The organism is Streptomyces sp. NPDC046939, assembly GCF_040644575.1.
Lineage (GTDB): Bacteria > Actinomycetota > Actinomycetes > Streptomycetales > Streptomycetaceae > Streptomyces.
On the sequence record NZ_JBEYWV010000024.1, the window covers coordinates 1 to 57,671 of the forward strand.

At 71.2% G+C, this 57,671-nt stretch carries 39 protein-coding genes and 1 tRNA gene (1 of these 40 running past the window's edge); 18 read left to right on the plus strand and 22 right to left on the minus strand.

Going from position 1 to position 57,671, the window contains the following annotated elements; genetic code table 11:
• Positions 1-126: 126 nt before the first annotated feature.
• Positions 127-1,635, minus strand: coding sequence for a 30S ribosomal protein S1 (gene rpsA, locus ABZ877_RS25035; protein WP_361074882.1), 1,509 nt, complete (start codon positions 1,633-1,635; stop codon positions 127-129).
• A 446-nt stretch (positions 1,636-2,081) separates the two neighbouring features.
• Here rpsA and ABZ877_RS25040 point away from each other — a divergent pair, with 446 nt between their 5' ends.
• Both ABZ877_RS25040 and hrpB read left to right on the plus strand, forming a co-directional pair.
• Positions 2,082-2,909: a class I SAM-dependent methyltransferase gene (locus tag ABZ877_RS25040; protein WP_361074884.1), complete on the plus strand. Its 828-nt coding sequence runs from the start codon at positions 2,082-2,084 to the stop codon at positions 2,907-2,909.
• Positions 2,910-2,913: 4 nt separating this feature from the next.
• Complete coding sequence (gene hrpB, locus ABZ877_RS25045) at positions 2,914-5,424, plus strand: ATP-dependent helicase HrpB (RefSeq protein WP_361074886.1); 2,511 nt, start codon at positions 2,914-2,916, stop codon at positions 5,422-5,424.
• On the opposite strand, the gene ABZ877_RS25050 is transcribed toward hrpB, so the two are convergent.
• From ABZ877_RS25050 to ABZ877_RS25060, 3 genes are all read right to left on the minus strand, one after another.
• Positions 5,414-6,406 (minus strand): DUF3068 domain-containing protein, encoded by a 993-nt coding sequence (locus ABZ877_RS25050; protein WP_361074888.1) that lies wholly within the window; start codon positions 6,404-6,406, stop codon positions 5,414-5,416. The genes hrpB and ABZ877_RS25050 overlap by 11 nt on opposite strands.
• A 16-nt stretch (positions 6,407-6,422) precedes the next feature.
• Positions 6,423-6,557 (minus strand): SPW_0924 family protein, encoded by a 135-nt coding sequence (locus ABZ877_RS25055; RefSeq protein WP_361074889.1) that lies wholly within the window; start codon positions 6,555-6,557, stop codon positions 6,423-6,425.
• Between the two features lie 163 nt (positions 6,558-6,720).
• The gene (locus ABZ877_RS25060) at positions 6,721-8,493 is read right to left on the minus strand and encodes a lytic transglycosylase domain-containing protein (protein ID WP_361074891.1); all 1,773 of its coding nucleotides are present in this window, start codon (positions 8,491-8,493) and stop codon (positions 6,721-6,723) included.
• Between the two features lie 241 nt (positions 8,494-8,734).
• On the opposite strand from ABZ877_RS25060, the gene ABZ877_RS25065 reads away from it, so the two are divergent.
• A complete protein-coding gene (locus ABZ877_RS25065) occupies positions 8,735-9,547 on the plus strand; it encodes a DUF4184 family protein (protein ID WP_361074892.1) in 813 nt (270 codons plus the stop codon).
• Between the two features lie 495 nt (positions 9,548-10,042).
• Here ABZ877_RS25065 and polA read toward each other — a convergent pair whose 3' ends face one another.
• A complete protein-coding gene (polA, locus tag ABZ877_RS25070) occupies positions 10,043-12,790 on the minus strand; it encodes a DNA polymerase I (RefSeq protein WP_361074894.1) in 2,748 nt (915 codons plus the stop codon).
• A gap of 156 nt (positions 12,791-12,946) precedes the next feature.
• On the opposite strand from polA, the gene ABZ877_RS25075 reads away from it, so the two are divergent.
• Both ABZ877_RS25075 and ABZ877_RS25080 read left to right on the plus strand, forming a co-directional pair.
• A complete protein-coding gene (locus ABZ877_RS25075) occupies positions 12,947-15,226 on the plus strand; it encodes an FdhF/YdeP family oxidoreductase (protein ID WP_361074896.1) in 2,280 nt (759 codons plus the stop codon).
• A gap of 68 nt (positions 15,227-15,294) precedes the next feature.
• Positions 15,295-15,777, plus strand: a complete 483-nt coding sequence (locus tag ABZ877_RS25080; RefSeq protein WP_361074898.1) for a hotdog fold thioesterase — start codon at positions 15,295-15,297, stop codon at positions 15,775-15,777.
• On the opposite strand, the gene ABZ877_RS25085 is transcribed toward ABZ877_RS25080, so the two are convergent.
• Positions 15,755-17,683 (minus strand): Xaa-Pro dipeptidyl-peptidase, encoded by a 1,929-nt coding sequence (locus tag ABZ877_RS25085; RefSeq protein WP_361074900.1) that lies wholly within the window; start codon positions 17,681-17,683, stop codon positions 15,755-15,757. The two genes, ABZ877_RS25080 and ABZ877_RS25085, sit on opposite strands and share 23 nt — an antisense overlap.
• Positions 17,684-17,861: 178 nt before the next feature.
• Here ABZ877_RS25085 and ABZ877_RS25090 point away from each other — a divergent pair, with 178 nt between their 5' ends.
• From ABZ877_RS25090 to ABZ877_RS25115, 6 genes are all read left to right on the plus strand, one after another.
• Positions 17,862-18,563, plus strand: a complete 702-nt coding sequence (locus ABZ877_RS25090; RefSeq protein ID WP_361074902.1) for a hypothetical protein — start codon at positions 17,862-17,864, stop codon at positions 18,561-18,563.
• 388 nt (positions 18,564-18,951) lie between these two features.
• Complete coding sequence (locus tag ABZ877_RS25095) at positions 18,952-20,187, plus strand: branched-chain amino acid ABC transporter substrate-binding protein (protein ID WP_361074904.1); 1,236 nt, start codon at positions 18,952-18,954, stop codon at positions 20,185-20,187.
• A gap of 172 nt (positions 20,188-20,359) precedes the next feature.
• The gene (locus tag ABZ877_RS25100) at positions 20,360-21,292 is read left to right on the plus strand and encodes a branched-chain amino acid ABC transporter permease (RefSeq protein ID WP_361074906.1); all 933 of its coding nucleotides are present in this window, start codon (positions 20,360-20,362) and stop codon (positions 21,290-21,292) included.
• 5 nt (positions 21,293-21,297) lie between these two features.
• Positions 21,298-23,085, plus strand: coding sequence for a branched-chain amino acid ABC transporter permease (locus tag ABZ877_RS25105; protein WP_361074908.1), 1,788 nt, complete (start codon positions 21,298-21,300; stop codon positions 23,083-23,085).
• Between the two features lie 5 nt (positions 23,086-23,090).
• Complete coding sequence (locus tag ABZ877_RS25110; RefSeq protein WP_361075098.1) at positions 23,091-23,969, plus strand: ABC transporter ATP-binding protein; 879 nt, start codon at positions 23,091-23,093, stop codon at positions 23,967-23,969.
• Positions 23,966-24,682: an ABC transporter ATP-binding protein gene (locus ABZ877_RS25115; RefSeq protein WP_361074910.1), complete on the plus strand. Its 717-nt coding sequence runs from the start codon at positions 23,966-23,968 to the stop codon at positions 24,680-24,682. The genes ABZ877_RS25110 and ABZ877_RS25115 overlap by 4 nt, the downstream gene beginning before the upstream one ends.
• An 82-nt stretch (positions 24,683-24,764) precedes the next feature.
• Here the strand turns inward: ABZ877_RS25115 and ABZ877_RS25120 are convergent, their stop codons facing one another.
• Complete coding sequence (locus ABZ877_RS25120; protein WP_361074912.1) at positions 24,765-25,412, minus strand: response regulator; 648 nt, start codon at positions 25,410-25,412, stop codon at positions 24,765-24,767.
• 106 nt (positions 25,413-25,518) lie between these two features.
• Between ABZ877_RS25120 and ABZ877_RS25125 the strand changes: the two genes are divergently transcribed.
• Both ABZ877_RS25125 and ABZ877_RS25130 read left to right on the plus strand, forming a co-directional pair.
• Positions 25,519-25,593 (plus strand) — tRNA-Leu (locus ABZ877_RS25125).
• 106 nt (positions 25,594-25,699) lie between these two features.
• Positions 25,700-26,476, plus strand: coding sequence for a helix-turn-helix domain-containing protein (locus ABZ877_RS25130; RefSeq protein WP_361074914.1), 777 nt, complete (start codon positions 25,700-25,702; stop codon positions 26,474-26,476).
• A gap of 8 nt (positions 26,477-26,484) precedes the next feature.
• On the opposite strand, the gene pyk is transcribed toward ABZ877_RS25130, so the two are convergent.
• Positions 26,485-27,921, minus strand: coding sequence for a pyruvate kinase (pyk, locus tag ABZ877_RS25135; RefSeq protein WP_361074916.1), 1,437 nt, complete (start codon positions 27,919-27,921; stop codon positions 26,485-26,487).
• Between the two features lie 302 nt (positions 27,922-28,223).
• On the opposite strand from pyk, the gene ABZ877_RS25140 reads away from it, so the two are divergent.
• Entirely contained in the window at positions 28,224-30,044 is a 1,821-nt protein-coding gene (locus ABZ877_RS25140; RefSeq protein ID WP_361074918.1) for a 5'-nucleotidase C-terminal domain-containing protein, read from the plus strand.
• Positions 30,045-30,064: 20 nt separating this feature from the next.
• On the opposite strand, the gene ABZ877_RS25145 is transcribed toward ABZ877_RS25140, so the two are convergent.
• The 5 genes from ABZ877_RS25145 to ABZ877_RS25165 form a co-directional block, all read right to left on the minus strand.
• Entirely contained in the window at positions 30,065-31,501 is a 1,437-nt protein-coding gene (locus ABZ877_RS25145) for a SidA/IucD/PvdA family monooxygenase (protein ID WP_361074920.1), read from the minus strand.
• A 120-nt stretch (positions 31,502-31,621) separates the two neighbouring features.
• A complete protein-coding gene (locus ABZ877_RS25150; protein WP_361074921.1) occupies positions 31,622-33,019 on the minus strand; it encodes an aminotransferase class V-fold PLP-dependent enzyme in 1,398 nt (465 codons plus the stop codon).
• A gap of 172 nt (positions 33,020-33,191) precedes the next feature.
• Entirely contained in the window at positions 33,192-36,266 is a 3,075-nt protein-coding gene (pepN, locus tag ABZ877_RS25155) for an aminopeptidase N (protein WP_361074924.1), read from the minus strand.
• A gap of 57 nt (positions 36,267-36,323) precedes the next feature.
• A complete protein-coding gene (locus ABZ877_RS25160; protein WP_361074926.1) occupies positions 36,324-36,656 on the minus strand; it encodes a chorismate mutase in 333 nt (110 codons plus the stop codon).
• Positions 36,657-36,662: 6 nt separating this feature from the next.
• A complete protein-coding gene (locus ABZ877_RS25165; RefSeq protein WP_361074928.1) occupies positions 36,663-37,550 on the minus strand; it encodes an AraC family transcriptional regulator in 888 nt (295 codons plus the stop codon).
• Between the two features lie 138 nt (positions 37,551-37,688).
• Here ABZ877_RS25165 and ABZ877_RS25170 point away from each other — a divergent pair, with 138 nt between their 5' ends.
• Complete coding sequence (locus ABZ877_RS25170) at positions 37,689-39,458, plus strand: beta-galactosidase family protein (RefSeq protein WP_361074930.1); 1,770 nt, start codon at positions 37,689-37,691, stop codon at positions 39,456-39,458.
• Between the two features lie 511 nt (positions 39,459-39,969).
• On the opposite strand, the gene ABZ877_RS25175 is transcribed toward ABZ877_RS25170, so the two are convergent.
• Positions 39,970-42,978 (minus strand): endo-alpha-N-acetylgalactosaminidase family protein, encoded by a 3,009-nt coding sequence (locus tag ABZ877_RS25175; RefSeq protein ID WP_361075099.1) that lies wholly within the window; start codon positions 42,976-42,978, stop codon positions 39,970-39,972.
• A 302-nt stretch (positions 42,979-43,280) separates the two neighbouring features.
• On the opposite strand from ABZ877_RS25175, the gene ABZ877_RS25180 reads away from it, so the two are divergent.
• Positions 43,281-44,183 carry a hypothetical protein gene (locus ABZ877_RS25180; protein ID WP_361074932.1) on the plus strand — a complete coding sequence of 301 codons (903 nt, stop codon included), beginning with the start codon at positions 43,281-43,283 and terminating at the stop codon, positions 44,181-44,183.
• 16 nt (positions 44,184-44,199) lie between these two features.
• On the opposite strand, the gene ABZ877_RS25185 is transcribed toward ABZ877_RS25180, so the two are convergent.
• The 5 genes from ABZ877_RS25185 to ABZ877_RS25205 form a co-directional block, all read right to left on the minus strand.
• Positions 44,200-45,135 (minus strand): SDR family oxidoreductase, encoded by a 936-nt coding sequence (locus tag ABZ877_RS25185; protein ID WP_361074934.1) that lies wholly within the window; start codon positions 45,133-45,135, stop codon positions 44,200-44,202.
• A 1-nt stretch (position 45,136) separates the two neighbouring features.
• Complete coding sequence (locus ABZ877_RS25190) at positions 45,137-45,901, minus strand: SDR family oxidoreductase (protein WP_361074936.1); 765 nt, start codon at positions 45,899-45,901, stop codon at positions 45,137-45,139.
• 74 nt (positions 45,902-45,975) lie between these two features.
• Positions 45,976-47,580 (minus strand): DEAD/DEAH box helicase, encoded by a 1,605-nt coding sequence (locus ABZ877_RS25195; RefSeq protein WP_361074938.1) that lies wholly within the window; start codon positions 47,578-47,580, stop codon positions 45,976-45,978.
• A 103-nt stretch (positions 47,581-47,683) separates the two neighbouring features.
• Positions 47,684-47,887 carry a cold-shock protein gene (locus ABZ877_RS25200; RefSeq protein ID WP_005318814.1) on the minus strand — a complete coding sequence of 68 codons (204 nt, stop codon included), beginning with the start codon at positions 47,885-47,887 and terminating at the stop codon, positions 47,684-47,686.
• A 126-nt stretch (positions 47,888-48,013) separates the two neighbouring features.
• Positions 48,014-48,637, minus strand: coding sequence for a TetR/AcrR family transcriptional regulator (locus tag ABZ877_RS25205; protein ID WP_361074941.1), 624 nt, complete (start codon positions 48,635-48,637; stop codon positions 48,014-48,016).
• Between the two features lie 95 nt (positions 48,638-48,732).
• Between ABZ877_RS25205 and ABZ877_RS25210 the strand changes: the two genes are divergently transcribed.
• Together ABZ877_RS25210 and ABZ877_RS25215 are read left to right on the plus strand one after the other, a co-directional pair.
• Positions 48,733-49,644 carry a rhomboid family intramembrane serine protease gene (locus tag ABZ877_RS25210; protein ID WP_361074943.1) on the plus strand — a complete coding sequence of 304 codons (912 nt, stop codon included), beginning with the start codon at positions 48,733-48,735 and terminating at the stop codon, positions 49,642-49,644.
• Positions 49,645-50,451: a chitosanase gene (locus ABZ877_RS25215; RefSeq protein WP_361074945.1), complete on the plus strand. Its 807-nt coding sequence runs from the start codon at positions 49,645-49,647 to the stop codon at positions 50,449-50,451. It begins immediately after the preceding gene.
• Between the two features lie 104 nt (positions 50,452-50,555).
• Here ABZ877_RS25215 and ABZ877_RS25220 read toward each other — a convergent pair whose 3' ends face one another.
• From ABZ877_RS25220 to ABZ877_RS25230, 3 genes are all read right to left on the minus strand, one after another.
• A complete protein-coding gene (locus ABZ877_RS25220) occupies positions 50,556-52,016 on the minus strand; it encodes a glutamate synthase subunit beta (protein ID WP_361074947.1) in 1,461 nt (486 codons plus the stop codon).
• Positions 52,009-56,610 (minus strand): glutamate synthase large subunit, encoded by a 4,602-nt coding sequence (gene gltB / locus ABZ877_RS25225; RefSeq protein WP_361074949.1) that lies wholly within the window; start codon positions 56,608-56,610, stop codon positions 52,009-52,011. The genes ABZ877_RS25220 and gltB overlap by 8 nt, the downstream gene beginning before the upstream one ends.
• 340 nt (positions 56,611-56,950) lie before the next feature.
• Positions 56,951-57,671 carry the 3' portion of a VIT1/CCC1 transporter family protein gene (locus ABZ877_RS25230; protein WP_361074951.1) on the minus strand. 11 nt of this gene lie beyond the right edge of the window, so 721 of the gene's 732 nt are visible here — the last part of the coding sequence; its start codon lies beyond the right edge, outside the window; the stop codon is at positions 56,951-56,953.

A 57,671-nucleotide genomic window follows, 5' to 3' on the forward strand; every position in this document is an offset into this window, starting at 1 on the left:
CGACCCGCGCTCCCTCGAAGGGCTGCGGTTCTGGACGGACCTGGTGGACCGGGGCTGGTCGCCGCCGCAGAGCGCCATGTCGGAGGTGCGGGCCCACTGTTCAACTACCTGCTAGCGCAGAGCGTTTCAGCTCTGGCCGCCCGCAAGCTTCTCACGCAGCGCGGCAAGCGCCTCGTCCGAAGCGAGCGCGCCGGAGTTGTCGTCCGACTCCGAGGAGTACGAACCGCCGCCGCTGCCACCGGAGGCCGCCGGAGCGGCACCCGGGGTGGACGCGCCCTCGGCCTCGGCCTGGGCGTCGGCCTCGCGGCTCTTGATGACCTGGGCCTGGTGCTGCTCGAAGCGCTGCTGCGCCTCGGCGTACTGGGTCTCCCAGGCCTCGCGCTGGGTCTCGTAGCCCTCGAGCCAGTCGTTGGTCTCGGGGTCGAAGCCCTCGGGGTAGATGTAGTTGCCCTGGTCGTCGTAGGACGCGGCCATGCCGTACAGGGTCGGGTCGAACTCGACGGCCGACGGGTCGGCGCCGAACGCCTCGTTGGCCTGCTTCAGCGAGAGGCTGATGCGACGGCGCTCGAGGTCGATGTCGATGACCTTGACGAAGATCTCGTCGTTGACCTGGACGACCTGCTCCGGGATCTCCACGTGGCGCTCGGCGAGCTCGGAGATGTGGACCAGACCCTCGATGCCCTCGTCCACGCGGACGAACGCACCGAACGGAACCAGCTTCGTGACCTTGCCGGGCACGACCTGGCCGATCTGGTGGGTGCGGGCGAACTGCTGCCACGGGTCTTCCTGCGTCGCCTTCAGCGACAGGGAGACACGCTCGCGGTCCATGTCCACGTCGAGGACCTCGACGGTGACTTCCTGGCCGACCTCGACAACCTCGGACGGGTGGTCGATGTGCTTCCAGGACAGCTCGGAGACGTGCACCAGACCGTCGACGCCACCCAGGTCCACGAAGGCACCGAAGTTGACGATGGAGGACACGACGCCGGAGCGGACCTGACCCTTCTGGAGGGTCGTGAGGAACGTCTGGCGGACCTCGGACTGGGTCTGCTCGAGCCAGGCACGGCGGGACAGGACCACGTTGTTGCGGTTCTTGTCCAGCTCGATGATCTTCGCCTCGAGCTCCTTGCCCACGTACGGCTGGAGGTCGCGAACGCGGCGCATCTCGACAAGGGAGGCCGGCAGGAAGCCACGGAGGCCGATGTCGAGGATGAGACCACCCTTGACGACCTCGATGACGGTACCGGTGACGATGCCGTCCTCTTCCTTGATCTTCTCGATGGTGCCCCACGCACGCTCGTACTGCGCGCGCTTCTTCGAGAGGATCAGGCGGCCTTCCTTGTCCTCCTTCTGGAGAACCAGGGCCTCGATCTCGTCGCCGACCGCCACGACCTCGTTCGGGTCGACGTCGTGCTTGATCGAGAGCTCGCGGCTCGGGATGACACCTTCGGTCTTGTAACCGATGTCGAGGAGAACCTCGTCCCGGTCAACCTTGACGATGACGCCGTCGACGATGTCGCCATCGTTGAAGTACTTGATCGTCTCGTCGATGGCGGCGAGGAAAGCTTCCTCGTTACCGATGTCGTTGACCGCAACCTGCGGGGTGGTGGCGGTGGTCTCGGTGCTGCTCGTCATGTGGGAAAGGGCTCCGGCGGACATTGAAAGTCGGTGGGTACTGCTACGCCGAGAGCCTGTTTCGCACCGAAGAAGCCGGACAGCCTGGGAAGCGCCATTCCGGTGGTCGCGTTTCCACGACCGTGGCGGCGCCTCGACAACCGAGGGGACATGCAACAGATGCGAGCACAGCCTGCTATGTCTGAGGTGCGCAGGCCCGCAGCGCAACTTGTAGCATACGGGGGCTGCCGGGCAGGGTCAATGTCGCGAAGGCGCACACCGGGGGCGGAACGCCGCATACCCGGCACAAAACCTGTCGCACGAGGCTACGCGGGCCGCAAGGCCCGCTGTGGACACCCTCCCTGTCGCGGGTTGGACGGAAGAGTACGACGAGGGAGCCGATCATCCAAGAGTCCGGACCATCACAGACGCAGGCGACGCACGAGTCCGGCGGGGCGCACCCCTCCGTGGACGACGAGTCGACCGCCACCCGGCGCGACGCCGACACCACGGAGAGCTCACGGGCCAACCGCGGCTGGTGGGACCGCAACGCCGACGACTACCAGGTCGAGCATGGCACATTCCTCGGCGACGACCGCTTCGTCTGGGGCCCCGAGGGCCTCGACGAGGTGGAGGCCGAGCTGCTCGGACCCGCCGAGCAGCTCGAAGGCAAGGACGTCCTGGAGATCGGCGCCGGAGCAGCCCAGTGCTCGCGCTGGCTCGCCGCGCAGGGCGCACGGCCCGTCGCCCTCGACCTCTCGCACCGCCAGCTCCAGCACGCGCTGCGGATCGACGGCGGCAAGGTGCCCCTGGTCGAGGCCGACGCGGGGGTCCTGCCCTTCAAGGACGCCTCCTTCGACCTCGCCTGCTCCGCCTACGGGGCGCTGCCCTTCGTCGCCGACCCGGTGCAGGTGCTGCGCGAGGTGCACCGGGTGCTGCGGCCCGGCGGCCGCTTCGTCTACTCCGTCTCGCACCCCATCCGCTGGGCCTTCCCCGACGAGCCGGGCCCCGAGGGCCTGAGCGTCTCGGCGTCCTACTTCGACCGGACCCCGTACGTCGAACAGGACGACGAGGGACGCGCCGTCTACGTCGAGCACCACCGCACGATCGGGGACTGGGTGCGCGCCGTCGTCGCGGGCGGCTTCCGCCTGGTCGACATCGTGGAGCCGGAGTGGCCGGCCTGGAACACCCAGGAGTGGGGCGGCTGGTCCCCGCTGCGCGGCCACCTCATCCCCGGTACGACGATCTTCGTCTGCGAGCGGGACGCCGCGCCCGCCGGGGGTGCTGGAGACTGAGCGGGTGATCCGCGCCGACCTCCTCGACACGCTGCCCGTACGGTCCGCCCTGCCCGCCCTGCGCTCCGCGCTCGACGCGGGCGGGGCCGCCGTCCTCGTCGCCCCGCCCGGCACCGGCAAGACGACCCTCGTCCCGCTGGTCCTCGCCGGGCTGCTCGACGCGGACGCGCCCGCGCGCAGGGTCGTCGTCGCCGAGCCGCGCAGGATCGCGGCGCGGGCGGCCGCGCGGCGGATGGCGTGGCTGCTCGGCGAGAAGGCCGGGGAACGGGTCGGCTACACGGTGCGCGGCGAGCGGGTCGTCGGCCCGCGCACGCGCGTGGAGGTCGTCACCACGGGCGTGCTCCTGCAACGGCTCCAGCGCGACCAGGAGCTGGCCAGGGTGGACGCCGTCATGCTCGACGAGGTGCACGAGCGGCACCTGGACGCGGACACCGTCACGGCGTTCCTGTGCGACGTACGTGCGGCGCTCCGGCCGGAGCTGCACCTGGTCGCGGCGTCCGCGACGACCGACGCGGAAGGCTGGGCCGCGCTCCTCGGCGACGCCCCGGTGGTGGAGGCGGCGGGCGTGACGCACCCCGTCGACGTGGTCTGGGCGCCGCCCGCGCGCGCGGTGCGGCCCCCGCACGGCATGCGGGTGGACCCGGCGCTCCTGACTCACGTGGCGGCGACGGTGCGCCGCGCGCTCGCGGAACGCTCCGGGGACGTCCTGTGCTTCCTGCCGGGCGTCGGCGAGATCGCGCGCGTAGCGGGCCAGTTGGGGCCGCTCGGCGACGTGGAGGTCCTCCAGGTCCACGGGCGCGCCCCGGCCGCGGTGCAGGACGCGGTGCTGTCCCCGGGGTCCCGGCGGCGCGTCGTCCTCGCCACGTCGGTCGCCGAGTCGTCCCTGACGGTGCCCGGGGTGCGGGTCGTCGTCGACTCGGGCCTGGCGCGTGAGCCCCGCGTGGACCACGCGCGCGGGCTGAGCGCGCTGACGACCGTACGGGCTTCGCGCGCGGCCGGGGCGCAGCGCGCGGGGCGTGCCGGGCGTGAGGCGCCGGGTGTCGTCTACCGGTGCTGGGACGAGGCGGAGGACGCCCGTCTGCCGCGCTTCCCCGCCCCGGAGATCAAGGTGGCGGACCTGACGGCGTTCGCGCTCCAGGCCGCCTGCTGGGGCGATCCGGACGCCTCCGGCCTGGCCCTGCTCGACGCGCCCCCGTCCGGCGCGATGGCGGCGGCCCGCGACGTCCTGACGGCGATCGGCGCGGTGGACCCGGCCACGGGCCGGACCACGGCCCGGGGCACGCGCCTGGCCCGCCTCGGCCTCCACCCCCGCCTCGGCCGGGCCCTCCTCGACGCGGCTCCGGAGCTGGGCGCCGGGCCGGCGGCGGAGGTCGTCGCCCTGCTGAGCGAGGAGCCGCCGCGCGAGTACGGGGACGATCTGGCCGGGGCGCTGCGCTCGGCCCGGCGCGGGGGCGACGCGTACGGGGCGCGGTGGCGCCAGGAGGTGCGGAGGCTGTCGGGCCTTGTGCAGCAGCCACGGGAGGCACCCGGTGCGGCGGTCTCCGACGATCGGGCCGCCGGGCTCGTCGCCGCGCTCGCCTTCCCCGAGCGGATCGCCCGGCGCGACGGCGGCTCGTACCTGATGGTGTCCGGGACGCGCGCGGAGGTCGGGGACGGGTCGCCGCTGCGCCATGCGGAGTGGGTGGCTGTCGCCGTGGCGGACCGGCCGGTCGGGGCGGGGCACGCGCGCGTGCGGCTCGGGGCCGTCGTGGACGAGGAGGCCGCGCGCGGGGCGGCCGGCTCCTTCTTCGCCGAGGGGGACGAAGTGGCCTGGGCGGGCGGTGACGTGGTGGCGCGGAACGTGGCCCGGCTCGGGGCCGTCGAGCTGACGGTGCGGCCGCTCGGCAAGGCCGCGCCCGGCCTCGTACGGGAAGCCCTGCTCGAAGGGTTGCGGCGCGAGGGGTTCGGGCTGCTGCGGTGGGACCGGGACGCCGAGGCGCTGCGGCAGCGGCTCGCCTTTCTGCGGCGGCAGCTCGGGGAGCCCTGGCCGGAGGTGAGCGACGAAGGGCTCCACGCGCGCGTGGACGAGTGGCTGGAGCCCGAGCTGAGCGCGGCGCGCCGCCGGGCGGACCTGGGCCGGATCGACGCCGGGCAGGCGCTCAGGCGGCTGCTGCCGTGGGCGAGCGGCGACGCGGCCCGCCTGGACGAGCTGGCGCCGGAGCGCGTCGAGGTGCCCAGCGGGTCGCGGATCCGGGTGGACTACGCGGACCCCGAGCGGCCCGTGCTCGCCGTCAAGCTCCAGGAGATGTTCGGGCTGAACGAGACGCCGCGCCTCGCCGGTGTGCCGGTGCTCGTGCACCTGCTCTCCCCCGCGGGGCGGCCCGCCGCCGTCACCGCCGACCTGGCCTCCTTCTGGCGGGACGGCTACCGCTCCGTCCGCGCCGACCTGCGCGGCCGCTACCCGAAGCATCCGTGGCCCGAGGACCCGGCCGGGGCGGAGCCGACCCGGTTCACCAACGCGCGGCTCAGGCGCTGACCGGCTCGCTCTCGCGCACACCCGCCTCCTCCGGCTCCCCGGGGCGCCTCCCGCGCGCCTCCAGCCAGAGGGCGAGCGCGAGCAGCAGCACCCCGAGGACCAGGAACCCCCACGGCAGGTACGAGGTGAGCAGCAGGATGGCCGTGCGCTGGGACGTGACCAGGTCGACCGTGGACCGGATGTAGTCCTCCCGCATCTTCACGTCCCCGGCGAACGCGGTGACCTTCTTGCCGTCCCCGACGAGCGTCCCGCCGCGCATCTCCTCCTTGTGCCGCTCCTCGCCGTACACGGGCGCGCCCGTCACCGGCTCGACCAGGAACGTACGGACCGTCGTGTACCACATCCGCGTACCGGTCCGGGCGAGGGAGTCCGCCGTGATGCCCTCGACGGGGAGCTTCTTGGGGAAGGGGACCTTCGTCCAGGGGATGGTCTGTTCGAACCGGTAGATCTCGACGCCACGGAACGTCTCGGTCCCCTTGTAGTGGATGGGGCGGGTGACGCGGGCGCGCGCGTCGAAGTACTCGTAGTCCCGCTTCTCCGTCAGGAACGGCCACTTGAACTCGATGCCCTCGCGCCGGACGGGGTCGCCGTCGACGGACTCGCCGGTGGCGTGCACGGGCTCCTGGCTGTGCGCGTCGAAGATGTAGCGCTCGGGGACCTGGGAGACGAATTCGCCGTCGGGTCCGACGACGTAGCTCAGCCCGTCCCAGACGACGACGTCGCGCCCGGCGCTCTTCTCGATCTTCTCCGACTCCTCGACGTTGCCCTTGAGGGTCTGCACGACCGTGAGCCTGGGGACGGTCTCCGCCCGCATGGTGCCGTAGTCGATCAGGGTCGCGTCCTTCGCCTCCAGGACCATCGTCTGGTACTGGCCCGGCGGGACCTTCGCCAGGCGCGGGTACGCGTACCAGCGCACCAGCGGGGAGAGCGCCGTGAAGAACACGGCGAGGGCGAGCAGGATCAGGCTGGCCTTGCGGCGCATCGCGGCGGCCCCCTCGCTACGGATGGTCGGGGACGGTGGTCAGGAGCGGCTTCGGGGACGTCTCGCCCGGCGGGGCGCCGACCGCCGTGAGGGCGAGGACCAGGGCGACGGCGAGGACGAGTCCGCTCGCCGCGGCGATGAGGGCGCGCATCTCCGACCTCCCTGTGGCCGTCCGGCACACGGGACCTGACGAGGCGTCAGTCCTCTGGGTCGGGGCACCGTAGCAACGCCGCGGCGAGATGAGAACAGGCGCGGCGCACGACGAAGCCCTCCGGTCCCGGGCGGGTACCGGAGGGCATGTCGTGCGATGGCGGCTACGACGCCGAGGCGGACGGGCTCGGGGACTCCGACCCGGCCGGTGGCGCGGTCACCTTCAGTTCGACGGTGACCGTCGCGCCGCCCGTCGTCTCGATCCGCAGCAGGAACGTGCCGACGGCGTCGTCCGCGTACAGCTTCGGCAGCGCGAGCAGGCCGTCGGCGGCGGTCTTCAGGCCCTTCAGGCTACGGATCTTGTTGCCGTCCGCGTCCTTGAAGTACGGGCCCTTGGCCGCCGCGGCCGGGTCGTCCTTCGACGTGACCAGGGTGGCGGTGGCCGCGACACCGCCGGCGGCGGCGCCCTTGTACGTGGCCCTGAGCTGGACCGCGTCCGCGAACTCCTTGCCCGCGACGCAGGTCAGCTCCTGGCTGCCGACGCGGATCAGCTTGTCGGCGGCGCGCGCGGTGACGGTCGCCGTGTGGTCGAGGGCGGGCACGGAGCGGCCCACGACGACGGCGCGGACCGTGAACGTGCCGGTCTTCTCGCCCGCGACGAGCTTGGGCGCGGTGGCCACGCCCGCGCTGTTCGTGACGGCGACGGCGCTGGTCTCGCCGCCCGTGAACCGCGCGTCCGTCTCGCCGACGATCAGGAACCGCACGCGGACCTTGGCGACGCCCTTGCCCTTGGCGTCCTGCGGGCGCACCGCGACCTGCTCGGCGAAGGTGTCGCCGGCCATGGCGCTCAGCTTGCCGGTGCCCGCGTCGGTGATCTTGGTGACGGACTCGGTGGGGGTCGGGGGCGTGGTGGGCGGCGTCGTCGGCGGTGTGGTCGGGGGCGTCGTCGGCGGTGTAGTCGGCCTCGGGCTCCCGGAACCGCCCGTACCGCCCGTACCGCCCGAGCCGCTGCCCGGTGAGGTGGGGGTGTGCGGGGACGACGGCGACGTGCCGGGCGACGGGGTGCGCGGCGGCGTGGTCGTCGGGGTCGGCGACGGGGACGCGCCCGCGCCCACGGGCGTCCTCGGGCGCGCACCGGAACCGTTCGGCACCTCGTGCGTGCCCTTGCGGTAGTACTCCAGCCAGGACAGGACGGTGGCGAGGTAGGCCGAGGAGTTGTTGTAGCTGAGGATCGCCGCGTTCAGGTGCGACGCGTCGGACAGGTCGCGGCCGCCCCGGCACAGGTAGTGCCCGGCGGCGAGGGCCGCGTCGTAGATGTTGTTGGGGTCCCGCGTGCCGTCGCCGTTGCCGTCGCGGCCCGCCCACTCCCAGGTGGAGGGGATGAACTGCATGGGGCCCACGGCGCGGTCGTGCACCGTGTCACCGTCGTAGGTGCCGCCGTCGGTGTCCGTGATCAGCGCGAAGCCCTGGCCGTTCAGGGCCGGGCCGAGGATGGGCTTGATGGTGGTGCCGTTCGCGTCCACGTTGCCGCCGCCGGCCTGGTTCGACTCGACCTTGCCGATCGCGGCCAGGAGTTGCCACGGCAGATTGCAGCCCGGCTTGCTGGTCGCCAGCTCGGCCTCGGCCTTCTTGTACGCGGCCAGGACCGTGGCGGGGATACCGGCCTCGGAGTCGGCGGCACCGGCGCCCGGACCGGCGGAGGCGGACGGGCCCGCGGTCGGGCTCTCCAGCGGCGGCAGCTCCGTGTAGTAGTCGGGGCCCGTCGCCCCGTCGGGGGCCGGGTCGTCGGAACGGTCCGCCGCGGACTGGCCGCCGCCGCTCGACTGAGGGGCGGTCACACCCGGGGCCTGTGACGCCGAGAGCGCCGCCACCGCCGCGGCGGCGACCGCTGCCGTCATCGCGCTCCTGCGCAGCCTCCTGCCGATAACCGCCGCCATGCGCCGAACCCTCCCGTATTGCCCGTCAACGCCGCTTCGCCTGGTATCGGCCCCCGAATCGCGGGGCCCTTCCCGGTGCTTGTGGAGCCCTGCGCTCCCCAGCGCACGCACCCCGCCGACACTACGACAACTTCCGCCGCGCATACACCCGTTCGTGACCGTTATTCACCGATTGGCCATGTACGTGTTGTCGTAGGCTCCACGCTTCCACGCTCGCACGCTTTTCGACCCGGAGGGCTTCGTGCCGTTCACCCTCAGCCACGCCGCGGCCGTGCTGCCGTTCCTGCGCCGGGACGGGGCCGGGCGGGGCCCGCTCGTGCCGTCGCTGCTCGTCGCCGGGTCGTTCGCGCCCGACGTCACGTACTTCGCGGCGGGTGCGGTGCCCGGGGCGATGGAGTTCGGCGACGTCACGCACTCCTTCCCCGGGGTCCTCACGGTGGACGTCGCCATCGCGCTGGGGCTCGTCGGCCTGGAACGGCTGATCAGGGAACCGGTCCTCGCGCTGCTGCCCCGGCGGGTACGCGGACGGGTCGGATCGCTGCTCCGGGGGCGGGCGGGCCTGCCGTGGTCGCCGGGGTGGTGGTACGTCTCCGCGGTGCTCGGCGCGGTCACGCACGTGGTCTGGGACGCGTTCACCCATCCGGGGCGGTGGGGGTCGCGGGTGATCCCGGCGCTCGACGAGAAAGTGGCCGGTTCGCCGCTGTACTGGTGGGTGCAGTACGGGAGTTCGGCCGTCGCGCTCGGGGTGCTCGGGGTGTTTGTGTGGCGGGCGTTGCGGGGGTGTTCGGAACCGGCGGAGGAGTTGAGCGGGGCGTCAGTTCGTCACCGGTTCGCGGGGTTTGCGTTGATCGGTGCGTGTGTGTGCGGGTGCGCGGCAATCCGGGTGAGGCGGTGGCTCTCCTACGTCCACGACTCCGGCCTCCCCTGGAAACCCTGGGACATCATCCCGACGCTGTGCTTCGGGGCGGGGGCTGGATTGGGGCTCGGGGTTGTGCTCTTCGCCTTGGTCAGCAGGGTTCGGGTGGGGCGGGTTTTTGGGGGTGCGGTGGGTTAGGAGGGGGCGGGGGGGTGGTGCGGGTGGGTTGTGGCTGGTCGCGCGCCCAATGCAGCGGGGGTGCGGCTGTCGTGGGCGAGTGCGGGTGGTTTGTGGCTGGTCGCGCCGTTCCCCGCGCCCCTTACGCCGAACGAAGCGGGGGTACGGCTTTTGTCGGCGAGTGCGGGTGAGGTGTGGCTGGGCGCGCAGTTCCCCGCGCCCCCTTACGCCCAACGGAGCGGGGGTGCGGTTTTCGTCGGCGAGTGCCGGTGGGTTGTGGCTGAGCGCGCCGTTCCCCGCGCCCCTGAGGGGCGCACTGCGTGCGCCGCCCCGGGGCGCCCAATGAAGCAGGAGTCCCTGGGATGCGCACTGCGTGCGTCATCCCAGCGGGGCGCTGAAGGCGCGGCGAAGCCGTGGGCCTTCAGGGGCGCGGGGAACTGCGCAATCAGCCACAGCCCAACCGCACTCGCCCGGAAAACGAACCACCGCAGCGCTTCGGATCCCGGTCGCCGGAGGCTAGTGCGCTGCGGATTCCCAGTCTCGGCCCAGCCCCACCGACACATCCAGCGGCGCCCGGAGGGCAACCGCTCCGGCCATTTCGCGGCGGACCAGTTCCTCCGCGGCCGCCGCCTCCCCGGGCGCGATCTCCAGGACGATTTCGTCGTGGACCTGGAGCAGCATCCGGGACTTGAGCTTCGCTTCACGCAGCGCCCGGTCCACGTTCAGCATCGCGATCTTGACGATGTCGGCCGCCGTGCCCTGGATCGGCGCGTTGAGCGCCATCCGCTCGGCCATCTCCCGGCGCTGCCGGTTGTCCGAGTTGAGGTCGGGGAGGTACCGGCGGCGCCCGAGCATGGTCTCGGTGTAGCCCGTGGCCCGCGCCTCGTCGACGGCCCGCCGCAGGTAGTCCCGTACGCCGCCGAACCGCTCGAAGTACGTGTCCATCAGGACCCGCGCCTCCCCCGGCTCGATGTTGAGCTGCCCGGAGAGACCGAACGCCGACAGGCCGTAGGCGAGCCCGTACGACATCGCCTTGATCTTGCGGCGCATCTCCGCGTCGACGGCGTCCCGGCTCACCCCGAACACCTGGGAGGCGACCGTGGTGTGCAGGTCCTCGCCGGAGGTGAACGCCTCCAACAGCCCCTCGTCCTCGGACAAGTGCGCCATGACGCGGAGTTCGATCTGGCTGTAGTCGGCCGTCATCAGCGACTCGTAGCCCTCGCCGACCACGAAGCCGCGCCGGATCGCCCGGCCCTCGTCCGTGCGGACGGGGATGTTCTGGAGGTTGGGGTCGGTCGAGGAGAGGCGGCCGGTCGCGGCGACGGTCTGGTTGAAGGTGGTGTGGATGCGGCCGTCCGCGGCGATCGTCTTGATCAGGCCCTCGACGGTGACGCGGAGCTTGGCCTGCTCGCGGTGGCGCAGCATGATCACGGGGAGTTCGTGGTCGGTCTGCTGGGCGAGCCAGGCGAGGGCGTCGGCGTCCGTGGTGTAGCCGGTCTTGGTCTTCTTGGTCTTGGGGAGGTCGAGTTCGCCGAAGAAGACTTCCTGGAGCTGCTTGGGCGAGCCGAGGTTGAACTCGTGGCCGACCGAGGCGTGCGCCTCCCGCACCGCCTGCTGGACGGCGCCCGCGAACATCTGCTCCATGTCCTGGAGGTGCGGGCGGTCGGCGGCGATGCCGTACCGCTCCATGCGGGCGAGCAGCGCGGAGGTGGGCAGTTCGATGTCGGTGAGGAGTTCGGCGGCGCCGACCTCCTTGAGGCGCTCGCCGAACGCCTCGCCGAGGTCGAGGATGGCGCGGGCCTGCACCATGAGCGCGTCGGCCTCGGCCTGCTCGTCCTCCTCGCTGCCGAAGGCGAGCTGTCCGTCGGGCGCGCCGGCGGGGGCCAGTTCGCGGCCGAGGTACTCCAGGGTGAGCGCGTCGAGCGCGAAGGAGCGGCGGCCCGGCTTGACCAGGTAGGCGGCGAGCGCGGTGTCCATGGTGACGCCCTCGACCGTCCAGCCGTGCTCGGCGAAGACGCGCATGACCGCCTTGGCGTTGTGCAGCACCTTGGGCTTGGACGCGTCCGCGAGCCAGGCCGCGAACGCCTTCTCGTCGGCCTCGTCGAGCAGCGACGGGTCGAACCAGGCGGCCTGTCCCCCGGCGGCGGCGAGCGCGATCTCGGTGACCGAGCCGGTGCCGAGCGACCAGGTGTCGACGGAGGCGAGGCCGAGGACGGCGCCGCCGTGCTCGGCGAGCCACGGCGCGACCTCACCGGTGGTGAGGACGGTGCCGTCGACGTCGACGCCGGGCTCGGCCGGGGCCTCCTCGGCCTCGGCGGCGCCCGGGTCGACGGCGAAGAGGCGCTCGCGCAGCGACGGGTTACGGATCTCCAGGGTGTCCAGGATCATCGCGATCGCCGTGCGGTCGTACGGGGTGCGCTCCAGGTCGCCGACGGTCTTGGGCAGCTCGACGTCGCGGACCATCTCGGTGAGGCGGCGGTTGAGCTTGACGGCCTCCAGGTGCTCCCGCAGGTTCGCCCCGGCCTTGCCCTTGACCTCGTCGGCGCGCTCGACCAGCTCGGCGAACGATCCGAACTGGTTGATCCACTTCGCCGCCGTCTTCTCGCCGACGCCGGGGATGCCCGGCAGGTTGTCCGACGGGTCGCCGCGCAGCGCGGCGAAGTCCGGGTACTGCGCCGGGGTCAGGCCGTACTTCTCGAAGACCTTCTCCGGCGTGAAGCGCGTCAGCTCGGAGACGCCCTTGGTCGGGTACAGGACCGTGACGTGGTCGGAGACGAGCTGGAAGGAGTCCCGGTCGCCGGTGACGATCAGGACCTCGTACCCCTCCGCCTCGGCCTGGGTGGCGAGCGTGGCGATGACGTCGTCGGCCTCGAAGCCCTCGACGGCGAAGCGCGGCGTGCGCATCGCGTCGAGCAGCTCGCCGATCAGCTCGACCTGGCCCTTGAACTCGTCCGGGGTCTTCGACCGGTTCGCCTTGTACTCGGTGAACTCCTCCGAGCGCCACGTCTTGCGCGAGACGTCGAACGCCACCGCGAAATGCGTGGGCGCCTCGTCGCGCAACGTGTTCGCCATCATCGACGTGAACCCGTAGATCGCGTTCGTCGGCTGGCCCGACGCCGTCGTGAAGTTCTCCGCAGGCAGCGCGAAGAACGCCCGGTAGGCCAGGGAGTGCCCGTCCATGAGCATCAGGCGGGGGCGCCCGCCCGCACCGCCGGTCGCCTTCGTCGCCGTCGTCTTCGCCGTCTTCGCTGCTTTCTCTGCCACGTCCCCGATCCTGCCACGCCCCACTGACAGCCCGGCCCATCCCCGACCGGGCGGGGCCCCTGTCAGTCGTACGTGCGAGGATCGACGGACGCACCACACAGCGGCGCGGAGCGCTGCGCCGCACGCTCGCAGGACCAGCTCGAAGGGGAGCCAGCCATGGCAAGCAAGCCGCCCGCGACGGACCCGGTTCAGGACGCGCCGCAGGTCGCGGCCCCGCAGCACCATGCCGCGGGCATCCCCGCCGTCCGGCAGTCCCTCAAGATCGCCCGCGAGCAGATGGGCGTGAAGCGCACCGCCCTGACCCTGCTCCGCGTCAATCAGAAGGACGGCTTCGACTGCCCCGGCTGCGCCTGGCCCGAGCCCGAGCACCGGCACACGGCCGAGTTCTGCGAGAACGGCGCGAAGGCGGTCGCCGAGGAGGCCACCCTGCGCCGGGTGACCCCTGAGTTCTTCGCCGCGCACCCGGTCGCGGACCTCGCGACGCGCTCCGGGTACTGGCTCGGCCAGCAGGGCCGCCTCACCCACCCCATGTACCTGCCCGAGGGCGGCGAGCGGTACGAGCCGGTGACGTGGGAGCGCGCCTTCGACATCATCGCCGACGAGCTGACCGCGCTCTCCTCCCCCGACGAGGCGGTCTTCTACACCTCGGGCCGCACCAGCAACGAGGCGGCGTTCCTCTACCAGCTCTTCGCGCGCGAGTTCGGCACGAACAACCTGCCCGACTGTTCCAACATGTGCCACGAGTCGTCCGGCTCCGCCCTCACGGAGACGATCGGCATCGGCAAGGGCAGCGTCCTCCTCGAAGACCTCTACAAGGCGGACCTGATCATCGTCGCCGGGCAGAACCCGGGCACGAACCACCCGCGCATGCTCTCCGCCCTGGAGAAGGCGAAGGCGGGCGGCGCCCGCATCATCTCCGTGAACCCTCTGCCCGAGGCGGGCCTGGAGAAGTTCAAGAACCCGCAGACCCCCAAGGGCCTCACCAAGGGCTCCTCCCTCACCGACCTCTTCCTCCAGATCCGGCTCGGCGGCGACCAGGCCCTCTTCCGCCTCCTCAACAAGCTGATCCTGGAGACGGAGGGCGCCACCGACGACGCCTTCATCGCCGAGCACACGCACGGCTTCGAGGAGTTCGCGGCGGCCGCCCGCGCCGCCGACTGGGACGAGACCCTCAAGGCGACCGGCCTGTCCCGCGCCGACATCGAGCGCGCCCTGGAGATGGTCCTCGCCTCCAGGCGGACCGTCGTCTGCTGGGCGATGGGCCTGACCCAGCACAAGCACTCCGTGCCCACCATCCGCGAGGTCGTCAACTTCCTGCTCCTTCGCGGCAACATCGGCCGCCCCGGCGCCGGCGTCTGCCCCGTCCGCGGCCACAGCAATGTGCAGGGCGACCGCACCATGGGCATCTTCGAGCGCCCCGCCCCCGCCTTCCTCGACGCCCTGGAGAAGGAGTTCGGCTTCGCGCCGCCGCGCGAGCACGGCTTCGACGTCGTCCGCGCCATCCGCGCCCTGCGCGACGGAAAGGCGAAGGTCTTCTTCGCCATGGGCGGCAATTTCGTCTCCGCCTCGCCCGACACCGAGGTCACCGAGGCGGCCATGCGCCGCGCCGCCCTCACCGTCCACGTCTCCACCAAGCTCAACCGCTCGCACGCCGTCACGGGCGCCCGCGCGCTGATCCTGCCGACGCTCGGCCGCACCGAGCGGGACGTGCAGGCCAGTGGCGAGCAGTTCGTCACCGTCGAGGACTCCATGGGCATGGTGCACGCCTCGCGCGGCCGCCTGGAGCCCGCCAGCCGCCACCTGCTCTCCGAGCCCGCCATCGTCGCCCGCCTCGCCCGCCGCGTCCTCGGCGCCGACTCGGTCATCCCGTGGGAGGAGTTCGAGAAGGACTACGCGACGATCCGCGACCGCATCGCGCGCGTGATCCCCGGCTTCCAGGACTTCAACGCGCGCGTGGCCGACCCGGCGGGCTTCGCCCTGCCGCACGCCCCGCGCGACGAGCGCCGCTTCCCCACCGCCACCGGCAAGGCCAACTTCACGGCCGCGCCCGTGGAGTACCCGCACCTGCCCGAGGGCCGTCTCCTCCTGCAGACCCTGCGCTCGCACGACCAGTACAACACCACGATCTACGGCCTGGACGACCGCTACCGGGGCATCAAGAACGGCCGCCGCGTCGTCCTCGTCAACACGGAGGACGCCAAGGACCTCGACCTGGCCGACGGCTCCTACGTCGACCTCGTCAGCGAGTGGAGCGACGGCGTGGAGCGCCGCGCCCCCGGCTTCCGCGTCGTCCACTACCCGACAGCGCGCGGCTGCGCGGCCGCGTACTACCCGGAGACCAACGTCCTGGTGCCGCTCGACGCCACCGCCGACACCAGCAACACCCCCGCCAGCAAGTCCGTCGTCGTCCGCCTGGAACAATCGAGCACCGACTGAGCGTTTGCTCAGCCAGCCAGGTACACAGGTACACAGGAACGCAGGTACGACGGACGGAGCCGGGCCCCATGGGCGAGCAGAACCACGTGAAGTTCCCGCAAGAGGTCATCGACGAGTACGCGACGCTCGGCGTCGATCTGCCCGCCCTGTTCTCCGCCGGGCACCTCGGCACCCGCATGGGCGTCGAGATCAAGGAAGCGTCCGCGGACCGCGTCGTCGGCACCATGCCCGTCGAGGGCAACACCCAGCCCTACGGGCTGCTGCACGGCGGCGCCTCCGCCGTCCTCGCCGAGACCCTCGGCTCCGTCGGCTCGATGCTCCACGGCGGCCCCAGCAAGATCGCCGTCGGCGTCGACCTGAACTGCACGCACCACCGGGGCGCCCGCTCCGGCCTCGTCACCGGCGTCGCCACGCCCGTGCATCGCGGGCGCACCACGGCCACGTACGAGATCGTCATCACCGACGAGCAGGACAAGCGGGTCTGCACGGCCCGCCTGACCTGCCTCCTCAAGGACGCCCCCACGGCCCCTACGGCGCCGTCGGCAGCCTGAGCGTCGCGTCCCCGGCGCGCACGGTCATCCTCGTGCCCGCCGGGTACCGCAGCGTGTAGTCGTAGTCGGTCGAGATCAGCACAACGCCCAGCCGGTGCCCGGCCTCGAACACATAGTCCTCGGGCTGCATGTCCCAGCGCAGCCGGTACTCGCGGCCCTCCACGACCCTGCTCTGACGGTCGTACGAGCGTCGGTTGCGGGCGTCGAGCCAGCCCCGCGTCACGATCTTGAAGTCGGCCGTCTCCGTCGCGTGCCGCGTCCGGTACGCGCAGCCCGTCTCACCGGGCAGGTCCGGCACGCCCTCGCCGTAGCAGACCTGCCGCGACGTGTCGGTGACCGTGCCGGACGTCGCGCGGGTGGCGCGCCCGTAGTCGACCAGGAGCGCGGTCACGTACGGGGACGTACCGGAGAGTGACGAGCGCACGTCGATCTCCGGCACGCCGTTGAGGCGCAGGTCCCGCTCCAGCGGGCCGGTCGTGTACGCGAGCCGGTTCGGGTTCGGGGTGTCGGGCACGGTGACGAGCTGCTCGGCGGGGACGGTACGGCCCGCGTCGACCAGGGACTGCACCTGTCGCGGTCCCGCCGCGCGCCCCAGGGTGCCGTCGGCGCGCAGCCGCAGCGTCAGGTCCTGGGTGCCGGGCGCCGGCCAGTCCGGCTGCCGCCGCCAGGTGAAGTCGGCCTGCTCCACGTCGACGCGGGGCTCGTCCAGGACGCCGTTGCGGATGCCGTAGAGCCAGTGGTCGAACCAGTGGTGGACCTGGCGCAGCCACTCCTCCATGCGCAGCGGCATCGGATTGGCGTGCCCGGCCTGATGCAGCCACAGCTTGCGCGGAACATGGTGCTTCTTCAGCGCCTCCCACAACTGCCCGGCGTTCTTCGTCTTCACGTTCCAGTCGTTCAGGCCGTGGACGACGAAGACGCCCGCCTTGATCCTGCGCACGTCCTTGAGGTAGTCGCGCTCTCGCCAGTACGGCGACCAGTCGCCCGTCACCCGGTCCTGGTCGCGCTCCAGGGCGTCGAGCACCGGCTTGCAGATGTCCTGGTCGGCGCGGGAGTACACGTAACGGGCGAGCACATCGGTGTCCTCGCCCTGGAAGGTGCCGGGGGCCACGACGCCGCCGTTCGCCCGGTAGTAGTCGTACCAGGACGAGATCCCGGAGATCGGCACGATCGCCTTGAGGCCCTTGACGCCCGTGGTGGCGACGGCGGTCGGCAGCGTGCCGTTGTAGGAGATGCCCATCATCGCGGCATTGCCGGTCGACCAGTCGGCGCGCACCGGGTTCCCGTCCGGGTCCCAGCCCTTGGCGCGGCCGCCGAGCCAGTCGATCGCGGCCTTCGCGCCGAGCGTCTCGTTGCGGCCGCCCGAGGTGGGACAGCCGGTGGAGCCGCCCGTACCGAGACTGTCGACCTGCGCCACCGCGTAACCGCGCGGCAGGAAGTAGTTGTCGTAGTAGCCGGACCAGGCGACGGCGGGACCGGTCAACCCCGGCTTGCGCGCGCCCAGTTGCCGGAACGCTCCCGCGACCGGCAACCCGTCCTCGTCGAGGTCCACAGCATGGTTCGGCACGTCGTTGCCGCCCGCCCAGTACGGGCTCGCCTCGATGATCGTGGCGACCTTCAGGCCGGCCGCCTCCGTCTCCTTCGGCCGCAGGATCCGCATCCGTACGGTGTCGCGCTCGCCGTCACCGTCACTGTCGACCTCCGTCTGGACGTCGACCTGCTGCAGGACGGCGTCGGCCCGCGAGAAGACGGGCTGCGTCTCGTGCCCGGATATCCGCAACTCGGCCCGATGCGGGCGCTGTTCGGCGGCGTACGCGGACGTCGACGCGGCCAGCACCGCCGCCAGCGCGCACACCACGGCCGGACCGCGCGGACGGCGTGCTCTCGTACCGGTGGATCTCACCATCGTGCCTCCAAGGGCGCGGGAAGGGAGTGCCTCGCGGGACGCGGGTATTCCACCGCGCCCACCGCCGACCCGCCAGAGGGCGTCGGAGACACGGCCCCGCGCCTCACTCCCCGCCCGGACAACTCCGCGCCCCGCTCCAGGCGTTGGCAAAGCGAACCCCCTCGGCATACCGTCGAACATGACCGGCATCGGCCCCGTCGAGTCCTGGGATCCGGGCGGGGACGCGACCGACGGCGGCACCGCGTCACCGGCCCGCGTCGACACCCTCTCCACCCCGCGCTCCGAGACCCCGCGCCTGCGGGAGCGCTGGGCCGCCGTGCCCGTCCGGCGGCGCCGCGCCACCCTGCTGCTCGTGGCCTGCGCGGCCGCCCTCGGCGTGCTGCCCGTCCTGCGCCCCACCCCGGCCGCCACCACGCCTTCGCCCTGGCCCGCGCAGGCCACGACGGTGCGGTACGACGGCCCCGCCCCGGAGAACGGCGCGTTCCGGTTCACCCTGCGCGTCAGCACCGGAAGCCCGGTCAGCGTGCGCCAACTGCGCGCGGGACTGCCGGAGTTGGGCGCCGCGACCACACCCCGGCTGCCCCTGACGGTGCGGCCGGGAGAGCCCCGTACCGTCACCGTCTGGCTCGCCGTCTACGCCTGCACGGGCCTGCCGCGCGGCATCGACCTGCCACAGCTCGACATGGATCTGCGCAACGAGCGCGCGCGGCAGCGGCACAGCTTCCTCTTCGGCGGCGCCTTCGCCCGGGACCTGTGGGCGTTCCTGCGCGCCAACTGCGGGCCCGCGCTGCCGCGCCCGGCACTCGGCCCGTCCGCCTCGTACGGCCCACCGGAGACGATCACACATGTAAGTAACACACAGTTACCCCCGGCGCAATGAGCCGGTGCGAGCCTCGCGAGGCCGGGCGCACGCCTTCCCCACCGTTCGCACACCGTCGGCACACACACCCCGGCAGCCCGCCCCATGGCGTTCAAGATCAACTCAAGTTCCGTAGCGGAACTGCGAGTTCTCGGTATGTGAACAACTGGTTGTCAGGGGCCACTATCCTCAAACGCCCCATTCGTCCGCACTGCACCCGCCCGAATCCGCCCCGGCATAACAAGAGCGTCACAGCCTGCCCTCGCCTACTCCCCCATCCCCTACCTGCGCTTATAGTCACGGCCAGTCACCGCGCCGCCGGGCGCGTCACTTGCACGGCCCCTGTACCACCACGTACGGCCCGGCGAGACTCACGGCCCCCGCCCCGGGGACCGCGCCAGGGAGAGGAATGATCGTGCGACACCGTTCTCTGCTCATACTCACCACCGTGCTCACGACCGGAGCACTCACGCTCACCGCCTGCGGATCGCGCGACGACAAGGGCAGCGACGACAAGGGCGGCGGCAGCACCACGGTCGTGATCGGCGTCGACGCGCCCCTCACCGGCCAGAACTCCGCCACCGGCCTCGGCATCAAGTCCGGCGTGGAGATCGCCGTCAAGGACGCCAACGACAAGAAACTCGTCCCCGGCGTCACCTTCAAGGTGTCCGCCCTCGACGACAAGGCCCTGCCGCCCACCGGCCAGCAGAACGCCTCGCAGCTCGTCGCCAACAAGGACGTCCTCGGCGTCGTCGGCCCCCTGAACTCGGGCGTCGCGCAGACCATGCAGAAGGTCTTCGCCTCCGCCAACCTCGCCGAGATCTCCCCGTCCAACACGGCCCCCGAGCTCACCCAGGGCAAGAACTGGGTCTCCGGCACCAAGACCCGCCCCTTCAAGACGTACTTCCGCACCGCCATCACCGACGAGGTGCAGGGCGGCTTCGCGGCCGACTACGTCTACAAGACGCTCAAGAAGAAGAAGGTCTTCGTCGTCGACGACAAGCAGACCTACGGCGCCGGTCTCGCCGGCATCTTCGGCAAGAGCTTCAAGAAGCTGGGCGGCACGGTCGTCGGCACCGACCACGTCAACGTCGGCGACAAGGACTTCGCCACCCTCGTCACCAAGATCAAGAACTCCGGTGCCGAACTGCTCTACTACGGCGGCCAGTACGACGAGTCGCAGGTCCTCACCAAGCAGCTCAAGGACTCCGGCGCCAAGATCCCGCTCATGGGCGGCGACGGCATGTTCACCCCGACCTACATCAAGACCGCGGGCGCCGCCGCCGAGGGCGACCTCGTCACCTCCGTCGGCGTCCCCGTCGACACCCTGCCCGCCGCCAAGGACTTCATCGAGAAGTACAAGGCCGGCAACTACAAGGGCGACTACGGCACCTACGGCGGCTACTCCTACGACGCCGCCACGGCCATCATCAAGGCCATCGGCAACGTCGTGAAGGACGGCAAGGTCCCCGCCGACGCCCGCCAGAAGGTCGTCGACGAGCTCCAGAAGATCAACTTCGAGGGCATCGCGGGCCCCGTCGGCTTCGACGAGTACGGCGACACCAAGAACAAGCAGCTCACCCTGTACCAGGCCACCAAGGGCGAGTGGAAGTCGGTCAAGACCGGCACCTACAACGCCGGCTGACCACCCCGCGCCTCCCGCAGCACCAAGCACCACGTACTGATCGCTGAGCACTCAGCACCGCGTCACACGAGCATTCCGCCACACCAGGGCCGCGCGGCCACGACCACCCGTCAACCGCGCGGCCCGCGCTCTCTCCCCCGTTCACTCTCCGCACCCACATGGAGGCCATGCGGTGCACACCCTGCCGCAACAGCTGGCCAACGGGCTGATTCTCGGCTCGATGTACGGGCTGATCGCCATCGGCTACACGATGGTGTACGGCATCGTCCAGCTCATCAACTTCGCCCACGGTGAGATCTTCATGACCGGCGGCTTCGGCGCCCTCACCGTCTACCTGATCCTGCCCGGCGGCACATCCATGTGGGTCGTCCTCCCCCTGATGCTGATCGGGGGCGGCCTCGTCGCCGTCCTCATAGCCGTGGGAGCGGAACGGTTCGCCTACCGCCCCCTCAGAGGCGCACCACGCCTCGCACCCCTCATCACCGCCATCGGCCTCTCCCTCGCCCTCCAGCAGGCCGTCTTCAACTGGTACCCCGAGGCCGACAACGCCCGGAAGTTCCCCCAACTGCCCGGCGGCCCCTTCAACATCACCGACAACCTCAAGATCCAGTCCGGTGAACTGTTCGTCCTCGTCGCCGCACCCATCTGCATGGCCGCCCTCGCCTTCTTCGTCCGCACCTCCCGCACCGGCCGCGCCATGCAGGCCACCTCGCAGGACCCCGACACCGCCCAGCTCATGGGCATCGACACCAACCGCATCATCGTCATCGCCTTCGCCATCGGCGGCTTCTTCGCCGCCGTCGCCGGCATCGCCTGGGGCTTCCGCGTCGGCAGCGTCAACTACGACATGGGCTTCGTCGCCGGACTCAAGGCCTTCACCGCCGCAGTCCTCGGCGGCATCGGCAACATCTACGGCGCCATGCTCGGCGGCCTCGTCCTCGGCCTCGCCGAAGGACTCGCCACCGCCTACATCGCCGACATCCCCGGCATGGACCAGTTCGGCGGCCAGGGCTGGGCCTCCGTATGGGCCTTCATCCTCCTCATCCTCGTCCTCCTGTTCAGGCCACAAGGCCTACTGGGAGAACGCGTAGCGGACAGGGCGTGAGCGGCATGACCGACACCACCGCCCCGCCCGCCGAGCACACCCCGCTCATCAAGATGCCCTACGCCGCCGCCCGCGCCCTCGTCGCCGCAGGCGCCGTCGCCACCATGGCGAGCACCATGCTCGCCTGGACCTGGACCTCCGCCTTCCCCGGCGACCTCACCGTCAACGGCTACCCCGCCGGCCTCCAGCTCCTCACCCTCACCGGCGGCGCCCTCACCCTCCTCTACGCCCTCACCCTGTGGAACGTGAAGGGACTGCGCTGGCTCAACCCCGCCCGCGCCCACGCCCCCGTCTTCCTCATGGCCCTGGCCGCCTTCGCCGTCACCTGGTACACGGTCCTCGCCATCTCCATCGAGTTCGGCGGCCTCGCCAACCTCGAACCCGGCGGCTTCATCGCCGCCATCGCCTCCGCCCTCCCCGTCATCGGCGCCCTCGGCCTGCCCCGCCCCGGCACCACCTGGAAGTCCTACTTCCGCAAGGCCGACCACGTACCCCCGCCCGCCGCCGTACCCCCCTGGGCCGAACGCCTCATCATCACCGGCGCCCTCGCCGTCGGCCTCATCGTCTTCACCTACGGCATCGGCACCCCCGACGACGAATACGGCGAAACCTTCAGCGGCTACATGCTGCTCGTCATCTTCGCCGCCTGGGCCCTCGTCAGCGCCGGACTCACCGACCGCTTCTCCGCCCTCAACGCCCGCCACAAGGGATTCGCCACCTCCATGGCCTTCCTCGCCGCGGCCGTCTTCCCCTTCACCCAGTCCGAGGACCACAACGCCAACATCGGCGTCAACATCCTCATCTTCGCCACCGTCGCCCTCGGCCTCAACATCGTCGTCGGCCTCACCGGCCTCCTCGACCTCGGCTACGTCGCCTTCCTCGGCGTCGGCGCCTACGCCGCCGCCCTCGTCTCCGGCTCCGAGTACAGCCGCTTCTCCGGCACCCAACTCCCCTTCTGGGGAGCCGTACTCGTCGGCATGGGCGCCTCCCTCCTCTTCGGCGTCCTCATCGGCGCACCCACCCTGCGACTGCGCGGCGACTACCTCGCCATCGTCACCCTCGGCTTCGGAGAGATCTTCCGCATCGCCGTCAACAACCTCGACGGCTCCTCCGGACCCGACATCACCAACGGCCCCAACGGCATCGCCAACATCCCCGACCTCGAAATCTTCGGGTTCAACTTCGGCGAAGCCCACCAGATCGGCTCCTTCACCCTCGGCCGATTCGCCAACTACTTCCTCCTCATGCTGGTCTTCACGGCCATCGTCGTCCTCGTCTTCACCCGCGCCGCCGACTCCCGCATCGGCCGCTCCTGGGTCGCCATCCGCGAGGACGAGACCGCCGCCACCGCCATGGGCATCAACGGCTTCCGCGTCAAGCTCATCGCCTTCGCCCTCGGCGCCGCGCTCGCCGGCCTCGCGGGCACCGTCAGCGCCCACGTCAGCTACTCCGTGGTCCCGACCCCGTACCAGTTCGCCGGCGCCGCACCGCCCAACTCCGCCTTCCTCCTGGCAGCGGTCGTCCTCGGCGGCATGGGCACCGTCAGCGGCCCGCTCCTCGGCGCCAGCCTGCTCTACCTCATCCCCGAGAAGCTCAGCTTCCTCAAGAGCTACGAACTCTTCGCGTTCGGCATCGCCCTCGTGCTCCTCATGCGATTCCGCCCCGAAGGCATCATCGCCAACCGCCGCCGCCAGCTCGAATTCCACGAGACCGGCCAACTCGACATCCCCGAACAGCAAAGCCTGCCCGAAGGCACCATCGGCGCCACCAAGGCGACCAAGGCAGGGGCGTGACCACCATGACCCAGACCGTCCTCGAAGCCAGCGACGTCACCATGCGCTTCGGCGGCCTCACCGCCGTACGCTCCGTCGACCTCACCGTCAACGAAGGCGAGATCGTCGGCCTCATCGGCCCCAACGGCGCCGGCAAAACCACCTTCTTCAACTGCCTCACCGGGCTCTACGTCCCCACCGAGGGCAAAGTCTCCTACAAGGGCTCCGTCCTCCCGCCCAAACCCCACCTGGTCACCCAGGCCGGCATGGCCCGCACCTTCCAGAACATCCGGCTCTTCGCCAACATGACCGTCCTGGAGAACGTCCTCGTCGGCCGCCACACCCGCACCAAAGAGGGCCTCTGGTCGGCCCTCCTGCGCGGCCCCGGCTTCAAGAAGGCCGAAGCGGCGTCCGAGGAACGCGCGATGGAGCTGTTGGAGTTCATCGGCCTCGCCCACAAACGCGACCACCTCGCCCGCTCCCTCCCCTACGGAGAACAGCGGAAACTGGAGATCGCCCGCGCCATGGCGAGCGAACCCGGCCTGCTCCTCCTCGACGAGCCCACCGCCGGCATGAACCCGCAGGAGACCCGCGCCACCGAGGAACTCGTCTTCGCGATCCGCGACAAGGGCATCGCCGTCCTCGTCATCGAGCACGACATGCGCTTCATCTTCAACCTCTGCGACCGCGTCGCCGTCCTCGTCCAGGGCGAGAAACTCGTCGAGGGCACCAGCGACGTCGTCCAGGGCGACGAACGCGTCGTCGCCGCCTACCTCGGCACCCCCTTCGAAGGCGCCCCCGAGGACACCGCGCTCCAGGACGTCCAGGCAGCGGAGGCGCACGCCGCGGAAGGCGGCCCCTCGGACGGCTCAGCGGACGGCTCTGTGGAAGGAACGAACAAGTGACCGCCCTGCTGGAGGTCGAGGACCTCAAGGTCGCCTACGGCAAGATCGAAGCCGTCAAAGGCATCTCCTTCACCGTCGAGGAGGGCCAGGTCGTCACCCTCATCGGCACCAACGGTGCGGGCAAGACCACGACCCTGCGAACGTTGTCAGGGCTCCTCAAGCCCCTGAGCGGCAAGATCACCTTCAACGGGCAGCCCCTCACCGGCGTCCCCGCCCACAAGATCGTCGCCCTGGGCCTCGCCCACTCCCCCGAGGGCCGCCGCATCTTCCCGCGCCTCACCATCCTGGAGAACCTCCAACTCGGCGCCTTCCTCCGCAAGGACTCGGCAGGCATCGAAAAGGACCTCCAACGGGCCTACGACCTGTTTCCCATTTTGGGTGAGCGTCGGAAACAAGCGGCCGGAACCCTCTCCGGCGGCGAACAACAGATGCTCGCCATGGGCCGGGCCCTCATGTCCCAGCCCAAACTCCTCATGCTGGACGAGCCCTCCATGGGCCTCTCCCCCATCATGATGCAGAAGATCATGGCGACGATCGTCGAGCTGAAATCCCAGGGCACGACGATCCTCCTCGTCGAACAGAACGCCCAGGCGGCACTTTCGCTGGCCGACCAGGGGCACGTCATGGAGGTCGGCTCCATCGTCCTCTCCGGGACGGGCCAGGACCTGCTCCACGACGAGTCGGTACGGAAGGCGTACCTCGGCGAGGACTGACCCGGTTCGTGTCTGTGCCTGTACGTGACTGAGGCCCGCGCCCCGAGATCTCCTCTCGGGACGCGGGCCTCAGCGCTGCGTTCTAGCCCTTGGACGCCTTCTTCTCCTCGGCGTCCTGGATGACCGCCTCCGCCACCTGCTGCATCGACAGGCGCCGGTCCATCGACGTCTTCTGGATCCACCGGAACGCCGCCGGCTCCGTCAGCCCGTACTGCGTCTGCAGCACCGACTTCGCCCGGTCCACCAGCTTCCGCGTCTCCAGGCGCTGGGTGAGGTCCGCGACCTCCTTCTCCAGCGTCTTCAACTCCGTGAACCGGGACACGGCCATCTCGATCGCCGGGACCACATCACTCTTGCTGAACGGCTTCACCAAGTACGCCATCGCGCCCGCGTCCCGGGCGCGCTCCACGAGGTCGCGCTGCGAGAACGCGGTCAGCATCAGCACCGGGGCGATCGACTCCCCCGCGATCTTCTCGGCCGCGCTGATGCCGTCCATCTTCGGCATCTTCACGTCCAGGATCACGAGGTCGGGCTTGTGCTCGCGGGCCAGCTCGACGGCCTGCTCGCCGTCACCGGCCTCGCCCACGACGGTGTAGCCCTCTTCCTCGAGCATCTCTTTGAGGTCGAGGCGGATCAGGGCCTCGTCCTCGGCGATGACGACACGGGTCGTCAGCGGCGGGACGTGCGACTTGTCGTCGTCAGCGGGCTGGGGCGACTCGGGGGCGGTCACGGGGGCGCTCCTTGGTTATGCAGGGCGGGGGTACTGCTGACAAGAGCCTACCTAGCTGCGGTAAGGTGGTCGGGCAGCGGGTCAGGGGAAACCTTGGATTCCGTGGGCCCCGGTAGCCCAATTGGCAGCAGGCAATGGATTCAAAACCCATACAGTGTCGGTTCGAGTCCGACCCGGGGCACTTTTCCTTCGAATCGAAGGTTGCGACTGGGAAGCGGATGCTCACGTTCTCGTGAACATCCGCTTTTTGCTGCGTGTCGCGCGGCCTCATGCCCCACGGTGCTCACATGTACGACAGTGGCACACGCAAGCGAGCCCTGGCGCTGGTGGCGCAAGGCCGCAGCCTGAACTCGGTAAGTCGGGAGACCGGCATCTCCCGTGCGGCGATCCGGTCCTGGCAGACCCGGATCGAACCGCTCGGTTGGAGCCGCGCCGCCTCGTGCCCACGCTGCCAGAAAGTGCCTGAGCCGCCCTCCGACCCCGCCGCTTACACGTACCTGCTCGGGCTGTACCTCGGCGATGGCTGCATCAGCCACCTCCGACGAGGCACCTACTTCCTTCGCATCACCTGCGCCAACGATTGGCCCGGCCTGATCGACGCCTGCGCCGAAGCGATGCAGACCGTACGGCCCGCCAACAAAGTGTTCCGCGTGCAACGCCAGGGCTGCCAGAACGTGACCTGTTACAGCAACCACTGGCCGTGCCTGTTCCCGCAACATGGCCCTGGCAAGAAGCATGACCGCGAGATCGCCCTTGCACCCTGGCAACAGGAGCTCGTCAACGCCCATCCCTGGGAGTTCGTCCGGGGCCTGATCCACTCCGACGGGTGTCGGATCACGAACTGGACGGAGAAGACCGTCGGCGGCGTACGGAAGCGCTACGAATACCCGCGGTACTTCTTCACCAACAAGTCCGACGACATCCGGAAGCTGTACACGGACACACTCGACGCGCTCGGCGTCGAGTGGAGTTCGCTGGCCCGCGGCGTCAACCCGTTCAACATCTCGGTCGCCCGCAAAGCCTCCGTCGCCTTGATGGACAAGCACGTAGGCCCGAAATACTGACCCGGCGCCTACTTGGGCGCGTCGTCCTCCCCGATGTGATGGACGCGGACCAGGTTGGTCGAGCCGGCCACCCCGGGCGGGGAGCCCGCCGTGATGATCACGATGTCGCCGCGCTCGCAGCGGCCGATCTTCAGGAGCATCTCGTCGACCTGGGCGACCATCGCGTCCGTGGAGTCGACGTGCGGCCCGAGGAAGGTCTCGACGCCCCACGTCAGGTTCAACTGGGAGCGCGTCGCCGTGTCCGGCGTGAACGCCAGGAGCGGGATCGGTGAGCGGTAGCGGGAGAGGCGGCGGACGGTGTCGCCGGACTGGGTGAAGGCGACCAGGAATTTCGCGCCGAGGAAGTCGCCCATGTCGGCGGCCGCGCGGGCGACCGCGCCGCCCTGGGTGCGGGGCTTGTTCCGCTCGGTCAGCGGCGGCAAGCCCTTGGCGAGGATGTCTTCTTCCGCCGCCTCCACGATCCGGCTCATCGTCTTGACCGTCTCGATCGCGTACTTGCCCACGCTGGTCTCGCCGGAGAGCATGACCGCGTCCGTACCGTCGATGACCGCGTTGGCGACGTCGCTCGCTTCCGCACGCGTAGGACGCGAGTTGTCGATCATGGAGTCGAGCATCTGGGTCGCGACGATGACCGGCTTGGCGTTGCGCTTGGCGAGTTTGATGGCGCGCTTCTGGACGATCGGGACCTGTTCGAGGGGCATTTCGACGCCGAGGTCGCCGCGGGCGACCATGATGCCGTCGAACGCGGCGACGATGTCCTCGATGGCGTCGACGGCCTGGGGCTTCTCGACCTTGGCGATGACGGGGAGGCGGCGGCCTTCCTCGTCCATGATGCGGTGGACGTCCTCGATGTCGCGGCCGCTGCGCACGAAGGAGAGGGCGATGATGTCGGCGCCGGTGCGCAGGGCCCAGCGGAGGTCGTCGCGGTCCTTCTCGCTGAGTGCAGGGACGGAGACGGCGACGCCGGGGAGATTGAGGCCCTTGTGGTCGGAGACCATGCCGCCTTCGACGACCTGGGTGTGGACGTGGGGTCCGTCGACGCCGGTGACCTGGAGGCTGACCTTGCCGTCGTCGACGAGGATGCGTTCGCCGGGGGTGACGTCTCCGGCGAGGCCGCTGTAGGTGGTGCCACAGCGCTGTCGGTCGCCTTCGATGCCGTGCTCGACGGTGATGGTGAACTCGTCGCCGCGTTCAAGAAGTACGGGGCCTTCGCGGAAGCGGCCGAGGCGGATCTTCGGGCCTTGAAGGTCGGCGAGGACGCCGACGCTGCGGCCGGTCTCCTCGGCGGCCTTTCGCACGCGCTGGTAGCGCTCCTCGTGCTCAGCGTAGCTGCCGTGGCTGAGGTTGAAGCGGGCTACGTCCATTCCGGCTTCGACGAGTGCCTTGATCTGCTCGTACGAGTCGGTGGCGGGGCCCAGGGTGCAGACGATTTTCGCTCGGCGCATGGGTCGAGCCTAGGGCTTACCGGCGGGTAGAGAATTGGCCAGGGGCGACTACTCAACAACCTTTGCGTAAAGGGCTATTGACAAACATCGCCAAGTTTTGAATATGCGCGCGCGGCCGCTCTGATGAGCACAGAAATGAGCGTTCACGATCGGTCGGCGCCCGGTCGGCGTGCGGTCATCGGATCGAAACCTGCGGGGGGTGTTGCCGGGGGTGTGTTCTGAGCCAGAATCTACGCGCGTTACCGGCGCGTACCAGCGCGTTGGCCCGGGGTGCCCCGGGGTGCCCTTCAAGGAGTACAGAGATGCCGTTGAACCGCAGAAGGTTTCTGGGACAGTCCGCCGCGACGGGTGTGGGGGTGGCCCTGACCGGTGCCGTGGCCGCGCCCGCGGCGGAGGCGTCCGCGGACAAGCACCACGAGCCCCATCCGCGGAAGCCGAAGGGGAAGCGGTACTCCTTCACCGTCATGGGCACGACGGACCTGCACGGGCATGTCTTCAACTGGGACTACTACAAGGACGCGGAGTACAAGGACGCGGCGGGCAACGCGCAGGGCCTGGCGCGGATATCGACGCTCGTCAAGCAGGTGCGTCAGGAGAAGGGGCGCGGCAACACGCTTCTGATCGACGCGGGTGACACGATCCAGGGCACGCCGCTGACGTACTACTTCGCGCGCGTGGAGCCGATCACCGCGAAGAACGGTCCGGTGCATCCGATGGCGCAGGCGATGAACGAGATCGGGTACGACGCGGCGGCGCTCGGCAACCACGAGTTCAACTACGGCATCGACACGTTGCGGAAGTTCGAGTCGCAGTTGCGGTTCCCGCTGCTCGGGGCGAACGCGGTGGACGCGAGGACGGAGAGGCCGGCGTTCCGCCCGTATGTGATCAAGGAGCTGCGGACGCCGCACGGGCGGAACGTAAAGGTGGCGATCCTGGGGCTTACCAACCCCGGCATCGCGATCTGGGACAAGGCGTACGTGCAGGGCAAGTTGAAGTTCCCGGGGATCGAGGAGCAGGCCGCGCTGTGGGTGCCGAAGCTGCGGTCGATGGGCGCGGACGTGGTGGTCGTGTCGGTGCACTCGGGTGCGTCGGGCACGTCGTCGTGGGGTGACCAGTTGCCGTACGTGGAGAACGCGGCGGCGACCATGGCGGCGAAGGTGCCGGGGATCGACGCGGTGCTGGTCGGGCACGCGCACGTCGAGATCGAGCAGCAGGTGGTGAAGAACGAGAGGACGGGCAGGCCGGTCGTGCTCGCGGAGCCGTTGTGCTACGCGGAGCGGCTCGCGCTGTTCGACTTCGAGCTGGTGTGGGAGAAGGGCCGCTGGTCGGTCGAGTCGGTGAGGTCGAAGCTGCTGAACAGTGCTTCCGTGGCGGACGATCCGAAGATCACGAAGCTGCTCGCGGACGAGCACGCGCTGGTCGTGAAGTATGTGAACCAGGTGGTCGGGCGGGCCACGACGACGCTGACGACGGTGGACGCCCGGTACAAGGACGCGCCGATCATCGATCTGATCAACAAGGTGCAGGCGGATGTGGTGACGGAGGCGCTGAAGTCGACGCAGTACGCGTCGCTGCCGGTGCTCTCGCAGGCGTCGCCGTTCTCCCGTACGTCGGAGATCCCGGCCGGTGACGTGACGATCCGGGATCTGTCGAGCCTGTACGTGTACGACAACACGCTGGTGGCGAAGTTGCTGACGGGGGCGCAGGTGCGGGCGTACCTGGAGTTCTCGGCGCAGTACTTCGTCCAGACCGCGGCGGGTGCGCCGGTGGACGTGGAGAAGCTGACGAACGCGGGGAACCGGCCGGACTACAACTACGACTATGTGTCGGGCGTGACGTACGACATCGACATAGCGCAGCCGGCGGGTTCGCGGATCAAGAACCTGAGGTTCGGGGGCAAGGATCTGGACGATGCGGCGCGGTTCGTGTTCGCGGTGAACAACTACCGGGCGAACGGTGGTGGCGCGTTCCCGCATGTGGCGTCGGCGCAGGAGTTGTGGTCGGAGTCGACGGAGATCCGGACGCGGATCGCGGAGTGGGTGACGGCGAAGGGTGTCCTGGACCCGGCGGACTTCGCGTCGGTGGACTGGAGGCTGACGCGGGACGGGACGCCGGTGTTCTAGTTCCGGTGGGTTGGCCCTGACTAGCCCTGTAGTTCGATGAGGGGGCCGCGCTCTTCTGCCTGGTGTCCGCCGGGCCGGGGGGCGCGGCTTTCGTGTGGCTGGTGGGGTTGGAGGCCGAAGGTGGTGAAGGCGGTGCGCCGGGGCTGCGGGTAGGGCTCCCTCTTCGTCAGGGTGTTGAGGATGGTGGCGCTGCGCCAGGCGGCGAGGCCGAGGTCGGGGGCGCCGACGCCGTGGGTGTGGCGTTCGGCGTTCTGTACGTAGACGGAGCCTTGGACGGTGTCGTCGAGGACGAGGCGGAAGTGTTCGTCGACGCGGGGGCGGGCGGAGGCGTCGCGGCGGAGGTGGGGGTCGAGGCCGGCGAGGAGTTGGTCGAGGGGGCGTTCGCGGTAGCCGGTGGCGAGGACGACGGCGTCGGTGGTGAGGCGGGAGCGGGTGCCCTGGCGGCGGTGTTCGAGGTGGAGTTCGACCTTGGCGGCGCCGACGCGGCCCGCGGTGCGGACGCTGACGCCGGGGGTGAGGGTGGCGTCGGGCCAGCCGCCGTGGAGGGTGCGGCGGTAGAGCTCCTCGTGGATGGCGGCGATGGTGTCGGCGTCGATGCCCTTGTGGAGCTGCCATTGGGCGGGGACGAGGTGGTCGCGTTCGGCTTCGGGGAGGTGGTGGAAGTAGCGGGTGTAGTCGGGGGTGAAGTGTTCGAGGCCGAGCTTGGAGTACTCCATGGGTGCGAAGGCTTCGGTGCGGGCGAGCCAGTGGATCCGCTCCTTGCCCACGGGGCGGGCGCGGAGGAGGTCGAGGAAGATCTCGGCGCCGGACTGTCCTGAGCCGATGACGGTGATGTGGTCGGCGGTGAGCAGGGACTCGCGGTGGGTGAGGTAGTCGGCGCTGTGCAGGACGGGCACGGTGGGTTCGAGGGCGAGGGGTTTGAGGGGTTCGGGGATGTGGGGTGCGGTGCCGATGCCGAGGGCGATGTTGCGGGTGTAGGTGCGTCCGAGGGCTTCGGCCTCCCCGTCGGCGTCGAGCTGGGTGTGGTCGACCTCGAAGGCGGCGCGGTCGGGGTTCCAGCGGACGGCGTCGACCTGGTGGGAGAAGTGCAGGCCGGGGAGGTTCGCGCTGACCCAGCGGCAGTAGGCGTCGTACTCGGCGCGGTGGATGTGGAACTGCTCGGCGAAGTAGAAGGGGAAGAGGCGGTCGCGGGTGCGCAGGTAGTTGAGGAAGGTCCAGGGGCTGGTGGGGTCGGCGAGGGTGACGAGGTCGGCGAGGAAGGGGACCTGGAGGGTGGCGCCGTCGATGAGCAGCCCGGGGTGCCAGTGGAAGGCGGGGCGCTGGTCGTAGAAGACGGCGTCGAGCTCGGTGAGGGGGTGCGCGAGCGCGGCGAGGGAGAGATTGAAGGGCCCGATACCGATGCCGACGAGGTCGCGGGGGGTGTCGGCGGGTCGGCGTTCGGCTGGGGCGGCGTTCATCGGGGGTCCTTCCACCGGGTTCGGGGCGGGCGGGGTCGGGAGGGCGGTGCGATGGGGCGCGGTGGGGGCGGGGGCGTGCGGCCCTTCCGTCGGTTTCCGAGGGCGGCCCGGGGCTCGGTCTCAGTGGGGCATGTGGCCCTCCACCAGTTTCAGGAGGGCTGACAGGTCGGTGGGGTCCGTGTGGGGGTTGAGCAATGTCGCTTTGAGCCAGAGGGTGCCGTCGGGCGTGCGGGCGCGGCCGAGGACGGCTCGGCCCTCGGTGAGCAGGGCGCGGCGGATGGTGGCGATGGTGCCGGCGTCGGCGCCGTGGGGGCGGAAGAGGACGGTGGAGAGGGTGGGGGTGTCGTAGAGGTCGAGGCCGGGGTGTGCGTCGATGAGTGCGGCCAGGTGGTGGGCGTGGGCGATGACCTGGTCGGTGAGGGCGCCGAGTCCGGTGCGGCCGAGGGCTTTGAGGGTGACGGCGATCTTGAGGATGTCGGGGCGGCGTGTGGTGCGCAGGGAGCGGCCGAGGAGGTCGGGGAGTCCGGCTTCGGTGTCGTCGTCGGCGTTGAGGTAGTCGGCCTGGTAGGTGAGGGCGGCGACGTCGGCGGGGTCGCGTACGGCGAGGAGTCCGGCGGCGACCGGCTGCCAGCCGAGTTTGTGCAGGTCGAGGGTGGTGGTGTGGGCGCGGTCGAGGCCGGTGAGGAGGTCGCGGTGGCGGGCGCTGAAGAGGAGGCCCGCGCCGTAGGCGGCGTCGATGTGGAGGCGGGCGCCGTGGCGTTCGCAGATGTCGGCGATCTCGGGGAGGGGGTCGATGAGCCCGGCGTCGGTGGTGCCGGCGGTGGCGGCGACGAGTGTGGGGCCGGGGAGGTGGGTGAGGGCGTCGTCGAGGGCGGCGGGGTCGAGGGTGCCGCCCGGGGCGGGCACGGTGACGGGGGCGGGGAGGCCGTGGAGCCAGGTGGCGCGGGGCAGGCTGTGGTGGGCGTTGGCGCCGACGAGGAGCTGGACGGGTTCGGGGTGGGGGTTGGTCTCGCGGGCGAGGAGGACGGCGAGCTGGTTGGCCTCGGTGCCGCCGGTGGTGACGAGGGCGTCGGCGTCCTGGCGGGGGTTGTTCGTGCCGTAGACCTCGCGGGCGAGGGTCGCGGTGACGAGGTCTTCGAGGGCGGAGGCGGCGGGGGCCTGGTCCCAGGAGTCCATGGAGGGGTTGAGGGCGCTCGCGGCGAGGTCGGCGGCGGTGGCGACGGCGAGCGGCGGGCAGTGCAGGTGGGCGGCGCAGAGGGGGTCGGCGGGGTCGGCGGCGCCTTCGGTGAGGGCGGTGACGAGGGTGCGCAGGGCGTCGTGGGCGCCGGTGCCGTGTTCGGGGAGCAGGGGTCCCGCGTGTTCCCGCAGGAGGGCGGCGACGGTGTCCGGGCCGCCCGCGGGGAGGGGGCCGTCGCGGCGGACGGCGCCCTCGTGGAGCGCGTCGAGGACGGTGTCGAGCAGCGGCCGCAGCGCGGCGGGTCCCTGGGTTCCTCCGGCGAGGGGCGGGGTGCTGCTCATGCGTGTCCTTCGGTCCGGTGACGGGTGGGGTGGGCGCGGCTCGGGTGAGCCGCGCCGCACCAGTCTTGGACCTCAGGTAAGGGTGCCTTTACCGAATGGAAGGAGGGCAACCCGAAAGGGGTACTCGTGTACGGGGAAAGGGTGTTGGTGGTGTATAGGGCGTCGGGGTCTGTTATGGGTGGCGGGGTGCCCGGACCTTCAGGGCGCGGGTGAGGTCGTCGAGCTGGTCGACGAGTTTGCGGCGCAGGGCCGGGGTGGGGGCGCCCGTGGTGAGGCACTGTTCGCCGAGGCGGAGGGTGTCCTCGTCGACGGCGTGCGCGGGGAAGGCGTGGCGTCCGGCGGCTTCGGCGATGGCGGGGCCGCGGCGGGCGGCGAGGGCGGTGGCGTCGTCGAAGTAGCGGGGGACGTAGCGGCGCAGGAGGTCGGCCTGTTCGGGTTGCCAGAAGCCCTGGGCGGTGGCGGTGAACAGGTAGTTGGAGAGCTCCTGGTCGGGGTCGGTGGTGAACAGGGCTGTCCAGGCGGCTTCCTTGGCCTGGGGGTCGGGCAGGGCGGCGCGGCAGCGGGCGGCGCCTTCCTGGCCGGTGGCGCTGGGGTCGTGGGCGAGTTCGGCGTCGATGACGGCGTCGTCGATGGCGCCGAGGACGCTGAGGCGGCCGAGGATGCGCCAGCGCAGTTCGGGGTCGAGGTCGGGTCCGCCGGGGACGGCGTTGCCGTCGAGCCAGCCGCGGATGGTGTCGGCGTGCTGGGCGGCGTCGATGAGGTGGCGTACGGCGGTGAGGCGCAGGCCGGGGTCGGTGCCGTTCTCGGTGCGGTGCAGCAGGTTCTCGCCGAGGGTGGTGAGGAGGGTGAGGGCGTCGGGGCGCTCGGCGGGGGTGCTGTAGCGGTCGGCGATCTCGGTGCGGGCGAAGGCGAGGACGCCCTGGACGAGGGCGAGGTCGGTCTCCTCGGGGAGGTGTGCGGCGGCGGTCTCCAGGTAGGCGCGGGGTTCGAGGTCTCCGTCGCGGACCATGTCCCGCAGGGTGTTCCAGAGGACGGCGCGGGTGAGCGCGTCGGGGACGCCGGAGAGGTCGCGCAGGGCGGCTTCCTGGGAGGCCGGGTCGAGGCGGATCTTGGCGTAGGTGAGGTCCTGGTCGTTGGGCACGATCAGGGCGGGCCGGGCCCCGGGGAGGGTGAGGGTCTTCCCCGGCACGTCGACGTCCACGCGCTCCCGCAGGACGAACCGGCGGCCGTCGCCGGGGTCGCGGTCGTAGAGGCCGACGGCGATGCGGTGGGGCCGGGTACCGGTGCGGTCGAGGGCAAGGGCCCAGGTACCGGCATCGGCGGCCTCCGGGTCACCGGACGCGGTGGCCTCACCGGCTCGGGCGCCGTGGGCGGGTGCGGCGGGCGTGGCGGACTGGGCGAGAGCGGCGCCCGCACCGGACTCGGCGGTCCCCTCGGAACCGAAGCCCCCACCGGACACGGCAGCCCCACCAGGCCTCACGGACTCAACCGGAACGGCGCCCGCACCGGACTCGGCGGCTCCCCCGGGCGTCGCGGACTCAGCGGGAGCGGCGCCCGCACCGGAGTCGGCGGTCCCCTCTGCGCCGAAGCCCCCACCAGACACGGCAGCCCCACCATGCCTCGCAGACTCACCCGGAACGGCGCCCCCACCGGACACGGCAACCCCACCGGGCCTCACGGACTCAGCCGGAACGGCGCCCGCACCGGACACGGCAGCCCCACCGGGCCTCGCAGACTCAGCCGGAACGGCGCCCCCACCGGACTCGGCGGCTCCCCCGGAGCCGAAGCCCCCACCGGACACGGCAGCCCCACCAGGCCTCACGGACTCGGTGGTCCGGTTGGCGGAGTTGAAGGCGGCGCCGGGCGTGCTGGTTTCGGCGGGGTCGTGGTCGGCGCCGGGGATGTGGGCTGTCAGCGTGTCCACGCCGGTGGTGCGGAGCCAGGCGTCCGCCCAGGCGTGGACGTCGCGGTCGGTGTTGGCGGACAGGGAGTCGATGAAGTCCGCGAGGGTGGCGTTGGCGAATTTGTGGCGGGCGAAGTGGGTGTTGATGCCGGCCAGGAAGTCCTTCTCGCCGAGCCAGGTGACGAGTTGGCGCAGGGCGCTGGCGCCCTTGGCGTAGGAGATGCCGTCGAAGTTGAGGAGGGCGGAGGCCGTGTCGGGGACGGCTTCGGGGGCAACGGGGTGGGTGGAGGGGCGCTGGTCGGCGTCGTAGCCCCAGGCTTTGCGGGCGACGCCGAAGTCGACCCAGGTGTCGGTGTAGCGGGTCGCCTCGGTGAGGGTGTGGTAGCCCATGTACTCGGCGAAGGACTCGTTGAGCCAGATGTCGTCCCACCACTTCAGGGTGACGAGGTCGCCGAACCACATGTGGGCCATCTCGTGGGCGACGACCATGGCACGGGTCTGCCGCTCGGTGTCGGTGACGGCGGAGCGGTAGACGAACTCGTCGCGGAAGGTGACGAGCCCGGGGTTCTCCATCGCGCCGGCGTTGAACTCGGGGACGAACGCCTGGTCGTAGGAGTCGAAGGGGTAGGGCTCGGCGAACTTCTCGTGGTAGCGGTCGAAGCACGCGCGCGTGATGTCGAGGATCTCCTCGGCGTCGGCGTCGAGGTACGGCGCGAGGGAGCGGCGGCAGTGGAGGCCGAAGGGCAGGCCGCGGTGTTCGGTGCGGACGGAGTGCCAGGGGCCTGCCGCGACGGCGACGAGGTAGGTGGAGAGGAGGGGGGTGGTGGCGGCGCGCCACGTGCCCTCCCCCAGGTGCTCGGTGACGGAGTTGGCGAGGACGCTCCAGCCGTCGGGCGCGGTGACGGTGAGGTCGAAGACGGCCTTGAGGTCGGGCTGGTCGAAGGCGGCGAAGACGCGCTGGACGTCCTCCATGAAGAGCTGGGTGTAGACGTACGTCTCGCCGTCGGTGGGGTCGGTGAAGCGGTGCATGCCCTCGCCGGTGTGCGAGTAGCGCATGGCGGCGTCGACGCGGAGTTCGTGGGCGCCTTCGGTGAGGCCGGTGAGCGGCAGCCGGTTGCCGTCGAGGGCGGCCGGGTCGAGGGGCTGTCCGTCGAGGGTGACGGAGCGCAGATCGGCGGGCTTGAGCTCGACGAAGGTGTCGCCCGGGGTGTGGGCGGTGAAGTGGATCTCGGTGCGGGAGTCGAAGGTGTCGCCGCCGCGGGTGAGATCGAGGTCGACGGTGTACCGCTGGACGTCGATCTGTCGGGCTCTGGTCTGCGCTTCGTCGCGTGTCAGTACGGGCATGGGGTCATGCTGCCGTACGCCTCGGACATCGGGACAGGGAGATTCCGCGGGGCCCGCTCAGCGCTTGCTGTCCTCGGCGATCTGCTCGTGGTGGCGGATCACCTCGGAGATGATGAAGTTGAGGAACTTCTCGGCGAAGGCGGGGTCGAGTTTGGCGTTCTCGGCGAGCTGGCGCAGCCGTTCGATCTGGCGGGCCTCGCGTGCGGGGTCGGCCGGGGGCAGCGCGTGCTGGGCCTTGAGGTGGCCGACCTGCTGGGTGCATTTGAAGCGTTCGGCGAGCATGTGGACGACGGCGGCGTCGATGTTGTCGATGCTGTCGCGGAGGCGGTCGAGCTCGGCGCGGACGGCGGGGTCGACGGGCGGCTGGGATGCGGACGTGCTGGAAGTCATGACAGGTCAGCCTACGTGGAGCATGGGCGGGTCGTCAGGGTCGGGGATGCGATCCGACCAGCCGCCGGGCACGGCGCGGCCCTGCTGCTCGCGGAAGCGGACGGGCGCGGTGCCGACGCGGCGGGTGAACAGGCGGGAGAAGTAGGCGGGGTCGTCGTAGCCGACGCGGCGGGCGACGGCGGCGACGGGCAGTTCGGTGGCGGCGAGGAGTTCCTTGGCGCGGCCGAGGCGGATGCCGAGGAGGTAGTCCTTGGGGCTGCAGCCGGCGCCGCGGCGGACGGCGGTGCGCAGTTCGGCGGGGGTCATGCCGTGCCGTGCGGCGTGTTCGGCGACGGACATCGGCCGGAAGGCGTCGCGGGCGAGGGCCTGGAGGACGGGGTCGCCGTCGGGGGCGATGTCGGCGCGGGCGCGGCGCAGGGTGACGAGGAGTTCGTGGACGGCGGCGCCCGTCTCGACCTCCAGGAGGGGGTTGCCGCGGCGGGCGGCGCGGGCGATGCGGCCGACGACGGCGCGGGCCGGGGCGGCCTCGGAGAGCGGTACGAGGGGCCGGTCGGCGTCGATGTAGCCGAGTTCGGTGTAGGTGGTGGTGGCGGGTCCTGTGAAGTCGACGAAGCATTCGTCCCAGCCGGTGTGCGGGTCGGCGCCGTAGTGGTGGGGGCGGCCGGGGGTGAGCCAGAGCAGGGCGGGGGCGGTGACGGGGGCGCGGCCGCCGTCGGGCAGTGCGGTCCAGCCGCTGCCCGCGGTGACGACGACGGCGACGTGGTGGTCGAGGGTGCGGGGGCCGACAGGGGGCAGCAGTCCGTGCTGGAGCCCTACGCCTAGGCAGACCAGGCCGAGGCGGTGGTGGACGGGGCTGGGCGTGAAGTACCGCATCCAGGTGTGGTACGTGGACATGTGTGCCCTCCCGTGGTGCCGGCCTCGGCTGTTCGTGTGGCTCCCGTCCAACACCAGCCGATCTTTGTCCATGGACCGCCCCGCCCGCCAGGGGTGACAGTGGCGGGCGAGGCGCCGGCAGGTACGAAGGAGCAGGTCATGGCCGAGTTCAGGGTGGGCGAGGACGATTTCGAGGTGGACGGCCGCCCGGTACGGCTGCTCTCGGGCGCCCTGCACTACTTCCGGGTCCACGAGGGGCAGTGGGGGCACCGGCTGCGGATGCTGCGGGCGATGGGCCTGAACTGTGTCGAGACGTACGTGCCGTGGAACCTGCACGAGCCGCGCGCGGGTGAGGTGCGGGACGTGGCGGCGGTGGGGCGGTTCCTGGACGCGGCGCGCGAGGCGGGCCTGTGGGCGATCGTGCGGCCGGGCCCCTACATCTGCGCCGAGTGGGAGAACGGTGGCCTTCCGCACTGGGTGACCGGTCCCCTGGGCGCGCGGATCCGCACCCGGGACCCGGAGTTCCTGGCGGCGGTCGAGCGGTGGTTCCGGGTGCTGTTGCCGCAGGTCGTGGAGCGGCAGATCGACCGGGGCGGTCCGGTGATCATGGTTCAGGTGGAGAACGAGTACGGGAGCTACGGCTCGGACGCCCGCTATCTGCGCGGCCTCGCCGATCTGTTGGCCGGTCTCGGTGTGACAGTGCCGCTGTTCACCTCGGACGGGCCCGAGGACCACATGCTGACGGGCGGCACGATCCCGGGCGTCCTCGCGACGGCGAACTTCGGCTCCCACGCGCGCGAAGCCTTCGGGACGCTGCGTCGGCACCGTCCGGCGGGGCCGTTGATGTGCATGGAGTTCTGGTGCGGCTGGTTCGACCACTGGGGTGCGGAGCATGCCGTACGGGATGCGGCGGACGCGGCGCGGGTGCTGCGCGAGATCCTGGAGTGCGGGGCGTCCGTCAATCTGTACATGGCGCACGGCGGGACCAGTTTCGGCGGCTGGGCCGGGGCGAACCGGGCCGGTGAGCTGCACGACGGGGCGCTGCGACCGGATGTCACCTCCTACGACTACGACGCGCCCGTCGACGAGTTCGGCCGCCCGACGGAGAAGTTCTGGCTGTTCCGGGAGGTGCTCGGCGCGTACGCGGAGGGGCCGCTGCCGGATGTTCCGGCGCCGCCGGCCGTTCTGGCCGGCCCCGTCGCGGTGGAGTTGGGGGTGTTCACGCCGCTGGAGGAGGTCATGGCGGTGCTCGGCGGGCCCGAGTCCGAGTATGCGGTGCCGCCGTCGTTCGAGGAGCTGGACGTGGACCGGGGGCTCGTCCGGTACGAGGTGACCCTGCCGGGTCCGCGCCGGCCCTACCCCCTCCGGGCCGACGGGCTGCGGGACATCGCCGTCGTGTACGTCGACGGGGAGCGGGCCGGGGTGCTGACCGAGCGGGAACCGGTGCTGGGGGAGCCGGTTGCCGGGCACGCGCGCGTGGTGCTGTGGGTGGAGTCCCTGGGGCGCGTCAACTACGGCCCGCGTACGGGTGAGCCGAAGGGGATCACGAGCGGGCTGCTGCACGAACGCCAGTATGTGCACGGGGTGCGGGCGCGGGGGCTCCGCCTTGACCGGATCGTGGCTGAGGGGGTTGCGTCGCTGGGTGGTGGGGTGCCGGGGGGTGGGGGTGCGGGGCGGGGTCTGTACCGGGGGGCTTTCAAGGTGGGTGGGGGTGAGGTGGCTGGGGATGCGGTGCTTGAGCTGGGTGGGGGGTGGGTGCGGGGGTTTGTGTGGGTGAACGGGTTCTGCGTGGGGCGGTATTGGGGGGTCGGGCCGCAGCGGGGGTTGTTTGTGCCGGGTCCTTTGGTGCGGGTGGGTCGTAATGAGGTGTGGGTGCTGGAGTTGGAGGGGGTGGGTGGGGGTGGGGTGTTGTTGCGGGCGGTGGCTTGATTGGGGGGCGGGTTGGTTGGGGGCCCCGCGCCCTTGTGGGCCGCCCCATCTGCCGGGCGGGTGAGCATCGGCGAGTGCCGGTGCATCGTGGCTGGTCGCGCAGTTCCCCGCGCCCCTGAGTGGGCGGGCGATCGTCGGCGAGTATCGGTGTGTCGTGGCTAGGCGCGCCGTTCCCCGCGCCCCTGATTGGGCGGGCGATCGTCGGCAAGTATCGGTACGTCGTGGCTGGTCGCGCAGTTCCTCGCGCCCCCAAGAGTCGCCCCGCACTCCAGGCGAGCACGCCGCCCCGTCTGCCGAATTCTTGGCACGTTGGCGAGTGCGACTCGCATGTGGCTGGGCGCGCCGTTCCCCGCGCCCCTGGAAGTCGCGGCTTCGCCGCGCTTCCCCCTGGCCCTGAAATGGTGCACGCAGTGTGCATTTCAGGGGCGCGGGGAACTGCGCGGCCAGCCACGACGGCAGTGGTACTCGGGGGCGGCGCCGCAGGGGCAGGACGTGATCCCCTGCCCCCGTCTCAGCTCGTCACTTCGAACGCGTCCAGGACGAACTCCGCCGTCCCGTCGTCCCCCACCTTCCGGAGCCCCACCCAGGCATCCCCGTCCACCGGCGCCGAGAACTCGTACTCCAGCGTGCGGGGATCGACGGACACGGGCAGCTCGGCCCGGTTCAGCTCCGTGGCCCCGGGCCCGTCCACCCCGGTGACCCAGGCGTACTGGCCCGCCACCTCGCACGCGTACCGCAGCCGCACCCGGTACCTCCGCCCGGGCAGGAAGCGGACGGTGTGCGGGACCGTGCGGTAGACGAGGCCCTCGTTCTCGCCGCGGGACTTGAGGGACTGCGTGCCGTCGATGACGTCGTCGATCCGTTTGCCGTTCCAGCCGCGCTGGGTGAAGGGCGCGTGGCGCTGGGCGATGTGGGTGCGCGGGTCGGTGGAGCCGCCCGCGTCGCCCTTGACGAACGGGCCCCAGCCCTGCGGCACGTGTTCGAAGTCCTCGGAGATCACGACGCCGGGCCGCGGGTCCGGGCGCCGCGCCCGCACCACCCGCACATTGTCGAACCGCACGCGCGCCTGCCCGGCCTCGGCGCGCAGTGTCAGCGTCGTCGGGCCTCCGCCCTGCGGCACCGTGAAGTACACGAACATCCGCTGGAAGCGGGTGCCGTGCTTGCGGTCGGCGGCGACGTAGTTCACCGCCGTCGACCGGTCCGTCCAGTTCGTCGCCGTCATGCCGTCCGCCGTCCGTACCTCCAGCGACGCCTTGCGGCGCTCGCCCGGTGTCGCTCCGACCTCCACCTGCACGGACGCCGCGTACGTGCCGGGGGCGAGCCGGGACAGGCGTTGTCCGACGGTGGCCTCCGCGCCGGGCGCGATCACCAGTTCGTAGTCGCCGAGGGCGCTGCGCTCGACCGAGGCCGGGCCCGTCACCTGCCAGCCCCGCAGGGAACCCGCGTGGAATCCCGGGTCGTGCAGTGGTGTGCCCTCGCCCCAGGCCGGGTCGCGGGTGAGGTCCGTGCGGCGGCGGTACAGCACGTAGGGCTGGTCCGCCTCGGCGGTGAGCGTGACCTTTCCGGCGACGACAGGGACGTAGGAGTGGAAGACCCGGCCCTGGTCGGTGAGGCGGTGGAGCACGACGCGGGACAGGTGCGCCCACGCGCGCGGGAGCCGCCAGGTCGAGGTGCCGCCGGCCGGGTTGTAGTGGTACAGCTTCGCCGGGTCGTTCGCTCTGCGGGGTTCCCAGGGCAGCAGGTAGGTGCCGTCGTCGTAGACGAGGCGGTCGTCCGTGGTGATGCGGCGGGCGCCTGTCGCGTCGCTGACCGAGGTCCGTTCGTCGCCGAAGAACGTGATCTCATGCGCGCCCCATGTCTTGATCGGCCGGGCCTGGAGGTACTTGGCGGGGAGGGCGTGGGTCCAGATGAGGCGGTAGAAGCTCGTCCAGTCCGTCTTGCCCGTCCAGCCCTCGAAGTTGCCCATGCGGGCGATGCCGAGCAGGGTCGGCCACTTGTCGGCGAAGACGTCCTTCTGGTGGTGGCGGATGAAGCGGATGAGCGGGGAGTTGATGCCTCGGGAGGTGTCGGGGCCGTAGTCGGTCTCGGTCGCCCAGTGCGACCACAGCGAGGAGCGTTCGAAGCCGTGGCCCCATTCGGACGTGACGTTCCAGCCCTGGTCGCGGAAGGCGCGCTGGAGGCGGTCGGAGGTCCAGCCGGACTCGCGGAAGACGTCGACGTAGAGGGTGTCGAGTGCGGGGTCAGTGTCGCGGCGCAGGGCGGCGAAGCGCTTGATGATGTCGCCGGAGACGAGGTCGCGGCGCTGGTCGATGCGGTAGCTCTGGTCGAGCCAGTCCCACTGCTTGTTCGTCTTGTCGACGAGGGTCTCGGAGAAGGCGTGGGCGACGGGGTAGGACTCGGTGGCGTTGACGTGGACGCCGAAGTCGCTGTTCCAGGTGGCGCCCGCGCGGACCAGGGTGTTGAGGTCGGGGAGGCCGCCCGCGCGCGTGTTGTAGTTCCCGGCGTAGTCGGGGTGGGCGGAGTCGTGGCCCTCGGACTGGTAGCCCTTGAGGAGGGTGTACTGGCGCAGTCCGTCGGTGGCGAGCGAGATGCGTTTGACGTTGTCGAGGGTCGCCAGGAAGGGGTTGGTGGCCTGGGAGGCGAAGTTGAAGGGGATGTGCGGGACGACGCGCAGGTGCTGGGTGTCGGCGCCGCGCGGGGTGACGGCGATGTCCCGGAAGGCGATGGCGGCGTCCTGCCAGTCGACGCGGCCGTCGCCGTTGCGGTCGCCGGTGATGATCACGGTCGCGTACGGGAGGGGTTCGGTGGCGTCGACCGGTGACGTGGCGGCCCGGTGCGTCCACTGGCCGGGGGTGAGACGGGCCTCCGTGTGTCCGCCGGGCACGCGTACGGTCTCGCGCCACAGGCGGCCGTTCTCCCAGGTCGTGGCGCCGGTCGGCTTGTCGTAGACCGTGTTGGTCTCGATGGCGCCGCCGAGCGTGTCGTGCGCGAGCACGGCGTAGGCGCAGCCGGCCGGGGCCTCGGCGGGGCTGTCGGGTGTCGGCGTGACGAGGGTGTCGCCGCTCTGCGCCTTGTCGAGCTGGACCTTCGCGGCGAGCAGCGCGGCGCCGGGCTGGTCGCTGCGGACGGAGAGCAGGGCGAGCCCGGGGATCTGGAGGGTGCCGACGCGCAGGGCGGCGGTGTCGCGGAGGCGGGTGACGCGCCAGTCGACGCGGTGGCCCTCGACGGTGATCCGTACGTCGAGGGTGGCGGCGCCGCCGACGAGGGTGAGCCGGTAGTCGGCGTGGTCCTTGCCGAGGACCGGCACGACCTCCGGGGTGTGCGCGACGCCGTCGACGAGGACCGTCGTGACCGGGTCGGTAGTGCCGTGCAGGACGGCGCCACTGGCGCGGTCGGTGTAGGAGAGGACGGCGGGGAAGCCGGTGGCCACGCGGACGTCGAGGTCCGGGGAGCGGAGCACGGCGGTGTCGGGGGTGTCGGCGCCGCGGGCGGTGGTGGCGCCGGTGAGGCCGAGCGTCAGGCTCACGCCCGTGGCGGCGCCCGCGGCGACGACGGCCCTGCGGCTGGGGTGCTGCTCGGACTCCTCTGACGGGGCGGTGGGCGGCACGTTGCACTCCTTAAAAGGGGCTGAACGAGGTGCCGATCACCATGCGCCGCGTGGGGCGGGGGCGCCCATGGACAAAGGAGGGACAGGTGTTGGACTAACGGGCGTCCGGCGCGGTCCCGGCCCGTACGGAGTGGGGGCGGGCGGCCTTACGCTGGGAGCGCCGGGTCCGGGGGCGGGCCCCGGGACACACGGCCCGGCGGCCCTGGGGGTGCGCGGTGAACGGCGGTCCTGTGGTGCACGGCTATCCGCATCTGGAAACCGTGCGGGCGGCGGTCACCGCGCTGTACAAACGGCTCTCGTACGACACCGTGTGCACGTTCGCGCCGAGTGTCGCCCCGGCGGACGTGGCCTTCGGCGACGAGGACGATCTGCATCTGGGGGCGCAGCGGGTGGCGCGCGAGCTGGTGCGCCACTACCACCTGCCGGACGCCCGCATGATCGTCGGGTTCCGGGAGATGGAGCACGCGGCGAGCGTCGAACTGGCGGCGGGCCCCGAGTACTTCATCGAGCTGAACGACCGGTTCCGTACGCACCGCAGGGACATCGGGGCGGCCCTCGCGCACGAGATCATGCATGTGTATCTGCACCGTCTGGGCCTGTCGTTCCCGGGGACGCGGGACAACGAGATCCTCACCGATACCGCCGCCACCTATCTGGGCGCGGGCTGGCTGCTCCTGGACGCCTACCGGGAGGACGGGGCGTCGTCGCAGAAGCTGGGTTATCTGACGCCGGAGGAGTTCGGGTACGTCCTGGCGAAGCGGTCGCTGGCGTTCGGGGAGGCGCCGGAGACGTGGTTCACCAGCGCGCAGGCGTACACGGCGTACACGAAGGGGCTCGCGCAGGCGCGCCGCGACGAGCAGCAGCCCCCGCTCACGGCGGCGGGCTGGGCGGGCCGCCGCCGCTATGCGAAGGACCGCCGGTACGCGCAGGACCACGGCGCGCGGGGTCCGGCCCCGGCGGGCCCGTACGCCTTCTCGGCGGACGGCCCGCAAGGCCGCGCGGGACTACGGGTGTCGTTCCCCTGTCCTACGTGCCACCAACGGATCCGGGTTCCGGTGCGGGGACGGGTGCGGGCGCGGTGCGGGCTGTGCCGGACGGTCCTCGAATGCGACACATGAAACCCGGCCAGGGCTCCTACGAGGTTCCATAGACGGCTCCCGGTGGCTCCGCCCGCACCAGCAGTTCCCGTACCGCCGCGCCCGCGCCCGCCGGGGTCCACCGTTCCGCCTTGTCGGCCGTCGGGCCGGGGCGCCAGCCCTCCATGACGGTGATGCGGCCGCCCTCGACCTCGAAGACGCGGCCGGTGACGTCGTCGCCGGTGGCGGCGGAGCCGAGCCAGACCACCAGCGGGGAGACGTTCTCCGGCGCCATCGCGTCGAAGGCGCCGCCGCCCGGGGCGGCCATCGTCCCGGCGAACACCGCCTCGGTCATACGGGTGCGCGCGGCGGGCGCGATGGCGTTGACCTGGACGCCGTACCGGCCGAGTTCGGCGGCGGCGACGAGGGTGAGGGCCAGGATCCCGGCTTTCGCGGCGCTGTAGTTCCCCTGCCCGACGGAGCCCAGCAGCCCGGCGCCGGACGACGTGTTGACGACCCGGGCCGTCACCGGCCGCCCCGCCTTGGCCTGCCCGCGCCAGTGCGCCGCCGCGTGCTTCAGGGGCAGGAAGTGGCCTTTGAGGTGGACGCGGAGCACGGCGTCCCAGTCGTCCTCGTCCAGGTTGACGAGCATCCGGTCGCGCAGGAACCCGGCGTTGTTGACCAGGGTGTCGAGGCGGCCGAAGGTGTCGAGGGCGGTGGCGACGAGCGACGCGGCGCCCTCCGGGGTGGCGATGTCCCCGCCGTGGGCGACCGCGTCACCGCCCGATCCCCGTATCTCGCGCACCACTTGTTCGGCCGGGCTCCGGGCGCCCGGTGTGCCGTCGAGGCGCACCCCGAGGTCGTTGACGACGACGTGCGCGCCCTCGGCCGCGTACGCGAGGGCGTGCGCCCGGCCGAGGCCCCTGCCCGCGCCCGTGATCGCGACGACGCGCCCCGCGCACAGCCCGCTGCCGCCACCCGCCGCGTCCGCCATGTCACGCCCCTTGTCGACTGTTGTTGACCGTCGCCGCGTCCAGGAAGGCGGGGCGTTCGCCGCCGCCGTGCACGAGCAGGCTCGCTCCGGTGATGTACGAGGCCGCGTCCGAGGCCAGGAAGACCGCCGCGGCGCCGATCTCGCGCGGCTCGGCGAGCCGGCCGAGGGGGACGGTGGCGCCGACCGCCGCGATGCCGGTCTCGTCCCCGTAGTGCTGGGCGGAGCGTTCGGTGCGCACCATGCCGAGCACGAGGGTGTTGACGCGGATGGCGGGGGCCCACTCCACGGCCATGGACCGCGCCAGGCTTTCGAGCCCCGCTTTCGCCGCCCCGTACGCGGCCGAGCCGGGCGAGGGGCGGGCCCCGCTGACACTGCCGATCATGATGATCGAGCCGTGGACGGCGGCGAGGCGGGGGCGGGCGGCGAGGGAGACGGTCAGGGGCGCGGTCAGGTTCAGCTCGACCACGCGCGCGTGGCCCTCCGCGTCGGCGTCGTCGAGCAGCCGGTACGGGGTGCCGCCCGCGTTGTTGACCAGGACGTCGACGCGGTCGAGTCCGGTGAAGAGGTCCTGGACGGCGGTCGCGTCCCGTACGTCGACGGGGACGAACTCGCGTCCTGGCAGTGGGTGTGGTGGGGGGTGGCGGGCGCAGACGACGGTCCGGGCGCCCGCGCGTACGAAGGCGTCGGCGATCCCCGCGCCCACTCCCCTGGTGCCGCCGGTGACGACGGCGGTGCGTCCACTGAGGTCTGCGCCGGCCGCCATCATGCAGCCTCCCTCCCACCTAACAAACGTTAGGTGGGAGGGAGGGGGTGCGTCCAGGCCGCGGCCTCACGGTGTCGTCAGGCGGCTGCCTTGCGGGGGCCGCGCGGGCCCTGACCGCGCCGGCCGGCACCTGACGCCGTACCGTTCGCCGCGCCGGAGCCGGCCCCGGATCCCGAGCGGCGACGGCCGCCGGACGCGCCCTGGCCGGAGCGCTGGCCGCCCTGGCCGGACCGCTGGCCGCCCTGCGCCGAGCGCTGCCCCTCACCGCGACCGGCTCCCGAGGAGCCTCCGCGCGAGCGGCGCGGGCGGCGGGGCTTGCCCGCCGACTCCGCCGTCGGCTGCTCGGGCACCGCGATGGTCACGGCCACGCCGGAGGGCTCACGGGCGCCGGTGATCGTCACCAGCTCCTCGTCGGTGGAGCGGACCTGGGTCGTGCGGGGCTGCACCTTGGCGTCCCGCATGAGCCGCTGCACGTCCCGCTTCTGCTCGGGCAGGACGAGCGTGACGACGCTGCCGGACTCGCCCGCGCGGGCGGTGCGGCCGCCCCGGTGCAGGTAGTCCTTGTGCTCGGTGGGCGGGTCGACGTTGACGACGAGGTCGAGGTCGTCGACGTGGATGCCGCGCGCGGCGACGTTCGTGGCGACCAGGGCGGTGACCCGGCCGTCCTTGAACTGCTCCAGGGTGCGGTTGCGCTGCGGCTGGCTGCGGCCGCCGTGCAGGGGCGCGGCGAGCACGCCGCTGGCCAGGAGCCGCTTGGCGAGCCGGTCGGCGGAGCGCTTGGTGTCGACGAAGAGGATGACGCGGCCTTCGCGGGCGGCGATGCGCGCGGTGACGGCCTTCTTGTCGGTCTCGTCGAGGACGTGCAGGACGTGGTGTTCCATCGTGGTGACGGCGCCCGCGGACGGGTCGACGGAGTGCACGACGGGGTCGGTGAGGAACTGCCGCACGAGCCGGTCCACGTTCCGGTCGAGGGTCGCCGAGAACAGCATGGTCTGGCCGCCGGGCGCGACCTGCTTGAGCAGGGCGGTGACCTGCGGCATGAAGCCCATGTCGGCCATCTGGTCGGCCTCGTCCAGGACGGTGATCCGGACCTGGTCGAGGGCGCAGTCGCCGCGCTCGGTGAGGTCCTTGAGGCGGCCCGGGGTGGCGACGACGACTTCGGCGCCGCGGCGCAGCTGTCCGGCCTGGCGGCCGATGGACATGCCGCCGACGACGGTGGCCAGGCGCAGGTGGAGCGCGGTGGCGTACGGGGTGAGGGCGTCGGTGACCTGCTGGGCGAGTTCACGCGTGGGGACGAGCACGAGCGCCAGCGGCGTCCTCGGCTCGGCCTTGGCCCCGGCGGTACGGGCCAGGAGCGGGAGGCCGAAGGCGAGGGTCTTGCCGGAGCCGGTGCGGCCGCGGCCGAGCAGATCGCGTCCGGCGAGGGAGTTGGGCAGCGTCGCGGCCTGGATCGGGAAGGGCGCGGTGACGCCCTGGGCGGCGAGGGTCTTCAGGAGCGCGGCGGGCATGTCGAGGTCGGCGAAGGACTCGACCGGGGGCAGCGCGGGGCTGGTGTTCTCCGGCATGGTGAACTCGCGGGGCGGCGTCGGCTGCTGCCTGCGCTGCTGCTCGGGGGCGCGCCGCCTGCCGGCTGATGCGGGGCGGGGACTGCGACGGCTGGACGGGCGGGCTGAGCTGGCCATGCGGCATGCCTTCCGGGGGAAGCTCCGGGGGTCCGGGGGGTGGGGACAGCATGAGCCGGGGCCCGCACCGTGACGGTGCGGACCCCGGCCCGGTGGTGCTGGGTCAGGCGGGGAGGATGTTCTCCGCCTGGGGGCCCTTCTGGCCCTGCGTGACGTCGAAGGTCACCTTCTGGCCTTCCTGGAGCTCGCGGAAGCCCGAGGTGGCGATGTTCGAGTAGTGGGCGAAGACGTCAGCGCCGCCGCCGTCCTGCTCGATGAAGCCGAAGCCCTTTTCCGAGTTGAACCACTTGACGGTACCGGTGGCCATGAAATTCTCCTTGAAACAGGTAGCAGCCCCCCACTTCCGAGAATTTCCCGGTAAAACAATAATGCGCCTGAGGAACATTCCCGTCAGGCGCACATAAAGTCTATGGGTACCAAAACTGCAACACGCTTACCGTAGCACGGATCTTCCGTCGGCCGCGAGTCCGTCCAGGACCATGGTCAGGTACTGGCGTGCGATCTCGTCCGGACTGTGGTGTCCGCCGGGCCGGTACCAGGAGGCGGCGACCCAGACGGTGTCGCGGACGAAGCGGTAGGCGAGGCGGAGATCGAGGTCGGCGCGGAAGGCCCCGTCCGTGACGCCGCGCTCCAGCGTCGTCAGCCAGGTCTCCTCGAAGCGGCGCTGGGACTCGGCGAGGAACGCGAACCGCTCCTGCCCGGCGAGCTGCCTGGCCTCGCGCTGATAGATGGCGACGGCGGAGCGGTGCCGGTCGATCTCCCGGAACGACTCGGTGACGAGCGCCTCCAGGGTCTCCCGGGGGCCGAGTCCGGCGTCGAGCACGCTGTCGTAGCCGGACCACAGCTCGTCGAGGAAGGTCCGCAGGATCTCCTCCAGCATCGATTCCTTGGAGTCGAAGTGGTAGTAGAGGCTGCCGGCGAGCAGGCCCGCCTCGTCGGCGATCCGGCGGACGGTGGTGGCGTCGTAGCCCTGGGCGGCGAAGACCCCGGCGGCGGTCTCCAGGAGCTCCCGCCGCCGCACGTCGGGACCGGCCTGTGGCTTCTTCTTCGTAGGCACGCCCCTATTGTGGTCCGCCGGGGCACCCGGACCGGACCGGTGGGCGGGGTTGGTTATGTTGGTCGCGCCTACGTTGATGACCTCAGGAGCCGGCCGTGGAGCCCACCCCTCAGTCCGCCGCGACGCCGACGTGCTACCGCCACGACGACGTTGTGACGCACATCACCTGCACGCGCTGCGACCGGCCGATATGCCCCGACTGCATGCGCGATGCCGCGGTCGGCTTCCACTGCCCGGAGTGCGTGCGCGAGGGGTCACGGTCGGTGCGGCAGGCGCGCACGGTCGCCGGGGGCCGGATCTCGGCCGTGCCCGTGGTGACGTACGCGCTGATCGCGGTGAACGTCCTCGCGTACGTCGCCGAGATCGTCCGGCCCGGCATCGTCGAGCAGTTGCAGATGCTCGGCCGGGGCCTGGTCGGTCCCGACGGGGCGCGCTACGTCTACCAGGAGTACTACCCGGCGGGCTTCCACGTCGACGGCGTGGCCGAGGGCGAGTGGTACCGGCTGCTGACCGGCGCGTTCCTCCATCTGCCGCCCTCCGAGAACGCGTTGGGGTTCCTGCACATCCTGTTCAACATGGCGTCGCTGTGGAGCCTCGGCCGGATCGTCGAGGCCCATCTGGGCCGCGCCCGCTACCTCGCGCTCTATCTGATCTCCGCGCTCGGCGGTTCCGTCGTGGTACTGCTGCTCGCGCCCGAGACCCCGACGGTCGGCGCGTCCGGCGCGGTCTTCGGGCTCGGCGCGGCGTACTACGTGACGATGCGGCGGCTCGGCGCGGACCGGCGCCAGCTCAACCAGTTCATGGCGTACTTCCTGCTGTGGATGCTGATCTCCGCCGGATTCACGTCCTGGCAGGGGCACTTGGGCGGGCTGCTCACGGGCGCGCTGGTGACGGTGGCGCTCGTGCACGCGCCCCAGGAGCGGCGTGGCCTGGTGCAGGGCGTGGCGTGCGGGGCGGTCGTGGCGCTGCTGGTGTTCCTGGCGGCCGGGGCGGTGGCGGCGCTCTAGATGAACCGCGCGGGCCGCCTCCTCCTCTCCCTCCTCGCCGTGGCCTCACTGTCCGCGACGGCGGTCGCCTGCGGGGCCGCCGACAAGGCCCCCGCGCACGGGGCCGCCGCGTCCGGGCTCGCCGCGCCGGACAAGAAGGAGCTGGCGCAGCGGCTCGTGTCCAGCGCCGAGAACTCGACGCTGGACTGGCGCGGGCAGTACGGCTACATCGAGGACATCGACGACGGCCGGGGCTACACGGCGGGCATCGTCGGCTTCTGCACCGGCACCCACGATCTGCTCGCCCTGGTCGAGCGGTACACGAGGGCGCGTCCCGGCAACGGCCTGGCCCGCTATCTGCCCGCCCTGCGCGCGGTGGACGGCACGGACTCCCACGAGGGGCTCGGCCACGGGTTCCGGGCGGCGTGGCGGGCGGAGGCGAAGGTGGCCGCGTTCCGAAAGGCGCAGGACGCGGAGCGCGACCGCGTCTACTTCGATCCGGCGGTGCGTCTCGCGAAGGGCGACGGCCTGGGCGCGCTGGGCCAGTTCATCTACTACGACGCGCTGGTCATGCACGGCCGCTCCGGCCTCCGTGACCTGCGCGAGCGCGCGATGCGGGAGGCGGACACCCCGGCCGAGGGCGGCTCCGAGAAGGAGTACCTCGACATCTTCCTGGACGCCCGCGTCGCGCGGATGCGGACGGAGAGGGCCCACCAGGACACCTCCCGCGTGGAGACCGCCCAGCGCGCGTTCCTGTACGACGGCAACCTGTCCCTGCGTACGCCGTTGACGTGGCGGGTGTACGGGGACACGTACAGGGTGCCGTAGGCGGACGCGCCGCGACGCCCGTCGGGTCGTCCGGTCGGGGACAGTTGGACGGGCGTCGCGCTCAGTTCCGTACGCCGTTGTACGGGACGGTCGGGGGTGGGGCGTCAGACCGCGAGGGCGCGGTCCGTGGGGCGGATCGGGGCCGGGAGTTCGGAGGCGCCGGTCAGGTAGCGGTCGACGCCGCGGGCGGCCGAGCGGCCCTCCGCGATGGCCCAGACGATCAGGGACTGGCCGCGGCCCGCGTCACCGGCGACGAAGACGCCGGGGACGTTGGTCTGGAACTCGGCGTCGCGGGCGATGTTGCCGCGGGCGTCGAGTTCGAGGCCGAACTGCTCGACCAGGCCGTTCTCCTGGTCGGTACCGGTGAAGCCCATGGCGAGGGTGACGAGCTGCGCGGGGATCGTGCGCTCGGTGCCGGGCTTCGGGGTGAGCTTGCCGTCGATGAACTCGACCTCGGTGAGGTGCAGCGCCTGCACGTTGCCGTCCTCGTCGCCCTCGAAGTGGGTGGTGGAGACGGAGTAGATCCGCTCGCCGCCCTCCTCGTGCGCGGAGGTGACCTTGTAGAGCATGGGGAAGGTCGGCCACGGCTGGTTGGCGTTCCGCTCCTCGCCCGGACGCGGCATGATCTCCAGCTGCGTGACCGAGGCGGCGCCCTGGCGGTGGGCGGTGCCCACGCAGTCGGCGCCGGTGTCGCCGCCGCCGATGACGACGACGTGCTTGCCCGCGGCGGTGATGGGGGGCTGCACGAAGTCGCCCTCCTGCACCTTGTTGGCGAGCGGCAGGTACTCCATGGCGAAGTGCACGCCGTTCAGCTCGCGGCCCGGGACGGGCAGGTCGCGGGAGACGGTGGCACCGGCGGCGATGACCACGGCGTCGTAGCGCTTGCGGAGCTTGGCGGCGTCGATGTCGCGGCCGATCTCCACACCGGTACGGAACTTGGTGCCTTCCGCGCGCATCTGCTCGATGCGGCGGTTGATGTGCCGCTTCTCCATCTTGAACTCGGGGATGCCGTAGCGGAGCAGGCCGCCGATGCGGTCGGCGCGCTCGTAGACGGCGACCGTGTGACCGGCCCGCGTGAGCTGCTGGGCGGCGGCGAGACCGGCCGGGCCCGAGCCGATGACGGCGACGGTCTTGCCCGACAGGCGCTCGGGGATCTGCGGGGCGACGTCGCCCCGGTCCCACGCCTGGTCGATGATCGACACCTCGACGTTCTTGATGGTGACGGGCGGCTGGTTGATGCCGAGCACGCACGCCGACTCGCACGGGGCCGGGCACAGGCGGCCCGTGAACTCCGGGAAGTTGTTGGTGGCGTGCAGACGCTCCTGCGCGGCCGACCAGTCCTCGCGGTACGCGTAGTCGTTCCACTCGGGGATCAGGTTCCCGAGCGGGCAGCCGTTGTGGCAGAACGGGATGCCGCAGTCCATGCAGCGCGACGCCTGCTTGCTGATGATCGGCAGCAGGGAGCCGGGGACGTAGACCTCGTTCCAGTCCTGCACGCGCTCGCCGACGGGACGGGTCTTGGCGACCTCGCGCCCGTGGTTGAGAAAGCCCTTGGGATCAGCCATTGGTCGCCGCCTCCATCATCTTCTCGGTGATCTCGGTCTCGCTGAGACCGGCTCGCTCGGCGGCGTCCTTGGCGGCGAGCACTGCCTTGTACGTACTGGGGATGATCTTGCTGAAGCGCTCGACGGACGCGGTCCAGTCGGCGAGCAGCTTCTCGGCGACCGTCGAGCCGGTCTCCTCGGCGTGGCGGCGCACGACGTCGTGCAGCCACTGCTTGTCGGTGTCGTCCAGGGGCTCGACGGCGCCCTGGCTGGTGACGTTGACGTTGTCGAGGTCCAGGTCGATGACGTAGGCGACGCCGCCGGACATGCCGGCCGCGAAGTTGCGGCCCGTCGCGCCGAGGATCACCGCGTGGCCGCCGGTCATGTACTCGCAGCCGTGGTCGCCCACGCCCTCCGAGACGACGGTGGCCCCGGAGTTGCGGACGCAGAAGCGTTCGCCGGTACGGCCGCGCAGGAACAGCTCGCCGCCGGTCGCGCCGTACGCGATCGTGTTGCCGGCGATCGTCGAGTACTCGGCGAGGTGGTCGGCGCCGCGGTCCGGGCGGCCGATGATGCGGCCGCCGGACAGGCCCTTGCCGACGTAGTCGTTGGCGTCGCCCTCCAGGCGCAGGGTGATGCCGCGCGGCACGAACGCGCCGAACGACTGGCCCGCGGAGCCGGTGAAGGTGATGTCGATGGTGTCGTCGGGCAGGCCCGCGCCGCCGAACTTCTTCGTCACCTCGTGGCCGAGCATGGTGCCGACCGTGCGGTTGATGTTGCGGATGGCGACCTGGGCGCGGACCGGCTGGGCGTCGGTCTGGTCGCTCGCGGCGAGGGCGTCGGCGGCGAGCTTGATCAGCTCGTTGTCGAGCGCCTTCTCCAGGCCGTGGTCCTGCGTCGTCACCTGGTGGCGGACGGCGCCGTCCGGCAGCTCGGGCACGTGGAACAGCGGCTCCAGGTCGAGACCCTGCGCCTTCCAGTGGTTGACGGCCCGCTCGGTGTCGAGGAGTTCGGCGTGGCCGACGGCCTCCTCGATGGAGCGGAAGCCGAGCCCGGCGAGAAGCTCGCGGACCTCCTCGGCGATGAACTCGAAGAAGTTGACGACGAACTCGGGCTTGCCGGAGAACCGCTCGCGCAGCGTCGGGTTCTGCGTGGCGATGCCGACCGGGCAGGTGTCCAGGTGGCAGACGCGCATCATGACGCAGCCGGAGACGACGAGCGGCGCGGTCGCGAACCCGAACTCCTCGGCGCCGAGCAGCGCGGCGATGAGCACGTCACGGCCGGTCTTGAGCTGGCCGTCGGTCTGCACGACGATGCGGTCGCGCAGGCCGTTGAGGAGCAGCGTCTGCTGGGTCTCGGCGAGACCCAGCTCCCAGGGACCGCCCGCGTGCTTGAGCGAGGTGAGCGGCGAGGCGCCCGTACCACCGTCGTGACCGGAGATGAGGACGACGTCCGCGTGCGCCTTGGAGACACCGGCGGCGACGGTACCGACACCGACCTCCGAGACCAGCTTCACGTGGATCCGCGCCTGCGGATTCGCGTTCTTCAGGTCGTGGATCAGCTGGGCCAGGTCCTCGATGGAGTAGATGTCGTGGTGCGGCGGCGGCGAGATGAGGCCGACGCCGGGCGTCGAGTGCCGCGTCTTGGCGACCCACGGGTACACCTTGTGGCCGGGGAGCTGACCGCCCTCGCCGGGCTTGGCGCCCTGCGCCATCTTGATCTGGATGTCGTCGGCGTTGACCAGGTACTCACTCGTCACGCCGAAGCGACCGGAGGCGACCTGCTTGATGCTGGACCGGCGCGCCGGGTCGTACAGGCGCTCCGGGTCCTCGCCGCCCTCACCGGTGTTCGACTTGCCGCCGAGCTGGTTCATGGCGATGGCGAGGGTCTCGTGGGCCTCGCGCGAGATGGAGCCGTAGGACATGGCGCCGGTGGAGAACCGCTTGACGATCTCGGAGACGGGCTCGACCTCGTCGATCGGGATCGGCTGGCGGTCGCCCGCCTTGAACCCGAACAGGCCGCGCAGCGTCATGAGCCGCTCGGACTGCTCGTTCACGCGGTCCGTGTACTTCTTGAAGATGTCGTAGCGGCGCGAGCGCGTGGCGTGCTGGAGGCGGAAGACCGTCTCCGGGTCGAACAGGTGCGGCTCGCCCTCGCGGCGCCACTGGTACTCGCCGCCGATCTCCAGGGCACGGTGCGCGGGCGCGATGCCGGAGGCCGGGTACGCCTTGGCGTGACGGGCGGCGACCTCTTCGGCGATGACGTCGAGACCGGCGCCGCCGATCTTGGTGGCGGTGCCGTTGAAGTACTTCTCGACGAAGCCCTCGTCCAGGCCGACGGCCTCGAAGACCTGGGCGCCGCGGTAGGAGGCGACGGTCGAGATGCCCATCTTGGACATGACCTTCAGGACGCCCTTGCCGAGCGCGTAGATGAGGTTGCGGATGGCCTGCTCGGCCCCGCCGTCCTCGTCACCGGTCAGGAAGGTGCCCGCGCGGACCAGGTCCTCGACGGACTCCATCGCCAGGTACGGGTTGACGGCGGCGGCGCCGTAGCCGATCAGCAGGGCGACGTGGTGGACCTCGCGGACGTCACCGGCCTCGACAAGCAGACCCACCTGGGTGCGCTGCTTGGTGCGGATGAGGTGGTGGTGGACGGCCGCGGTGAGCAGCAGCGACGGGATCGGCGCGTGCTCGGCGTCGGAGTGCCGGTCGGAGAGCACGATCAGACGGGCGCCCGCCTCGATGGCGGCGTCGGCCTCGGCGCAGATCTCGTCCAGGCGGGCCGCGAGGGCCTCGCCGCCGCCGGAGACGCGGTACAGGCCGGAGAGGGTCGCGGCCTTCATGCCGGGCATGTCGCCGTCGGCGTTGATGTGGATGAGCTTGGCCAGCTCGTCGTTGTCGATGACCGGGAACGGCAGGGTCACGGACCGGCAGGAGGCGGCTGTCGGCTCCAGCAGGTTGCTGCCGGGTCCCAGCGACGAACGCAGCGAGGTGACGAGCTCTTCGCGGATGGCGTCCAGCGGCGGGTTCGTGACCTGCGCGAACAGCTGGGTGAAGTAGTCGAAGAGGAGGCGCGGGCGCGCGGACAGCGCGGCGATGGGCGTGTCCGTGCCCATGGAGCCGATCGGCTCGGCGGCCGTCTTCGCCATCGGCGCGATGAGGATGCGCAGCTCTTCCTCGGTGTAGCCGAAGGTCTGCTGGCGGCGCGTGACGGAGGCGTGCGTGTGCACGATGTGCTCGCGCTCGGGCAGGTCGGACAGTTCGATCTCGCCGGCCTGGAGCCATTCCGCGTACGGGTTCTCGGCGGCGAGACCGGCCTTGATCTCGTCGTCCTCGATGATGCGGTGCTCGGCGGTGTCGACGAGGAACATGCGGCCGGGCTGGAGGCGGCCCTTGGTGACGACCTTCGCGGGGTCGATGTCGAGGACGCCGACCTCGGAGCCGAGGACGACGAGGCCGTCGTCGGTGACCCAGTAGCGGCCCGGACGCAGACCGTTGCGGTCGAGAACGGCGCCGACCTGGGTGCCGTCGGTGAAGGTGACACAGGCCGGGCCGTCCCAGGGCTCCATCATCGTGGAGTGGTACTGGTAGAAGGCGCGCCGGTCGGGGTCCATGGAGGCGTGGTTCTCCCAGGCCTCCGGGATCATCATCAGGACGCTGTGCGGCAGCGAACGCCCACCGAGGTGGAGCAGTTCGAGGACCTCGTCGAAGGACGCGGAGTCGGAGGCGTCCGGCGTACAGATCGGGAAGATCCGCTCCAGCTTGTCGCTGCCGAACAGGTCGGAGGCGAGCTGCGACTCACGGGCGCGCATCCAGTTGCGGTTGCCCTTGACGGTGTTGATCTCACCGTTGTGCGCGACGAAGCGGTACGGGTGCGCGAGCGGCCACGACGGGAACGTGTTCGTGGAGAAGCGCGAGTGGACGAGCGCGATGGCCGAGGCGAAGCGGCGGTCGGACAGGTCCGGGAAGAACGGCTCGAGCTGGCCGGTGGTGAGCATGCCCTTGTATACGAGGGTGCGGGCGGAGAGCGACGGGAAGTACACGTCGGCCTCACGCTCGGCACGCTTGCGCAGCACGAACGCCTTGCGGTCGAGATCGATACCGGTGCTGACGCCGTCGGTGACGAACAACTGCCGGAAGACGGGCATCGTCGCGCGAGCGGTGGCACCGAGGAGCTGCGGCGCGACGGGAACCTCGCGCCACCCGAGAACGGTCAGCCCCTCCTCACCGGCGATCGTCTCGATCTGCGAGACGAAGGAGGAGGTGTCCTCCTCGGGCAGGAAGGCGATACCGACGGCGTACGCACCGGCGTCAGGCAGATCGAAATCGACCACCTCGCGCAGGAAGGCGTCCGGAACCTGGGACAGGATGCCCGCGCCGTCACCCGAGTCGGGCTCGGAGCCGGTGGCACCGCGGTGCTCCAGGTTGCGCAGGACCGTGAGCGCCTGTTCGACCAGCGTGTGGCTCGCCTCGCCGGTGAGGGTGGCCACGAAGCCGACGCCGCAGGCGTCGTGTTCGTTGCGCGGGTCGTACATGCCCTGGGCGGCAGGGCGAGCATCCATGTGCGACCACTTCTGGCCGTTGGGGTGCTGGGACGGCTGGCGCGGCGTACGCATCGGCTCTCCCGTCGTCGTCGTGGCATTTGGCGTGCCGAGGGACGACGTTGGCCCTCTGCGAAAGTTCATGCTGCTGCAAAATTTCGTGCAGGTTACATGATGGAACGAATCTCGGGAACCGGATACTTCGGTCCAACATGCGGACACCGCGGTGGCGGTGGAGGGAGACCCTGGCGGGTGAGCGGGTGACCCGGGGGCCGGTACGTCGTAGGGCGACGTGGGCCTCATTGCCCACAGCGCTTACGGCTCATGCCCCGCGGTCAAACAGTCGAAACCGTCCAGTAACGACTAGTTATGCAAGCCCCTGTATAGCCATCTTCCGGCCGTGACCGGCGAGCCGTCAACCTACCGCCGTCCCGAAAAGGCTGCCCAGGAGATACGTCACACCCGCCGCGGCACCGCCCAGGGCCAGCTGCCGCAGGCCGCTGAACCACCACGACCGGGCCGTCACCTTCGCCACGACGGCACCGCAGGCGAACAGCCCGAGCAACGCGAGCACCACGGCCGGCCACAGGTCGCTCGCCCCCAGGAGATAAGGGAGTACGGGCAGCAGGGCGCCCAGCGCGAACGAGCCGAACGAGGAGACGGCGGCGACCATCGGCGAGGGCAGCTCGCCCGGGTCGATCCCCAGCTCCTCGCGCGCGTGGATCTCCAGCGCCTGCTCGGGGTCCTTGGACAACTGCTTGGCGACCTCGGCGGCCAGCTTCGGCTCGACACCGCGCGAGACGTACAGCTCGGCCAGCTCCCGCTCCTCGTCGACCGGGTGCTTGCGCAGCTCGCGCCGCTCCACGTCCAGCTCGGCCTCGACCAGCTCGCGCTGCGAGGCGACGGAGGTGTACTCACCGGCGGCCATGGAGAAGGCCCCGGCGGCGAGCCCCGACAGACCGGTGATGATCACGGTGTGCTGCGAGACGTCCCCACCGGCGACACCGGCCATCAGGGCGAAGTTCGAGACGAGCCCGTCCATCGCACCGAAGACCGCCGGACGCAGCCAGCCGCCGTTGACGTCGCGGTGGGTGTGATTGTCCCGGTGCGCATCGTGCAGCGCCGCCTCGGTCTCG

Bases quoted from the DNA above. Each gene is read 5' to 3' on its own strand.
- rpsA (WP_361074882.1), bottom strand. From the start codon at position 1,635: ATGACGAGCAGCACCGAGACCACCGCCACCACCCCGCAGGTTGCGGTC.
- ABZ877_RS25050 (WP_361074888.1), bottom strand. From the start codon at position 6,406: ATGCGCCGCAAGGCCAGCCTGATCCTGCTCGCCCTCGCCGTGTTCTTC.
- ABZ877_RS25055 (WP_361074889.1), bottom strand. From the start codon at position 6,557: ATGCGCGCCCTCATCGCCGCGGCGAGCGGACTCGTCCTCGCCGTCGCC.
- ABZ877_RS25060 (WP_361074891.1), bottom strand. From the start codon at position 8,493: ATGGCGGCGGTTATCGGCAGGAGGCTGCGCAGGAGCGCGATGACGGCA.
- ABZ877_RS25075 (WP_361074896.1), top strand. From the start codon at position 12,947: ATGGCAAGCAAGCCGCCCGCGACGGACCCGGTTCAGGACGCGCCGCAG.
- ABZ877_RS25080 (WP_361074898.1), top strand. From the start codon at position 15,295: ATGGGCGAGCAGAACCACGTGAAGTTCCCGCAAGAGGTCATCGACGAG.
- ABZ877_RS25085 (WP_361074900.1), bottom strand. From the start codon at position 17,683: ATGGTGAGATCCACCGGTACGAGAGCACGCCGTCCGCGCGGTCCGGCC.
- ABZ877_RS25090 (WP_361074902.1), top strand. From the start codon at position 17,862: ATGACCGGCATCGGCCCCGTCGAGTCCTGGGATCCGGGCGGGGACGCG.
- ABZ877_RS25095 (WP_361074904.1), top strand. From the start codon at position 18,952: ATGATCGTGCGACACCGTTCTCTGCTCATACTCACCACCGTGCTCACG.
- ABZ877_RS25105 (WP_361074908.1), top strand. From the start codon at position 21,298: ATGACCGACACCACCGCCCCGCCCGCCGAGCACACCCCGCTCATCAAG.
- ABZ877_RS25110 (WP_361075098.1), top strand. From the start codon at position 23,091: ATGACCCAGACCGTCCTCGAAGCCAGCGACGTCACCATGCGCTTCGGC.
- ABZ877_RS25130 (WP_361074914.1), top strand. From the start codon at position 25,700: ATGTACGACAGTGGCACACGCAAGCGAGCCCTGGCGCTGGTGGCGCAA.
- pyk (WP_361074916.1), bottom strand. From the start codon at position 27,921: ATGCGCCGAGCGAAAATCGTCTGCACCCTGGGCCCCGCCACCGACTCG.
- ABZ877_RS25140 (WP_361074918.1), top strand. From the start codon at position 28,224: ATGCCGTTGAACCGCAGAAGGTTTCTGGGACAGTCCGCCGCGACGGGT.
- ABZ877_RS25145 (WP_361074920.1), bottom strand. From the start codon at position 31,501: ATGAACGCCGCCCCAGCCGAACGCCGACCCGCCGACACCCCCCGCGAC.
- ABZ877_RS25150 (WP_361074921.1), bottom strand. From the start codon at position 33,019: ATGAGCAGCACCCCGCCCCTCGCCGGAGGAACCCAGGGACCCGCCGCG.
- pepN (WP_361074924.1), bottom strand. From the start codon at position 36,266: ATGCCCGTACTGACACGCGACGAAGCGCAGACCAGAGCCCGACAGATC.
- ABZ877_RS25160 (WP_361074926.1), bottom strand. From the start codon at position 36,656: ATGACTTCCAGCACGTCCGCATCCCAGCCGCCCGTCGACCCCGCCGTC.
- ABZ877_RS25165 (WP_361074928.1), bottom strand. From the start codon at position 37,550: ATGTCCACGTACCACACCTGGATGCGGTACTTCACGCCCAGCCCCGTC.
- ABZ877_RS25170 (WP_361074930.1), top strand. From the start codon at position 37,689: ATGGCCGAGTTCAGGGTGGGCGAGGACGATTTCGAGGTGGACGGCCGC.
- ABZ877_RS25185 (WP_361074934.1), bottom strand. From the start codon at position 45,135: ATGGCGGACGCGGCGGGTGGCGGCAGCGGGCTGTGCGCGGGGCGCGTC.
- ABZ877_RS25190 (WP_361074936.1), bottom strand. From the start codon at position 45,901: ATGATGGCGGCCGGCGCAGACCTCAGTGGACGCACCGCCGTCGTCACC.
- ABZ877_RS25195 (WP_361074938.1), bottom strand. From the start codon at position 47,580: ATGGCCAGCTCAGCCCGCCCGTCCAGCCGTCGCAGTCCCCGCCCCGCA.
- ABZ877_RS25200 (WP_005318814.1), bottom strand. From the start codon at position 47,887: ATGGCCACCGGTACCGTCAAGTGGTTCAACTCGGAAAAGGGCTTCGGC.
- ABZ877_RS25215 (WP_361074945.1), top strand. From the start codon at position 49,645: ATGAACCGCGCGGGCCGCCTCCTCCTCTCCCTCCTCGCCGTGGCCTCA.
- ABZ877_RS25220 (WP_361074947.1), bottom strand. From the start codon at position 52,016: ATGGCTGATCCCAAGGGCTTTCTCAACCACGGGCGCGAGGTCGCCAAG.
- gltB (WP_361074949.1), bottom strand. From the start codon at position 56,610: ATGCGTACGCCGCGCCAGCCGTCCCAGCACCCCAACGGCCAGAAGTGG.